This is a genomic window from Psychrobacillus sp. FSL H8-0484, assembly GCF_038005325.1.
Classification (GTDB): Bacteria; Bacillota; Bacilli; order Bacillales_A; family Planococcaceae; genus Psychrobacillus.
The window spans coordinates 1,596,960-1,654,630 of the sequence record NZ_JBBOSZ010000001.1 but is presented as its reverse complement, the minus strand read 5'-3'; the positions used below and the strand labels follow the sequence as shown (position 1 = coordinate 1,654,630).

48 protein-coding genes and 1 other RNA gene (2 of these 49 cut by a window edge) are annotated in these 57,671 nt (G+C 35.7%); 15 read left to right on the top strand and 34 right to left on the bottom strand.

What is annotated here, in order from left to right; translation table 11 throughout:
• A protein-coding gene (locus MHH81_RS07745; protein ID WP_340919748.1) for a glutamate synthase subunit beta crosses the window boundary here: on the bottom strand, positions 1-281 show its beginning. The gene continues 1,204 nt to the left of window position 1, outside the view; 281 of the gene's 1,485 nt are visible here — the first part of the coding sequence; its start codon is at positions 279-281; its stop codon lies off the left edge, out of view.
• A gap of 102 nt (positions 282-383) precedes the next feature.
• A complete protein-coding gene (gene gltB, locus MHH81_RS07740) occupies positions 384-4,913 on the bottom strand; it encodes a glutamate synthase large subunit (RefSeq protein ID WP_340919746.1) in 4,530 nt (1,509 codons plus the stop codon).
• Positions 4,914-5,033: 120 nt separating this feature from the next.
• On the opposite strand from gltB, the gene MHH81_RS07735 reads away from it, so the two are divergent.
• Positions 5,034-5,936, top strand: coding sequence for a LysR family transcriptional regulator (locus tag MHH81_RS07735; protein ID WP_340919744.1), 903 nt, complete (start codon positions 5,034-5,036; stop codon positions 5,934-5,936).
• Positions 5,937-6,004: 68 nt separating this feature from the next.
• On the opposite strand, the gene MHH81_RS07730 is transcribed toward MHH81_RS07735, so the two are convergent.
• From MHH81_RS07730 to MHH81_RS07720, 3 genes are read right to left on the bottom strand one after another with little or no spacing between them, the layout of a single operon-like run.
• A complete protein-coding gene (locus MHH81_RS07730) occupies positions 6,005-6,796 on the bottom strand; it encodes a putative hydro-lyase (RefSeq protein ID WP_340925180.1) in 792 nt (263 codons plus the stop codon).
• Positions 6,797-6,813: 17 nt separating this feature from the next.
• Complete coding sequence (locus MHH81_RS07725) at positions 6,814-8,034, bottom strand: NRAMP family divalent metal transporter (RefSeq protein ID WP_340919741.1); 1,221 nt, start codon at positions 8,032-8,034, stop codon at positions 6,814-6,816.
• A 12-nt stretch (positions 8,035-8,046) separates the two neighbouring features.
• Positions 8,047-8,808 (bottom strand): LamB/YcsF family protein, encoded by a 762-nt coding sequence (locus MHH81_RS07720; RefSeq protein ID WP_340919739.1) that lies wholly within the window; start codon positions 8,806-8,808, stop codon positions 8,047-8,049.
• Between the two features lie 258 nt (positions 8,809-9,066).
• Between MHH81_RS07720 and pxpB the strand changes: the two genes are divergently transcribed.
• The gene (gene pxpB / locus MHH81_RS07715) at positions 9,067-9,795 is read left to right on the top strand and encodes a 5-oxoprolinase subunit PxpB (protein ID WP_340919737.1); all 729 of its coding nucleotides are present in this window, start codon (positions 9,067-9,069) and stop codon (positions 9,793-9,795) included.
• Entirely contained in the window at positions 9,792-10,778 is a 987-nt protein-coding gene (locus MHH81_RS07710; RefSeq protein WP_340919735.1) for a 5-oxoprolinase subunit C family protein, read from the top strand. The genes pxpB and MHH81_RS07710 overlap by 4 nt, the downstream gene beginning before the upstream one ends.
• A 262-nt stretch (positions 10,779-11,040) precedes the next feature.
• Here the strand turns inward: MHH81_RS07710 and MHH81_RS07705 are convergent, their stop codons facing one another.
• The 3 genes from MHH81_RS07705 to MHH81_RS07695 form a co-directional block, all read right to left on the bottom strand.
• Positions 11,041-11,790: an IclR family transcriptional regulator gene (locus MHH81_RS07705; RefSeq protein WP_340919733.1), complete on the bottom strand. Its 750-nt coding sequence runs from the start codon at positions 11,788-11,790 to the stop codon at positions 11,041-11,043.
• A gap of 20 nt (positions 11,791-11,810) precedes the next feature.
• Positions 11,811-12,707, bottom strand: a complete 897-nt coding sequence (locus MHH81_RS07700; protein ID WP_340925179.1) for a DMT family transporter — start codon at positions 12,705-12,707, stop codon at positions 11,811-11,813.
• 183 nt (positions 12,708-12,890) lie between these two features.
• Positions 12,891-13,439, bottom strand: coding sequence for an NADPH-dependent FMN reductase (locus tag MHH81_RS07695; RefSeq protein WP_340919731.1), 549 nt, complete (start codon positions 13,437-13,439; stop codon positions 12,891-12,893).
• A gap of 320 nt (positions 13,440-13,759) precedes the next feature.
• Between MHH81_RS07695 and ilvA the strand changes: the two genes are divergently transcribed.
• The 4 genes from ilvA (at position 13,760) to ytzI (ending at position 19,080) form a co-directional block, all read left to right on the top strand.
• The gene (gene ilvA, locus MHH81_RS07690; protein WP_340925177.1) at positions 13,760-15,022 is read left to right on the top strand and encodes a threonine ammonia-lyase IlvA; all 1,263 of its coding nucleotides are present in this window, start codon (positions 13,760-13,762) and stop codon (positions 15,020-15,022) included.
• Between the two features lie 166 nt (positions 15,023-15,188).
• Complete coding sequence (locus MHH81_RS07685; protein ID WP_340919729.1) at positions 15,189-16,673, top strand: catalase; 1,485 nt, start codon at positions 15,189-15,191, stop codon at positions 16,671-16,673.
• Between the two features lie 389 nt (positions 16,674-17,062).
• Positions 17,063-18,829, top strand: a complete 1,767-nt coding sequence (locus MHH81_RS07680; RefSeq protein WP_340919727.1) for a GGDEF domain-containing protein — start codon at positions 17,063-17,065, stop codon at positions 18,827-18,829.
• 101 nt (positions 18,830-18,930) lie between these two features.
• Positions 18,931-19,080: a YtzI protein gene (ytzI, locus tag MHH81_RS07675; protein WP_340919725.1), complete on the top strand. Its 150-nt coding sequence runs from the start codon at positions 18,931-18,933 to the stop codon at positions 19,078-19,080.
• Positions 19,081-19,089: 9 nt separating this feature from the next.
• Here the strand turns inward: ytzI and rlmN are convergent, their stop codons facing one another.
• Positions 19,090-20,157: a 23S rRNA (adenine(2503)-C(2))-methyltransferase RlmN gene (rlmN, locus tag MHH81_RS07670; RefSeq protein ID WP_340919723.1), complete on the bottom strand. Its 1,068-nt coding sequence runs from the start codon at positions 20,155-20,157 to the stop codon at positions 19,090-19,092.
• A 226-nt stretch (positions 20,158-20,383) separates the two neighbouring features.
• Between rlmN and MHH81_RS07665 the strand changes: the two genes are divergently transcribed.
• The gene (locus tag MHH81_RS07665; RefSeq protein ID WP_340919720.1) at positions 20,384-20,743 is read left to right on the top strand and encodes a hypothetical protein; all 360 of its coding nucleotides are present in this window, start codon (positions 20,384-20,386) and stop codon (positions 20,741-20,743) included.
• A 629-nt stretch (positions 20,744-21,372) separates the two neighbouring features.
• Here MHH81_RS07665 and MHH81_RS07660 read toward each other — a convergent pair.
• Positions 21,373-22,185 (bottom strand): sulfurtransferase, encoded by an 813-nt coding sequence (locus tag MHH81_RS07660; protein ID WP_340919718.1) that lies wholly within the window; start codon positions 22,183-22,185, stop codon positions 21,373-21,375.
• Entirely contained in the window at positions 22,178-25,792 is a 3,615-nt protein-coding gene (locus MHH81_RS07655) for a dynamin family protein (RefSeq protein ID WP_340919716.1), read from the bottom strand. Before MHH81_RS07655 ends, MHH81_RS07660 begins: the two co-directional genes overlap by 8 nt.
• Before the next feature lie 537 nt (positions 25,793-26,329).
• On the opposite strand from MHH81_RS07655, the gene MHH81_RS07650 reads away from it, so the two are divergent.
• From MHH81_RS07650 to MHH81_RS07635, 4 genes are all read left to right on the top strand, one after another.
• The gene (locus MHH81_RS07650) at positions 26,330-26,782 is read left to right on the top strand and encodes a chemotaxis protein CheX (RefSeq protein ID WP_340925176.1); all 453 of its coding nucleotides are present in this window, start codon (positions 26,330-26,332) and stop codon (positions 26,780-26,782) included.
• 643 nt (positions 26,783-27,425) lie between these two features.
• Entirely contained in the window at positions 27,426-27,548 is a 123-nt protein-coding gene (locus MHH81_RS07645; RefSeq protein ID WP_340919714.1) for a cytochrome c oxidase subunit 2A, read from the top strand.
• Between the two features lie 20 nt (positions 27,549-27,568).
• Complete coding sequence (locus MHH81_RS07640) at positions 27,569-28,045, top strand: cytochrome B5 (protein WP_340919711.1); 477 nt, start codon at positions 27,569-27,571, stop codon at positions 28,043-28,045.
• A 1-nt stretch (position 28,046) separates the two neighbouring features.
• The gene (locus MHH81_RS07635) at positions 28,047-29,714 is read left to right on the top strand and encodes a b(o/a)3-type cytochrome-c oxidase subunit 1 (RefSeq protein ID WP_445678078.1); all 1,668 of its coding nucleotides are present in this window, start codon (positions 28,047-28,049) and stop codon (positions 29,712-29,714) included.
• A gap of 52 nt (positions 29,715-29,766) precedes the next feature.
• Here the strand turns inward: MHH81_RS07635 and MHH81_RS07630 are convergent, their stop codons facing one another.
• The 10 genes from MHH81_RS07630 to MHH81_RS07585 form a co-directional block, all read right to left on the bottom strand.
• The gene (locus MHH81_RS07630) at positions 29,767-31,266 is read right to left on the bottom strand and encodes a carboxypeptidase M32 (RefSeq protein WP_340919710.1); all 1,500 of its coding nucleotides are present in this window, start codon (positions 31,264-31,266) and stop codon (positions 29,767-29,769) included.
• A 17-nt stretch (positions 31,267-31,283) separates the two neighbouring features.
• Positions 31,284-33,185, bottom strand: coding sequence for an ATP-dependent DNA helicase (locus MHH81_RS07625; RefSeq protein WP_340925173.1), 1,902 nt, complete (start codon positions 33,183-33,185; stop codon positions 31,284-31,286).
• A gap of 57 nt (positions 33,186-33,242) precedes the next feature.
• Positions 33,243-34,370 carry a THUMP domain-containing class I SAM-dependent RNA methyltransferase gene (locus MHH81_RS07620; RefSeq protein ID WP_340919708.1) on the bottom strand — a complete coding sequence of 376 codons (1,128 nt, stop codon included), beginning with the start codon at positions 34,368-34,370 and terminating at the stop codon, positions 33,243-33,245.
• Positions 34,370-36,097: a putative bifunctional diguanylate cyclase/phosphodiesterase gene (locus MHH81_RS07615; protein WP_340919707.1), complete on the bottom strand. Its 1,728-nt coding sequence runs from the start codon at positions 36,095-36,097 to the stop codon at positions 34,370-34,372. The genes MHH81_RS07620 and MHH81_RS07615 overlap by 1 nt, the downstream gene beginning before the upstream one ends.
• A gap of 122 nt (positions 36,098-36,219) precedes the next feature.
• An RNA gene (rnpB, locus tag MHH81_RS07610) (RNase P RNA component class B) lies at positions 36,220-36,602 on the bottom strand.
• A 63-nt stretch (positions 36,603-36,665) separates the two neighbouring features.
• Positions 36,666-36,959: a cell division regulator GpsB gene (gene gpsB, locus MHH81_RS07605; protein WP_340919705.1), complete on the bottom strand. Its 294-nt coding sequence runs from the start codon at positions 36,957-36,959 to the stop codon at positions 36,666-36,668.
• A gap of 79 nt (positions 36,960-37,038) precedes the next feature.
• Complete coding sequence (locus tag MHH81_RS07600) at positions 37,039-38,313, bottom strand: ribonuclease H-like domain-containing protein (RefSeq protein ID WP_340919703.1); 1,275 nt, start codon at positions 38,311-38,313, stop codon at positions 37,039-37,041.
• The gene (locus tag MHH81_RS07595; protein WP_340919701.1) at positions 38,303-40,582 is read right to left on the bottom strand and encodes a DEAD/DEAH box helicase; all 2,280 of its coding nucleotides are present in this window, start codon (positions 40,580-40,582) and stop codon (positions 38,303-38,305) included. Before MHH81_RS07595 ends, MHH81_RS07600 begins: the two co-directional genes overlap by 11 nt.
• A complete protein-coding gene (locus MHH81_RS07590) occupies positions 40,575-40,943 on the bottom strand; it encodes a YppE family protein (protein WP_340919699.1) in 369 nt (122 codons plus the stop codon). Before MHH81_RS07590 ends, MHH81_RS07595 begins: the two co-directional genes overlap by 8 nt.
• 173 nt (positions 40,944-41,116) lie before the next feature.
• Entirely contained in the window at positions 41,117-41,272 is a 156-nt protein-coding gene (locus MHH81_RS07585; protein ID WP_340919697.1) for a hypothetical protein, read from the bottom strand.
• Between the two features lie 180 nt (positions 41,273-41,452).
• Here MHH81_RS07585 and recU point away from each other — a divergent pair, with 180 nt between their 5' ends.
• Both recU and MHH81_RS07575 read left to right on the top strand, forming a co-directional pair.
• Positions 41,453-42,052, top strand: coding sequence for a Holliday junction resolvase RecU (recU, locus tag MHH81_RS07580; protein WP_340919695.1), 600 nt, complete (start codon positions 41,453-41,455; stop codon positions 42,050-42,052).
• Positions 42,053-42,073: 21 nt separating this feature from the next.
• Positions 42,074-44,689, top strand: coding sequence for a PBP1A family penicillin-binding protein (locus MHH81_RS07575; RefSeq protein WP_340919693.1), 2,616 nt, complete (start codon positions 42,074-42,076; stop codon positions 44,687-44,689).
• A gap of 715 nt (positions 44,690-45,404) precedes the next feature.
• Here MHH81_RS07575 and MHH81_RS07570 read toward each other — a convergent pair.
• From MHH81_RS07570 to MHH81_RS07540, 7 genes are all read right to left on the bottom strand, one after another.
• Positions 45,405-46,391 carry a ketoacyl-ACP synthase III gene (locus MHH81_RS07570; RefSeq protein ID WP_340919691.1) on the bottom strand — a complete coding sequence of 329 codons (987 nt, stop codon included), beginning with the start codon at positions 46,389-46,391 and terminating at the stop codon, positions 45,405-45,407.
• A 162-nt stretch (positions 46,392-46,553) separates the two neighbouring features.
• Positions 46,554-46,904: a hypothetical protein gene (locus MHH81_RS07565; RefSeq protein WP_340919689.1), complete on the bottom strand. Its 351-nt coding sequence runs from the start codon at positions 46,902-46,904 to the stop codon at positions 46,554-46,556.
• A gap of 963 nt (positions 46,905-47,867) precedes the next feature.
• Positions 47,868-48,389, bottom strand: a complete 522-nt coding sequence (locus MHH81_RS07560) for a DUF5412 family protein (RefSeq protein ID WP_340919687.1) — start codon at positions 48,387-48,389, stop codon at positions 47,868-47,870.
• A gap of 172 nt (positions 48,390-48,561) precedes the next feature.
• Positions 48,562-49,578 (bottom strand): alpha/beta hydrolase, encoded by a 1,017-nt coding sequence (locus tag MHH81_RS07555; RefSeq protein WP_340919685.1) that lies wholly within the window; start codon positions 49,576-49,578, stop codon positions 48,562-48,564.
• 179 nt (positions 49,579-49,757) lie between these two features.
• Entirely contained in the window at positions 49,758-51,248 is a 1,491-nt protein-coding gene (locus MHH81_RS07550) for a serine hydrolase domain-containing protein (RefSeq protein ID WP_340925171.1), read from the bottom strand.
• Between the two features lie 593 nt (positions 51,249-51,841).
• A complete protein-coding gene (locus tag MHH81_RS07545) occupies positions 51,842-52,057 on the bottom strand; it encodes a hypothetical protein (protein ID WP_340919683.1) in 216 nt (71 codons plus the stop codon).
• A 226-nt stretch (positions 52,058-52,283) separates the two neighbouring features.
• Positions 52,284-52,490: a hypothetical protein gene (locus MHH81_RS07540; protein WP_340919681.1), complete on the bottom strand. Its 207-nt coding sequence runs from the start codon at positions 52,488-52,490 to the stop codon at positions 52,284-52,286.
• A 52-nt stretch (positions 52,491-52,542) separates the two neighbouring features.
• Here MHH81_RS07540 and MHH81_RS07535 point away from each other — a divergent pair, with 52 nt between their 5' ends.
• On the top strand, positions 52,543-52,728 hold the full coding sequence (locus tag MHH81_RS07535; RefSeq protein ID WP_340919677.1) for a TetR-like C-terminal domain-containing protein: 186 nt from the start codon (positions 52,543-52,545) through the stop codon (positions 52,726-52,728).
• Between the two features lie 551 nt (positions 52,729-53,279).
• Here MHH81_RS07535 and plsY read toward each other — a convergent pair.
• The 6 genes from plsY to MHH81_RS07505 all read right to left on the bottom strand — a co-directional run.
• Positions 53,280-53,858, bottom strand: a complete 579-nt coding sequence (plsY, locus tag MHH81_RS07530; protein WP_053589499.1) for a glycerol-3-phosphate 1-O-acyltransferase PlsY — start codon at positions 53,856-53,858, stop codon at positions 53,280-53,282.
• A gap of 177 nt (positions 53,859-54,035) precedes the next feature.
• A complete protein-coding gene (locus MHH81_RS07525) occupies positions 54,036-54,320 on the bottom strand; it encodes a 3-isopropylmalate dehydrogenase (protein WP_340919674.1) in 285 nt (94 codons plus the stop codon).
• 191 nt (positions 54,321-54,511) lie between these two features.
• Positions 54,512-54,760: a DUF3953 domain-containing protein gene (locus MHH81_RS07520; protein ID WP_340919672.1), complete on the bottom strand. Its 249-nt coding sequence runs from the start codon at positions 54,758-54,760 to the stop codon at positions 54,512-54,514.
• A gap of 231 nt (positions 54,761-54,991) precedes the next feature.
• Positions 54,992-55,609: a stage II sporulation protein M gene (locus MHH81_RS07515; protein WP_445678077.1), complete on the bottom strand. Its 618-nt coding sequence runs from the start codon at positions 55,607-55,609 to the stop codon at positions 54,992-54,994.
• A gap of 725 nt (positions 55,610-56,334) precedes the next feature.
• Positions 56,335-56,802 (bottom strand): DUF523 domain-containing protein, encoded by a 468-nt coding sequence (locus tag MHH81_RS07510; protein ID WP_340919667.1) that lies wholly within the window; start codon positions 56,800-56,802, stop codon positions 56,335-56,337.
• A 128-nt stretch (positions 56,803-56,930) separates the two neighbouring features.
• A protein-coding gene (locus MHH81_RS07505) for a M50 family metallopeptidase (RefSeq protein WP_340919664.1) crosses the window boundary here: on the bottom strand, positions 56,931-57,671 show its 3' portion. Its footprint extends 348 nt past the window's final position; 741 of the gene's 1,089 nt are visible here — the last part of the coding sequence; its start codon lies off the right edge, out of view; the stop codon is at positions 56,931-56,933.

The window sequence follows — 57,671 nt, the reverse complement described above, 5'->3', positions numbered from 1 at the left end:
ATTGATAATCTTTCCAGTGCTTCTTGCCACTTGCCTTTATAAACTAAGTCGTTCCATTCTGGTATTAGATTATTAATTGGACAACCAGTAGTTGCTCCCCTTATTTCAATACCCATGTGACAAAAAGGAGTTCCACAGTCCATGCATCTAGCTCCTTGTTTTTGGAGCGCATCATCTGTCAATTTCGTCGCATACTCACCCCAATTTTTAATACGTTTGAGAGGAGCCTCTTCTTTTCCTTTTTCTCTTTTATACTCCATAAATCCAGTTGGTTTACCCATTTGCTACCCCTCCTTTCTTTATTTTGGCTCTTAAGCTACATGGTTGTTATTCTATAGAATCCGCTTGCTTTCCGCGGGATTCTATGCTAAAGAAAACAGCGCTTATTTTTTAATTAGATCTAATTGTTTTTTCTCTTGTTTAACCGATGCTGACAGAAATGCTTGCATTGCCGCCGCGGCGTCTGTTAAACCATCACGCTTAAAAGCTGCAATTTTATCAAGCATTGTTTTATAATCATTTGGCACAACTTTTACAAACTTCTCGACCATTTCTCCCCAATTATCTAATATATACATTGCTTTTGTGCTTTTTGTGTAATAATAATGATCCATTATTAATTGTCTAACCTCATGCTTTTCTTCTTTTAATTTGATTTGCTCAAAACCAATCATTTCTGCGTTGCACTTTTCTTTAAAGCCTTCTACATCCTCTACAAGTACATACGCAATTCCGCCAGACATTCCTGCACCGAAATTTTTTCCTACATCCCCCAAAATGACAGCGCGACCACCAGTCATATATTCACAGCCGTGATCTCCAATACCCTCTACTACAACATCTACTCCACTGTTTCGAACTGCAAATCTCTCCCCAGCACGTCCGTTGATAAATGCAGTTCCACTTGTTCCGCCGTAGAGTGCAACATTCCCAGCAATAACATTTTGTTCGGCTAATCCCTGAATAGGGGCAGTGACAACTAGTTTCCCACCAGATAACCCTTTCCCAAAATAGTCATTTACATCCCCTGTTACATACAATGACATCCCTTTAGGGACGAAAGCCCCAAAACTTTGACCTGCTGCACCTGTAAATCGAAGTGTGATGGTATCATCTGCCAATCCTCGAGCCCCATATTTTTTGGAAATTTCACTTCCAATGATCGTTCCTACTACACGATCTGTATTAGCAATTGGATATTCTAGTTCAATCTTTGTTTGGTTAATAATCGCTTTCTCTACTTTAGGCAGAAGCTCACGAAGGTCTAACGAATCTTCAATTTGATGGTTTTGAGCAATTTTTTTCGTACGTACTCCTTCTTGTTGGTACAGTAATGCAGTTAAATCTAATTGCTTTGCTTTCCAATGCTCTTTCGCGCGACTGCTTACTTCTAGAATATCTGTACGTCCAACCATTTCCTCTACAGTTCTAAATCCAAGTAGCGCCATATATTCCCGTACTTCTTCTGCGACAAATCTCATATAATTAACGACATAGTCCGCAGATCCCGTAAATTTATCACGAAGTTCTGGATTTTGAGTGGCAATACCAACCGGACAAGTATCCAGATGACAAGCACGCATCATCACACATCCTAAAACAATTAATGGTGCTGTAGCAAATCCATATTCCTCTGCTCCAAGTAATGCTGCCATAACTACATCTTTCCCCGTCATTAGCTTGCCGTCCGTTTCTAATACTACCCTGTCTCGAAGACCATTTAACATAAGTGTTTGATGAGCTTCAGCAAGTCCAAGCTCCCATGGAAGTCCCGTATGTTTAATACTCGTTTTCGGAGATGCTCCTGTTCCACCATCATATCCACTAATGACAATTACATCTGCTGCCCCTTTTGCTACTCCAGCAGCTATCGTGCCAACACCAGATTTCGCTACTAGTTTTACGCTAATTCTTGCGGTTCTGTTTGCGTTTTTTAAGTCATGAATTAGCTGCGCCATATCTTCAATGGAATAAATATCATGATGTGGAGGAGGGGAGATTAATCCAACCCCTGTTGTGGATCCACGAACATTAGCAACCCATGGATATACTTTATTGCCTGGTAATTGTCCACCCTCACCTGGTTTGGCACCTTGCGCCATCTTAATCTGCAATTCATTGGCTTGCACTAAATAATGACTATTTACTCCAAAACGTCCAGAAGCAATTTGTTTGACGGCACTTCTGCGATTGTCTCCATTCGCATCTAGTTCATATCGACCTGGGTGCTCTCCACCTTCTCCACTATTACTTTTTCCTCCAAGTCGATTCATAGCAATCGCAAGCGTTTCATGAGCTTCCTTACTTAAAGAACCAAATGACATCGCCCCTGTTTTAAAACGTTTGACAATCGAATCCACTGATTCTACCTTATCGAGTGGAATACGTTTCATTTCTTTTTTAAATGTCAGTAAGTTTCGTAAAAAGCCGAGTCGCTCTTCATTTGCCATTTCTGCATACTGTCTATATAGACCATAATCTCCTTTTCGAGTAGCCCATTGAAGTGTATGGATTGTTTTAGGATTAAAGGCGTGATGCTCACCAGTACTTCTCCACTGGAAATCGCTACCTGACTCAAGTGGACTTTGCGTGGAAGCAATAGCCTGAGCATGTCTTCGTTTCGCTTCTTCAGCAATAGTAGCTAAGTTGATTCCTCCTAATTGAGAAACGGTACCTGTGAAATATTGTTCTATCACTTCTTTACTAATACCAACTGCTTCAAAAATTTGGGCACCTCGGTAACTTTGAACAGTGGAAATCCCCATTTTCGACATTACTTTTACAACGCCATCTGCGATACCTTTACTATATTTTGTAACAGCGTCCTCATAACTACTTTCAATATGTCCATCTAGAATTGCTTCCGCTATCGTTGCATATGCGAGATAAGGATTGATAGCATCTACGCCAAATCCAATGAGTGCAGCGAATTGATGTACTTCTCTCACTTCCCCAGATTCCACTACTATACTTACCTTCGTGCGATTTCCTTTTCTCAGTAAATGTTGATGAAGATGACTTGCAGCTAATAAAACTGGTATTGTCACTTGCTTTTTATGGAGCATACGATCGGAAAGTATGATTAGAGATACTCCTTGTGCAATTAATTTATCTGCCTGTTCAGAAATATGTTGTAAATCAAATTCTAAATTTTCAGACATAGGTATAGGTAATACTTTACTTTGGAAAGAGGCATCTTTATACTGTTTTAATTGATTAAATTGTCCATTAGTCAAAATTGGTGTATTTAAAAAGATTCGCTTGCTATTTATTGAACTGGGTTGAAGTAAATCACCTTCAGCTCCTAAAAGAGTCATTGTCGACGTCACAATATGTTCTCGAATGGAGTCAATTGGTGGGTTCGTTACTTGTGCAAATAGTTGTTTGAAATAATTGAATAACGATTGAGGCCGATCTGACAATACAGCAAGTGGCGTATCATTCCCCATTGATCCAATCGGGTCTTTACCATCCAGTGCAATGGGCACCAAATATTTTTGTATATCCTCATATGTGTAACCAAATGCTTTTTGAAGGAATAGTAGATCTTCGATTGTTTCTACCTCTTCTTTTTCAACAGAAAGCGTTATTACATTTTCATCTAACCATTGTTGATATGGTTGAGCTTGCGCCATTTCAGATTTGATTTCCTCATCTGAAATGATGCGACCTTGCTCTAAATCCACAAGTAACATTCTTCCTGGACTTAATCGTTCTTTATATAAGATATTTACTTCTTCCACATCCACTACTCCAACTTCAGAGGAGAAAATAATATAATCATCTTTTGTTACATAATAGCGAGCTGGACGTAAACCGTTTCGATCTAAAATTGCGCCAATTTGTTTGCCATTTGTAAACGAAATAGCTGTCGGACCATCCCATGGCTCCATTAAGCTACTGTGATAGGCATAAAAAGCTTTTTTCTCCTCACTGATATGAGGATTTTCTGTCCAAGGCTCTGGGATAAGCATCATCGCAGTGTGCGCAGGAGTTCTTCCAGCTAGAACAAAAAATTCAAACGCGTTATCTAACATCGACGAATCACTGCCATCTGTATCGATAATCGGTAAAATTTTTGCTAAATCATTGCCAAAAGCTTCTGAAACAAATTGTTGTTCACGAGCTTTCATCCAGTTAATATTTCCACGTAATGTGTTAATTTCCCCATTGTGAACAATGTATCTGTTTGGATGGGCTCTCTCCCAGCTCGGAAATGTATTCGTACTATAACGTGAATGTACTAAGGAAAAAGCAGATGTAAATAATTCGTCTTGAAGGTCCACGTAAAAGAGGTCTACTTCCTTTGGAGTGAGCAATCCTTTATAAACAATCGTTTGACTGGAAAGACTTGCACAGTAGAATTTATTCGCTTCCTGAAAAGCCCAGTGCTCTACTTGTTTACGAATAACGTATAGTTTTCTTTCAAATGCTAGAGAGCTAGTATTCATGGATTTTATGAACACTTGTCGTACAACAGGTACTGTTTCTTTTGCTTTATCACTTAACACATTTGCGTTAATTGGCACTGTTCTCCAGCCAATTAGTTCCTGCCCTTCAGCAAGGATGGTATCATTTATTTTCTGTTCAATTGCTTCTCGTTCTTCGTTATTGTCCGTAAAAAATAGCATTCCTACGCCATAACTACCTTTCTCCGGTAAATCCCATTGCTTACATACAACACGGAAATAAACATCAGGGATTTGTACCATCAACCCGGCACCGTCACCGGTTTGGCCATCGCTTCCTCTTCCTGCTCGATGATCCAATCGACATAACATTTCTAAACCTTTTTTTACGATATCATGTGTTGCTATTCCTTTTATATGTGCATATAAACCTATCCCACACGCGTCATGTTCAAACGCTGGGTCGTACATGCCTTGTGCTTTCGGTAGTTGGTGAAATGTCATGTGAATCCCTCCATCTTCTAAAAAAGTGACTTAAGATTATTGTATGTTTGCAAAATAATATAAACAATATATAATTTGGATATAAATCATCTCATTTTGAGATAGATTAGGGGAGAGACTATGGAAATTCGGCAGTTAAGGTACTTTATGGAGGTAGCAGAACGTGAACACATTTCAGAAGCTGCGATCCATTTGCACGTTGCACAATCGGCTATAAGTCGGCAAATTGCCAATTTAGAAGCCGAACTCGGTGTTGAGCTATTTGAACGAGTAGGTAGGAATGTTAAGTTGACACCAATAGGGAAGATTTTTTTAGAGCATTGCACTTCTGCGTTACAGGCCATAGATTTTGCCAAGAATCAGGTTGATGAATATTTAAATCCTGAAAAAGGAACGATTAAGATCGGATTTCCAACGAGCTTGGCAGGTCATTTATTGCCAACTGTTATTTCTGCTTTTAAGAAAGAACACCCAAATGTCGCGTTTCATTTACGACAGGGTTCATACGATTTCTTAATAGATGCGGTTAAAAACAGGGAGTTGAATTTAGCATTCTTAGGACCTCTTCCAACAAAAGATGACTCCATTCATACAACTATTTTATTTACAGAAGATTTTTCAATACTTGTACCATCTAATCATCCATTTGCGAAAAGAAAGAGTATACCTTTAATTGATTTGAGAAATGAGGATTTCGTTTTATTCCCAGAGGGTTATGTGCTGCATAAACTTGCATTAGAAGCATGTAATTCAGTAGGATTTACACCAATGGTCTCATCAGAAGGAGAAGATATGGACGCTATCAAGGGTTTAGTTGCTGCAGGTCTAGGGGTAACTCTTTTACCGGAAAGCACTTTTTACGATTCTACCCCTAGATATACAGTGAAAATACCGATTGAGACACCTTCCATTCGAAGAACAGTAGGCCTCATTAGCCCCGTGACGCGAGACCTATCCCCATCGGAAAAAGTATTTCACAACTTCGCGGTGCAATTTTTCTCTATATTGGGGCAATATCAATAAAAAGACAGGCAATCGTGAGTTTCACGGTTGCCTGTCTTTTTTATAGCTATCGAATTATTAAATAGTGTTTATAAGACACTCAATTTTTCATCTTTCAAATCACTAATGAACATGCATCCAGGAGCGTGGGTAATCATAATAGAAGGTTTACTTTGCATCGCAACTGCTTGCGGTGTGACACCACAAGCCCAAAACACAGGAATTTCCCCTTCTTTAATCGTCACGGCATCTCCAAAATCAGGTTTTGCTAAATCGATGATTCCAATTTGACCTGGGTCCCCAATATGAATTGGCGCACCATGCACTCCCGGAAAACGTGAAGTAATTTGGATTGCCCGAATCGCATCTTCATGAGACATCGGACGCATGCTTACTACTGTAGGTCCTTCGAAAACCCCTGCTTTAGCACATTGTATATTCGTTTTATACATAGGCACATTACAGTTTTCTTCGATATGTCTAATTGGTATACCTGCTTCTAGTAAGGGAGTTTCGAATGTGAAGCTACAGCCAATTAGAAAAGCTACCATATCTTCTTCCCAGTATTCCGTAATATCTGTTACTTCTTCTGTAAATTCACCATCTCTATATATTCGATATTTAGGAATATCTGTTCGAATATCCGCTTCTTTTGCAATTGTACTTGGAATATACGAACCAACCTCTGTTACATCTACCAATGGACAAGATTTTGGATTGCGTTGGCAAAACAACAAAAAGTCAAATGCATGCTCTTTCTTCAATATTGCTAAATTTGCTTGTGTATACCCTTTAGCCATTCCAGCTGTCGGACCATTGATTTGCCCAGAACTGATCAGTTGACGTAATTCATATGGAGCCATCGTTTCATAATTATTCATCACTTAATCACTCCCTACTATTTAAAAAGCAATGGAATTTGTTCAATTAGCGTCATGATACCTAACACTCCCATAATAACGGTTACTAATCCTCCAGCAATGGTTAACCAAAGGGGATGCTTATAATCACCTACAATATCTTTCTTGTATGCTGCGACTAACATTGTTCCAAGTGCTAATGGTAAAATCAGCGCATTTAATGCACCTACAAGAATTAGAATATTTACAGGTCGTCCAACTAGTGCAAACGTTACAGTTGATACTAAAATGAATAATATAATAACCCAATTATGATACTTTTCAATCATAGGATGAAATGATCGGATAAATGATACGGACGTATAAGCTGCTCCTACTACAGAAGTAATAGCCGCAGCCCACATAATAACACCAAACATTCGATAACCAATTTCTCCAGCTGCAAGCTTAAAAACAGATGCTGGCGGATTTGCTGGATCAATTGCTAATCCTTGCGATACAACTCCTAGAACTGCTAAAAATAGTGCAACACGCATGATACCTGTCACTACTATTCCAGTTACAGAACTCTTCGTAACATCAGGTAAAGATTCTACCCCTTTAACTCCTGCATCTAAAAGTCGGTGTCCCCCAGCAAAAGTAATATATCCTCCAACCGTTCCACCCACAAGTGTAACAATGGCAAAAATACTAATTTCAGTTGGTGCAAATGTATGTACAATCGCTTCCCCAACAGGTGGTGACGTAGTAAAAGCAACATACACCATTAACAAAATCATGACAAAACCTGCAATTTGTGCAACTTTATCCATAGCTTTGCCTGCTTCTTTCACGACAAAGATAAAAATTGCAAATGCAGCGCTTATAATAGCACCTGTAATTGGATCAATACCAAGCATTGCATTTAAGCCGAGTCCAGCCCCAGCTACGTTTCCAATATTAAATGCAAGTCCACCCATTACAATGAGAATCGCTAAGAATACACCAAGACCTGGCAATACTTTGTTTGCAATTTCTTGACCTCGAAGTCCAGATACAGCGATAATTCTCCACACATTCACTTGTGCAAAAACATCCAATAATATGGAAATTAATATAACAAATCCAAAACTAGCAGCTAGTTGTTGAGTGAATACTGTGGTTTGTGTTAAAAATCCTGGTCCTATTGATGATGTTGCCATTAAAAAGGCTGCACCAAGTAAGACGCTTCTTCCGGCTTTCTTTTTCGACCCTGCTTTTTGCATTTTTTGCTCTTCCATACAAACTCCCCCTTATTTAAACGATGCGGAAATTACAATATCGTTGCTCTCCAAAGTTTCTTTTATATATTTTGCGAACGTTATAGCGTGTTCTCCATCTCCATGAATGCAAATTGTATCCGCTTTCATCTTTACTTCTGTTTTTTGTTGAGAAATTACTTTTCCTTCTGTTACCATTCTCACTACTTGTGCAACGGATTTGTTCGTATCTGTAATAAGTGCATCACTTTGTTGACGTGAAGTTAATGATCCATCTGACTGATATGTACGATCTGCAAATACTTCATGAGCTGTTCGTAACCCAATGCTCTCACTAGCAGTTGTTAGTTCGCTACCTGCTAAACCAAACAATACTAATGAAGGTGAAACGTCGTAAACAGCTTGGGCTATTGCATGTGCGAGTTCAGAATCTTTTGCTGCCATATTATACAAGGCGCCATGTGGTTTAACATGTTGCATTTGCTCTCCAAAAGTCGCCAAAAATCCATTTAAAGCACCAATTTGATATACAACCATGTCATATCCTTCTTGAGGAGTGATTTTCATCTCTCTTCGACCAAATCCATTTAAATCTGGTAGACCAGGATGTGCACCGATTTTAACGCCATTCTCCATTGCTAGCATTACTGTTTCCCGCATTATGCTTGGATCGCCAGCATGGAACCCACATGCTACATTCGCAGATGTAACATATTTCAATATCTCCTTTTGTTCTCCGAGTTTATACCTGCCAAAACTTTCCCCTAAGTCACAATTTAAATCAACTCGAAACATTTCATCCCCTCCAATAGATATAAAAAAGAAAATTTGTTCCTTACACACTAAGTTCCGAATTATGAAACCTAAGTTTTGAAACTTAGATTAAAGTTTATCACAATTAAATTTTTCTGAATAGACATTATTATACGATTGTTCTTTTTAGAGTGATAAATTAATTTCCACTTGTATTTTGTATTTACAGAATTATAATAATTGTTATAATCCATTTTTAAGAACTGATGTACCGCAATTCGAAACTAAGGAGCTGTCAGTATGCCCATTCAACATATAGAAACCAACATTAAACCATTGGGAGATTCTGCGTTAATCGTACAGCTCGGTGAAGGAATAGATCCGACTATTCATGAAAAAGTTAAAAATCTTTCTGCGCTCTTAACTGATCATCCATTTGAAGGACTTATTGAATTTGTCCCTGCTTACAACAATATTACCGTTTATTACAATCCATATACTGTACATTCTTCGATAAAAGGTACAGTAACTGCTTTCGAAAAGGTATGTACACGAATAGATCATTTAGTACAACAAATCAAAATCGATAACAGTAATAGTCCACGACTTGTTTCCATACCAGTTTGTTACGGAGGAGAATTTGGTCCTGATTTAGAATTTGTTGCTGCGTATCACAACATGACACAAGAAGATGTCATTCGAATTCATTCGGAAAGTGACTGTTTAGTTTATATGCTTGGTTTTGCACCTGGGTTTCCATTTATGGGTGGAATGGATCCACGAATAGCAACACCTCGAAAAGAAACTCCAAGACTATCCATCAAATCAGGATCAGTAGGAATTGCTGGAAAACAAACGGGTATATATTCACTAGAAACTCCTGGAGGTTGGCAAATTATCGGACGTACACCCCAAAACTTGTTTTTACCACAAATGAGCCCTCCCTCTTTACTACAGGCAGGGGATAGAATTCGATTTGTACCAATTTCTCCTAGTGAATATCTAGATTATAAGGAGATGAAGCTATGAGTGTAAAAGTTCTTCATCCAGGTTTACTAACAACCATTCAAGATTTAGGGAGATATGGTTCACAAAAGTATGGAGTCATCGTTAGTGGAGCAATGGATAGTTATTCATTAAGACTTGCAAATCTATTAGTTGGTAATGACGAAAATGAAGGAACTCTTGAAACTACTTTATATGGCACAACCCTTCAATTCGAAGAAGATACTTTAATTGCTATTACTGGCGGAGATTTTCTTGCTACTATTGATGGTATTATCGCTCCGTTATGGCGCCCAGTGCTTATAAAGAAAGAGTCTATTTTAAAATTCAATTCTGCTATTAAAGGAAGTAGGGCTTATATCGCTTTCGCTGGAGGAATTGATATTCCTAAAATAATGGGAAGTAAAAGTACATATATTCGAGCGAATATTGGTGGATTTGAAGGAAGAGCACTACAAAAAGGAGACACCTTACCAATTGGAGAAGCAAATAGTGTAAGTAAGGAACTGGTACGACAATTAGATGAAAATAATATTACTTGGTCTATAAATTTTAATGAACTAGTTAATTTCAACCAAAACAAAACAATTCGGGTTATAAAAGGGACGGAATTTCATCGTTTTGATAAAGAAAGTCAAAGTACTTTTTTAGAAAAACCCTATTCCATCACTGTTCAATCCGACCGCATGGGTTATCGCTTAGAAGGTCCTCCAATTTCACTCTCAGAGGATTTCGAGCTCCTATCCGAAGGAGTAACTTTTGGCACAATACAGATACCTCCAAGTGGAAAACCTATCGTTTTAATGGCTGACAGACAAACTACTGGAGGTTATCCCAAAATAGCACAAGTAATTACTGCAGACTTACCAAGTCTGGCACAGATTCAACCGACGGCTACTATTAATTTCAAGGAAGTAACACTAGAGGAAGCAGAAAAGATTTTATTGAAGAACGAGCAACTTATTAATAAAATTAAAACAGCGATACACTATAAAGTGTTTAATTAGTCACTGAAAAGGGGCTGTCCCTAAAGTCATATAGTGACTTAGAGATGGTCCCTTTTCCAATGTATTGATTTCCGTTCCAGACGGACGCTTTCGGTGCAGAAAACATCTGCTATTCCCGCTGGAGTCACCGTCTTTCACCACAATCAATTGCCTACATAGAATAGTAGTTTTAATAAAAAGTATACAAAAAACAGGTGTAGAAAAAGACTCTTTTTTCTACACCTGTTTCAATTTACGGGCTTATTGGACTGCCCCTTTTCACCTATTTATGATAGCCTAGTTTTTTGGAAATCTCATTTGCCGCTTCGGTCGCTTTATTAGCAAAAATTACTATGTTTTCATTTTGATAATTTGCTTCAATACCAGCTATACTTATTCCTCCTACGACTTGACCTTTATGATTGAAAATAGGGGCAGCAATCGCTGACGTATGATTCTCTAATTCTGAATGACTAATTGTATAGCCATCTCTTCTTGCATTTCTAATACTCTCTTTAAGTGTTTCTTTATCCGTAATCGTCCCTAAAGCGAATGATTTTAGTTCAACCTGGTCTAAATAAGACTCAATTTCATCATCTTGTAAAAAGGATAAAATAACGCGTGAACACGCTCCAGTATATAATGGGCTCCTTCTTCCAATTGCAGTATATAATCGAACTTTTTGAAAAACATCCACTTTTTCTATATATATTGCTTCTTCCCCTTGTTTGACAATTAAATTAATCGCTTCTTTTAACTCTTTATGTAAATCTAGCATAATTGGATAAGCAATCTGTCGAATATCAAGTCTAGAAGATACCAGATTTCCATAAGTCAGAAATAGGAGTCCTAAACGGTATTTAGAATCAATTCCTTTTTCGACAAAACCCATTTCCTCTAATGTTAATAGCATTCTATAAACCGATGTTTTAGGAATCAACGATAGTTCAATGATTTCTTGAAATGTCAAAGCATCATGATTAATAAATAAGTTTAGAATATCCATAGAACGAACAACTGTTTTGTTTTTCATAAAATCTCCTTCGCGTACTATTAATCTTTTTTATATTTAATAAGCTTCTTTTTACTTCGATAATTTACTAGAAAAATACTTATACCCACTAACACTAATCCAATGATGAGCAAGTGAGTAATTGGTTCATCTAAAAAAGCAACTCCTATAAAGACAGCAATAATTGGTACTAGAAAAGTGAAGGAACCAACTTTACTTGCCTCCCCTTCATTTATCAGTTTGTAATATATAATATAGGCTAATGGAATTCCAAAAATGCCACCATAACTTAATCCAAACAAGTAAGTACTATTCCATTGAATAGCCGTCCAACTTTCAAAGATCGTGCCTGTCCCTAATAAAACTAACCCACCAATTATACATTGTAAGGAAACCATCCAAAAAGCATCTACTTGATTGCTTACTCGTTTTACGTAGATCACTCCAAATGCCCAACATACTGCAGTAATCAAACCAAGAACGACTCCAATGATCGATACATGATAGGTTAATCCATCTAAACTAACTATGAAAATTCCAATGAATCCTAACAGTAAACCAGTTATTTTGATAGGAGTCATAATCTCTCCTAACCAGAACCATGCAAACAATCCTAGTAACACTGGTTGAAAATAGACGAGAACGGAAAACAGCCCTCCAGGTAAATAATTTAAACCAATTGTCTGTATGCCAAAAAATAGAATCGTATTAAATAAAGCAGAAATACAATATAATCTCCAATTTTTCCGCAAATTTATTAGATCTCGCCGCTTCCATAACAGGATTCCTAATAAAAGCCCACCAATTGTTGCGCGCATTCCTGCAAATAATAATGGAGGAGTATATGGTAATGCCAATTTATAGATTGGCCAACTGGCACCCCATACCAAAATTAAAACTAAAAGTGCCATATTTGACTTCGTGACAAACTTACTCAACATTACAACTTCCCTTCGAAAATAAAACAAATCTCTTTGATTTCACTATACACCCAAAAAATCAAACCATCTATAAAATTTTATGTGCCTGGCACAGAAACTATTGTGAATGTTTAAACATTCGCGAAAAATAAAACAAACATGGAAATCGTGAAATTCACGTTTTTCATGTTTGTTTAGTGATTACTTTGCGTTGTTGTAAAAAGCGACAAAGTTGGTTACTACTTGATCTAAGAAAGTAGCTGTGCCTTCATCTGTAATCTCGTTTTGTTCATTCATTTTTGTATGAATTGCACCAATATATACTTCGTTTCCTGGAAGTAGTTTTGGTTGTAATGCTGGGTTCGTGATGATTTCTCTTAAATGGATTTGTGCACGCACGCTTCCTAATACTCCCATAGAAGAACCTACGATAAATGTTGGTTTTCCTACTAAATCATTTCCACTTCGAGATAACCAGTCCGTTGCATTTTTTAATACCCCTGGAATAGAGAAGTTATATTCAGGTACTGCAAATAAAACTGCTTCTGCATTACGTACTTGCAACTTAAAGTCCATTGCACCTTTTGGAGGATTATTTTCAATATCTACACTGAACATTTCCACTTCATTAATGGATATGATATTAATATCTAATTGGTCAGCATACCGCTTTTTCATAAAATCCACGAGTTTTAAATTGTATGATTCTTTTCTGTTACTACCGATAATTGCTGCTACTTTAATTGCCATTAATATATCTCCTCTTTCTGTTCCATCGATATATGTAGTATTCTGCAAAGCGAATTCTCTGCAAATTATCACGTTCGTTAGTATGCAACTAGGTTTATAAAATATGCTTACGAATGTTCAGGTTGCAGAGTTGTTACTGGTGCCTGGCACTCGTAACAACCCTGTAACATAACTTTAGGTTTATGGACAAGAGTAGAATTAATCTCCATTTAAATAATTACAAAATTTCAAATTATCTAAAAAAGTGTAGCGATTCAGTACTTTAGTGTGTTAAAATACACTAATGTTTCTTTAAAAATTGGAGGTTGGCATTAAAAATTATGCAAGCAACAGATAAGAAAACCGTTCAAGTAGAAAACGTGCTTATAGCACATCAATTTTTAAAAGACGTGGTTGTCCATACACCATTACAAAAAAACGAGTATTTATCTGAAAAATATGGAGCATCCATTTACATTAAACGAGAGGATCTACAACATGTTCGTTCCTTTAAAATACGTGGTGCTTATTACAAAATAAAAACAATTGAGAACGATGCAAGAGAAAAAGGGGTCGTGTGTGCAAGCGCAGGTAACCATGCACAAGGTGTTGCTTATGCTTGTGCGCAACTAGGAATTATTGCCAAAATATTCATGCCCCTTACAACGCCTAAGCAAAAAATAGATCAAGTTAGAATGTTTGGTCGAGAATACGTAGAAATTATTCTTGCTGGGGATACGTTCGATGATTCTGCTCATAGTGCAACGGCATACGCAGAAGCTGAAAATCGTATTTTTATTCACCCTTTTGATGACCTAGACATTATTGCTGGTCAAGGGACTGTAGCGGTTGAAATTATGAATGATATTGAAAAGCCTATTGATTTTGTATTCGCAAGTATTGGTGGCGGAGGGCTTATATCCGGGTTAGCTACTTACATAAAGAACCTATCCCCTCAAACGAAAATAATTGGAGTAGAGCCAGCTGGAGCAGCCAGTATGAAAGCTGCACTTGCTAATAAAGGGCCATTTGCTCTCGAAACAATTGATAAATTCGTAGATGGTGCAGCTGTTAAATGTGTAGGGAATTTAACCTATGAAGTCAGCAGAAAATATGTGAATGACATTGCACTCGTACCCGAAGGAAAAGTGTGTACAACTATTTTAGATTTGTACAATAAGCATGCGATTATTGCTGAACCTGCAGGTGCACTTTCAGTAGCCGCGCTTGATTTTTATCAAGATAAAATTAAAGGAAAGTCTGTGGTTTGTGTCTTAAGTGGAGGGAATAATGATATTGGCCGCATGCAGGAAATTAAGGATAGATCGTTAATCTATGAAGGCCTACTCTATTATTTCATTGTCAAATTCCCACAAAGAGCAGGAGCATTGCGTCAGTTTCTTGATAAGGTACTTGGACCAGACGATGATATCACAACATTTGAGTATACAAAGAAAAATAATAAAGAAAGAGGTCCAGCTTTAGTTGGAATTGAATTAAAAAATAGTCTGGATTATTCTGGTATCATTTCTCGAATGAATGAGAATGGGTTTTCGTTTAAGGAAATAAATAAAGACAGTACTCTATTTGACCTGCTAATCTAATAAAAAACTAGTAGTATCAATACTTTCAGACACTTATTCACGGCCAATTATCAGTACACTTTATAATAATTATAAAAACATCACACTTCATTTCTAGCATTATTTCTCACTTATTGATATAATCATTCTTGTATTATAAATATTCTAATCTAGGGGGAAATAGTCAATGTCTGAAAATCAAAACAACAATAACAATCAATTGACGACTGCAGCTGGCGCACCGGTAGTAGATAACCAAAACTCTCAATCTGCCGGACCAAGAGGCCCATTATTATTACAAGATGTATGGTTACTAGAAAAATTAGCAAACTTTAATAGAGAAGTAATTCCAGAACGTCGTATGCACGCTAAAGGTTCGGGTGCGTATGGTAAATTCACTGTTACACACGATATTAGTCAATATACTTCAGCTGCTATTTTCTCAGAAATCGGAAAAGAAACGGATATGTTCGTTCGTTTCTCAACGGTTGCTGGTGAGCGTGGAGCAGCTGATGCTGAACGTGATATTCGAGGATTTGCTATGCGCTTTTATACAGAGCAAGGTAACTGGGATTTAGTTGGTAACAACACACCAGTCTTCTTCTTCCGTGATCCACTTCAATTCCCTGACCTAAACCATGCAATTAAACGTGACCCACGTACGGGTATGCGTAGCGCTAATAGCAACTGGGATTTCTGGACTTCTTTACCTGAAGCACTTCACCAAGTTACAATCGTAATGAGTGATCGTGGCTTACCAAGTTCATATCGTAAAATGCACGGGTTCGGTAGTCATACATTCAGTATGATCAATGCAAACAATGAACGTGTTTGGGTCAAATTCCACATGCGCTCACAACAAGGTATCGAAAACTTAACAGATCAAGAAGCGGAAGCATTAGTTGGTCAAGACCGTGAAAGCAGCCAACGTGATCTTTATGAAAATATTGAAAATGGAAACTTCCCTAAATGGAAAATGTTCATCCAAGTAATGACTGAAGAACAAGCAAACAATATGCCTTACAATCCTTTTGACTTAACAAAAGTTTGGTATAAAAAAGACTTCCCTCTTATCGAGGTTGGAGAATGGGAACTAAACCGTAATCCAGAAAACTATTTTGCAGAAGTAGAACAAGCTGCTTTCTCACCAGGCAACGTTGTTCCTGGTATTAGCTTCTCTCCTGACAGAATGTTACAAGGTCGCTTGTTCTCATACGCGGATGCAGCACGCTACCGTGTAGGTGTTAACCATCACCAAATTCCAGTTAACCAACCTAAATGTCCTGTACATTCTTTCCATAGAGATGGTGCAATGCGTACAGATGGTAACTTAGGCGGAACATTACCTTATGAGCCTAATAGCTATGGTCAATGGAAAGAACAATCGAAATACAAAGAGCCTGTACTATCTATCAATGGTGGAGCAACTCAATGGGATTTCCGTGAAGACGATGACAACTATTTCGAACAACCAGGGAAACTTTTCAACCTGATGAGCCCAGAACTACAACAAGTATTGTTTGAAAATACTGCTCGGAATATGAATGGTGTAGAAGAATTTATAAAAGTTCGACACATCATTCACTGCTACAAAGCTGACCCAGCTTATGGAAAAGGCGTTGCTGAAGCAATGAATATTCCATGGGGTAATATCGAAGCTGCAATGGCTTAAATTCGATGATGATAAAAGGGCTGCCCTAACTATAGGGCAGCCCTTTTTCTTTTTGGAAAGGTCTTGTTAAACTACATTGTTGTTAGTTGGTAGAATCCACTTGCTTTCCGTGGGTAACGGAAGAGTATCCTCGGCTGCGCCTAAGGGAGTCTGTCACTGAATAACCTGCAAATTAAATGCTAAAAAACAACAGTAAAATATAACAGCAACTTTGGAAAAATACTCTTCAAAGACATTAACATGTGGGCCTGAGAATAACTAATGATTCAAATGGACAATAACACTCCCAAAAATAACTAAATATTTACACCAAATTTACAAAGCATTGACATTTTTCATATATAATTTAGATTGAGCTTAATTTGTTCATTTTAGGGGGAACTATAAGAATGGCTATTGAAAATCATCATCATGAGGAATTATTTTCATATATAATCGAAGAAAAAGCAATACAAACTGTTTTTCAGCCAATTATATCGTTACATAATAGTCAAATTTACGGTTATGAAGCATTAACACGTGGCCCAGCTAATACATCCTTCGAAAACCCAGAAGCCTTATTTGACTATGCCTTGAAAAACGGACAGCTTTGGGAGCTGGAACATATATGTAGAGCAAACGCCTTGAAATACGCCTATCATTTGAAAGCAGAAGGTAAGCTTTTTTTAAACGTCAATCCCAATATTATGAATGACCCTAAATTCAAGCAAGGTTTTACAAAGGATTTTTTATCCATCTTTCAAATGGACTCCGATTCTATTGTGTTTGAAATTACTGAGCGTGAAGCAATTAACAACTTAAAAGATTTTATAAATACAATCGATCATTACAAAAAACAATTTTATCAAATAGCAATTGACGATGTTGGAGCTGGCTATTCTGGGCTAAACGTCATTACCGATGTTCGACCACACTTTATTAAGTTAGACATGAAACTTATTCGCGATATAAATAAGGATCGAACGAAACAATTGCTTGTTCGAAGCTTAAGCGAATTTGCCAACTACTCACAAATACATATTATTGCAGAAGGTATTGAAACAAGAGAAGAGCTAGTTACTCTCATTGATATTGGTGTACACTTTGGCCAAGGCTATTTCATTCAAAGACCGCAAAGTAACTTATATCCAATTCGAGAAGAAGTCATGCGTTTGATTGAGACAGAGAACTCTCGTAAATACCAAGTAAGTCTTAATCGTTTAACGGATACTTCTATTGAACAAATTGCAACGCCTTTACGCACAATACCAAGCAGTATGCCTATCTCAAAAGTTAGCAACTTAATGGAAAGAAATGATGCTTTACCTGGATTTTGTATTAGAGATGGAAATAAACTAATTGGGGTTATTACTCGAAACAAACTTCATTTAAAGTTTAGCGGACCATACGGATATAGTTTATATAATAAAAAGCCAATTGCCGCTATTATGAGCCGAAACTTTATGAAAGTCGATGCAAAAACCCCGATTGATGTAGTTGCAAAAATTGCAATGAAACGAGATCCATTGCATTTATATGACTTTATTACAGTAACAAAAGACGAACAATATTTTGGAGTTGTAACCGTTAAAGATCTGCTTGAAAAAAGTATGCAACTAGAAATTGACTATGCAAAGCATTTAAATCCCCTATCAGAATTGCCAGGGAATATTATAATTGAACAACAGCTTCAAAAATGTATTGATGCTTCTACTGATATTACAGTGCTTTACTTCGATATTGATAATTTCAAACCATATAATGATATCTATGGCTTTGAAAAAGGTGATAAAGTGATTATCCGTTTTGCCGAGATTTTAGAGAGTAATTGTCCTTCTGGTGGATTTGTAGGTCATATAGGTGGCGATGACTTTATCCTAATAACTGATTCAAGTCAAATTAGTGAGTTATGTGAAAAAATAGTTCAACAATTTGATGAATCGGTAGAGCACTTTTATCATGCCCACGATCTACTAAAAGGATGTATTGTTTCTAAAAATCGTCATGGTATTGAAGAGCATTTTCCGTTATTAACTATTTCAATAGCCGGAGTTTCCAATAAGGATTGTCAGACCATTTTTCAATTATCTGAACTCGCAAGTCAGGTAAAAAAACAATGTAAACAAATTTCCGGAAGCAACTACCTCCTCCAGGTACAATCACTGAAACTAACGTGAATGTTTAAACTTTCATGTTAGTTTCAACAACATGGACAATTTAGTTTTAAGGTTCATTTTGTGCTATGATATTCGTAATGTTAGCGATTGGAGGAGAAGTAATGACAGCAGTTATTATTATTGCCATCATCATTTTTATTATAATCTTTGCCCTTTCCATTTTTACCATTAATAAGGGATATGCATATAAGCATACGATAGATGAACTTCCACCTGAGAACGAAGAAAAAACGCATCGCCACAACGGCTGATGCGTTTTTTTAATTTGTCGCTTTTTCTTTTTTAATTTGTTTGCTTCGTAATTGACCACATGCAGCGTCAATGTCAGTTCCTTGTTCCATACGAACTCCACAGTTTATACCTTTGTTCTTTAATGTTTGGAAGAATGCGCTGATCGATTTTTCTGAGCTTCGTTGATATTGTCCGTGCTCATCCACAGGATTGTATGGAATTAAGTTCACATAAGATAGGTGGCGCTTATTTTCAAGCAACTTAGCTAATTGAAGAGCTTCTTCTACATGGTCATTTACATCTTTAAGTAAAATATATTCAAACGTAATACGACGATTCGTTTTTTCTAAGTAATAGTCGACAGCGGCCATTACTTTTTCAATTGGGAATGCTTTGTTGATTACCATGATTTTCGTACGAAGTTCATCATTTGGAGCATGTAAAGATACAGCAAGATTTACTTGTAAGTTTTCGTCTGCAAAGTCCATGATTTTTTTCGCTAGACCACTTGTCGATACCGTAATATGACGAGCACCGATTGCAAGTCCTTTTTGATCATTTACTGCACGCAAGAAATTCATTAGATTTGTATAGTTATCAAACGGTTCCCCAATACCCATTACAACGATATGGCTAACACGCTCATCTTTTTGTAATTGATCTAAATGCTCTTGTACTTTCATAATTTGACCCACAATTTCTCCAGCATCTAAATCACGATTTTTCTTAAGTAGCCCACTCGCACAGAAGCTACATCCAATATTACATCCAACCTGTGTTGTAACACAAACGGATAATCCGTATTTAAAACGCATTAATACTGTTTCGATTAGGTTACCATCTTGCATTTCAAATAAAAACTTGATCGTCCCATCCGCCGATTCTTGTTTCACAGATTCTTTTAATGTTTGGATAACAAAATTCTCTTCCAATAACTCAATACAATCTTTACCAATATTTTTCATTTCTTCAAAGCTCTGTACTCGCTTAATATATAACCAATCCCACACTTGCTCCGCACGGTACTTCTTTTGTCCATGCTCCATTAACCATTCTATTAACTGATCTCTTGTTAGACCATATATTGATTTTTTCATTATTAGCCCTCATTTCATCCGTATACAATTTGCCCATTATACTATAGTTGTTTACATAAGACAACTTATTATAACGGAAATAAGAAACAAAAGATATTAATTTGTTTTTTTAAGTACCAAACGTATGAAAAATGCTTGGATTAATTTTGATACGCTTCGAATAAAATACTATTACACTTTTCATTATGAATCATTCAGACTTAAATTGGAATTGGAGATGCACAGAATGACTAAGAGGAACAAACGACTAAAAAAAAGGCATGCTCTTTTCAAATTAGCAATGCTTATTATTGGTATCTCGGCCTTTTTACCTTCAAACTTATTAGAAAGCAATTTACAGCTTTATGAAGACCATACTAGTAGAGAGCTTGCTAATCATGCGCTTAAAATGACTACCGATACTTTTCACAACTCAATAGACCAAGTATTAATCGTTTCTTACGAAATTGAATCAATGCATGTAGAAGATGGGGAGTTAATTTCTTCCGTAGTCATCGCATACACAGTTTTTGGAATTCCCTATGCAGAAGTTATCGCTACTAATGAAGGTGCATATGTAAATAAAAAATTTCTCTTCAATAATTGAATCAAGTATAGTTGATTTCCGCTATAGGCGGACGCTTTCCGCGGGGTGAGCGATAAGCCATCACTGCCGCTCACGCGTCGTTTGTGATGGCTTATCTGTCTCACTCATCCCACTGGAGTCGCCGCCTGCCGCTTTAATTTAACAGTGCTAATAATAAAAAGAGACTGTCCTTAAAGTCATAAAGTGACTGAGAGATGGTCCCTTTTCCAATGTATTGATTTCCGTTCCAGACGGACGCTTTCCACCGGCATGGCTTCAGTCTCCTCAGGGCAACAGTATGTGGGTCATGCAATCGTTGCCGCAAAAGTTCTTTTGCGACGAGCTTTGCGCAGGAGCAGGACGCGGCGAACTTAGATTGTCTTCCATTTGAGGTGGCGTTCATAGCCTTTGTTCCTTTGTTCCTTTGTTCGTTCCTGCGGGCCTTCAGCTCATGCACCTGCAGCTTCGATTTTGGTGCAGAAAACATCTGCTATTCCCGACGGAGTCGCCGTCTTCCACTACAATCAATTGCCTACAATAAATAGTAGTGTAATAAAAAGTATACAAAAAGCAGGTGTAGAAAAACTTATTTTTCTACACCTGCTTCAATTTATGAGCTTATTGGACAGCCCCTTTTTACCATTTAACTATTATTCTGTTTCTACTTCATTTTCTCTAATCCAGTCACTGTAGCTTCCTACGTATAACTGGACGTTTTCATATCCTGCTTCTTTTAGGCTTGCATATAAAGGTGCTGCAGTGACACCACTTCCACAATAAGCGATTACAGGCTTGGCTTTATCAGCTAAACCATCTAGTTTCTCCACTAACACTTCATGTGCTAAAAATTGTCCGTCATTTTTTAGCTGCTCCCAATCAAAATTTAAAGCGGTCGGAATATGACCTGCAATTGGATCAATTGGTTCTACTTCTCCGCGATAACGTACGGCAGAGCGAGCATCGATTAGCTGACCCTCAAGTTGACCTACTACTATTTTCTGCACTTTTTTTACGTCAACATATAGCTCGTCTTTCCATTCTAGAGTAACTTTCGAATGTTGAATGATAGGTTTTACATCAGTAACTGGGAGTACTTTTATCGCTTCCGCAAACCCTTCACGGAGAACATGAACGTTAGAGAAACCTGCCCATTCTAATAAAAAATATGCTCGTAAAGCAAATGGCGAGCCACCTTGATCATATATAACAATCGAATCTTTTGGAGATAATCCCGCTTGTTGCACAAGATTCGTCATCTTCTCTTTTGAAACCATTGGGTGCCTACCCTGCTCACCCGCCATATCGGATAAATCTTGTTCTAAGTCCCAATAAATGGCCCCTTCTATATGCTCTATGTTATACATTTCACGACCTGCGAGAGGACGTGCTAAATCAAAGCGAGTATCGATAAATCGAACCTGACCACCTACTACCTCTTTTAATTCCACAAACACCTTACTCATTTGTTCTCCCCCTTTCCTCTATACGTGCGTAAATCTCTTTCCATTTGGTAAGTGTTTCTTCTTGCTCTAGTAATTTACGTTCCGCATCAATTTGTGCAAGTGATTCATTGAGCCAATTTAGACGGACTGTTTCTGTTTCAATATCTGCATATTGCTCCACCCAATGAGCAAGTCGGTCTTTTTCTTTATTCAAATACATCTCTGCTTCTACTTTCGTTTGTTCAGATAATGTATCTCGAAGTTTTTCTTTTTCATTCTTTTCGAAAAATGCTTTTGTGTTTTTAAAATAGGATTTCACGTTTTCGTATTTTCCTTTGTCTTCAAAAGGACCAACAAACTCTAATAATTTTCGGTCCTCACTTTCATGAGGAGTAAATGTAAAACTTGCATTTAAATCCTTTAATACACGCAGTTCTTCTTTTTCTAATTGTTTCATTTGTTTTTGAATGAATTGCAACACACGGAAGTTTGTCACACGCATTTCCTGTTCCAAATCAAATCGAACCATGTGCAAAATATCCTTTAATGCAATTTCTAACGCCAGACTAGCTGGTTTATTTGTAAATAAAGAAGGATTATATGCCTCTTTAAAAAATTCATTAAATCGATAATAGACCCTTTGTAGAACGTAATATAATAACGTTTCTAGCTCTTGCTTTGCTTCTTTCGAAATGGTTGCAGATTTTGAGTTTGCATAGCGTTTTCGAATCTTTTGTTCTTGCTCTCGCAATTCAATTATCCGCTCATCTTTTCTCGCAAGGTTTGCTTCCGTCTGCTGAATTAATGTTAGTAACTTTGTTTGCTGACGAGTCGATTCTTCCTCGAGAGATGTCACGGCAATTTGTTTTAAGTCTTCTTCTAAAAACTGATGAAATGCTTGTTCAAATTGCAGCATTCCTTCATGTAGTTTTTCCTGTGCCACTTTTTCTTGTAGTGCTTGTAAGCTAGAAACCCCATATACGCGAGGGAATCGAATACCAAAGCGTTGCAACTCATCTTGTACATATTGCTTGACCAGGTTTGCTTCTTCTTCATTGTTTGCAAGATCAATTGCATTGACGACAAAGAACATCTTATCCAGTTCAAAGGCATCTTTCACACGTCCAAGTTGAATTAAAAATTCTCGGTCTGCTTTTGCAAATGCATGATTGAAATAGGTAACAAATAGTACAGCATCTGCATTTCGAATATAATCAAATGCAACACCAGTGTGTCTCGCATTAATAGAGTCTGCTCCTGGCGTATCCACCAAAGTAACCCCTAATCTCGTCAATTCACAATCATAATAAAAATCAATAAAATCAACAAAACAACTCTTCGCTTCTTCTGCCACGTATTGACCAAATTCTTCTCCTGTTACACGAAGAATCTCTCCAAATTGATCTTGGAAAGTTGGGAACCCTTTGTAAAAGGCTGTAATAAAAGATTTATGTACTTCCTCTACTACAGTTTCATCCATCACTGTTTTTGCTTTCTCATAAGCTTCTTCTAATGTGAATACGGTAATTCCTAATTGACTATATGCAAATGCAACGTCCACAAATAATTGTTCTTTCGTTTTCAAAACAACGTCCGCTGTATTATGTGGATGGTGCTCCGAAATCGGATGTATTTTATTTATTGTAGCAGTCGTTGGATTAGGAGAAACCGGAAGAACATTCGCCCCCATTAACGCATTGGAGAAACTTGATTTCCCAGCACTAAAAGCTCCGAATAATGCAATAGTAAACTGTTGATTTTTAACACGCGTTGCTTTTCGTTTAATAACAGTCGCTGCTTCTGTAAAATCGGGTATTTCTGCTAGCACTTCACCAATTCTATTTGCTCGTTGTAAAACTGCATCTGAAGAGAGCAATACTTCTTCTTTTTCAAGTATTTCTACTTTATCTATTTCCTCGATTGTTTCTTCTTGCTCCTCTGTAGTTGCATCATATTCTGTAATGGAGCTTTGGAATTTACGTCGCTCCTCTTCCCATTCGCTCAGTAAACGATCTCTTTCTTTTCTAATTTGGAGAGGGGCTGTTTTCACTATATTATCAAAAGCATTTAATCTTTCATCTACTTCTTCTAAGGTATGGATAGCTAGTTGTTTTTCGTTTAACAGCTCTGTCTTCTGTTCCACTAGTTCTAGATCTACTAATGGATTTTGTTCGATATAAACAGTAGCTTCTTCTTTCCAACTATCTGTTTCCCGAATAAAATATCGGTTTACAGCATCAGACACACGATTTGCATAATGGAGAATTGCATCCCCATTAATGCTCGCACCTTCATGTAATGTTTCACTAATAAGTATAGATGAAATAGTAAAATCTATTCCATCAATATCATTGGACTTCGTTTCTGTTAATAAAGAGACGTCTTTTAACATGGTTTTCATTAATTGTTTTACGTGGACCGTTATATTTGTAGCAATAACTTTCTCCAGTAATTGTCGCGCATCTTCCAGTCTTTTCTGTCTTTCCTCTTCCGTTTTCTTCTTACTTCCAAGAAAGCCAACTTTAAAGGAGTTTTGTTTACTCTCTGCAAATAACTTTAAAAAGTCTCTCATTTCATAAGGCATAATAGATGCGTTTTCTAAAATGGCTTTACGTTGATCTTCAAAGGATTTTTTCCATAGACTTAAATCCTGAAGCTCTATTTGTTTTTGCGAAACTTCTAACTGCTCTTTAATATCTTCTTTATTTTTCCAATCCTCTTCCGTTATCTGGTTTTCGAACGCCTCAAAACATGCGGCTTTTTCATCTTCTAAGTATTTTTTATGCTCGTCCGCTAATTTTTCAATGGTTGCATGAGCAGAAGAAAGAAAATAGGATTCTTTATTTTGAATGGACTGTAAAACAATTTGTTGCACTTTTGGAAAATCATTATGTACGAAATTTGCATCTTTTAATGAAGTAAAAAAGATCCCTTTTGGTTCCACAGACCATGCTTTAAAAGCGTCTGCAACAGATTGTTTATACTCAGAGAATGACAATTCCTCTTCTCGATGTTTATCTACTTGGTTTACAATTAAATATACGTTTTCATTATAATGAAGCAATTGTTTTGTAAACTGGAAATTTAGCTCAGATTGTACATGATTGTAATCCATTACATAAAACACGATATCTGCTAAATGTAAAGCAGATTCTGTGGAAATTCTATGCGCATCATCTGTTGAATCGACACCTGGAGTGTCCATCACTGAAATTCCTTCAGGTAAGCTAGAAGATTCATGCCCTATTTCAATTTGTGAAACCTTACTTCCATCTTTTGAATATTTCTTTACTAATTGAATATCATATTCTCCTGAAAATTGAACAGGTGCTTGATTCAAAAAATGAACGAGCGCATAATTTTCAGCTGATTTTCTAACAGTCACTATATTTGCAGAAGTTGGAATAGGACTTGTCGGTAGTAGTTGCTCATCGACTAAAGCATTGATCATACTCGATTTACCTGCTGAAAAATGTCCTGCAAAAGCAATGGTGAAAGTACCCTTTTCTAACTTATCTGCAAACAATTTCGCTTTAGCATAACGCTCTTCGTCTTTGTTTTGGTGAAAAATAGTAGCTAGCAATGCATTTTTCTCTGTTATGATTTGTAGTTTCTCTGAATTGTTCATGTGAAAAATATTTCTCCTTTATAGTTCGACAATATATGTCTATCATAGCAGAAAACATGAAAAAAGATGACTCTATTTGAAAGATCAAATAAAGTCATCTCAGACTGTAGACAAACCCTTTCATTCTTCGGTGCTCCTGCGCAAAGCTCGTCGCAGAAAAGCTGTGCTCCTGCGCAAATCTCGTCGCATCCTTGCAACGGTTGTTGCAAGGATGCGACGAGATTAGGTTGTCTTCTTAGACAAGTGTTTTCAAGACAATCTGAAGTGACACCTTCGAATTTAGATTTTGTCATTTATAGTTACACTTATTATTTTGGCTGTGGAGTTGTTGAACGCAAGACGTGTGTCGTAACTAAACTAAATAATATTACAGTAGAACCGATTAATATAGCTAACATTCAAATCGTCCTCTCAGTGAATTTGAAATTCATTCTCATTTAAATATACCATACTATTGTATGATTTTCTATACCTCTATTCTTTTTTCCTAGTAATTATGCTAAAATCGATACATCTTTACTATTTGGAGGGGAAATGGTGACTGCGTCAAAACACATACAAACTATATTAAATGGAACTATACAATCGTTAAAATCTGTTATCCCTTTTCCGATGGATATTAAATCACCCTCTCTCATGGTACAACCCTTTGAGCAAGAAGAGATGGGCGTTCTAATAGGAATAATTGGAGATATTAAAGGCCGTATTATTATAGATTCAACTTCAGAATGTTTATCTTCCATTGGAGCAACTATGTTTGGAATGCCTTTAGAAGGGGAAATGCTGGAATCATTTACTGGAGAATTGGGGAATATGGTAGCTGGTAACTTATGTACAGTAGTAGCTCGTGATGGGGTCGAAGTAGATATTACACCACCAACTGTCATTGTTGGAAAAACAAAATTATTCGGTTTTCAACATGCTTTTAAATTACCCGTTGAACTTGCAAATATAGGAAACTTAACAATCATACTAACAATTGATGAATAAATTTTTAGGAATTTAATACATACTATTTTTCTGAACTTTCAAATATGAAAGTTCTTTTTTATTTCCACTTTATTTATATTATTTCACGTGTTGATTAACCAAAGTACACAGTAAATTGCTTGTTAAAATGGGGATATATGCATAGGTGCTTTTGGAGTGCTTGGAACTGAACTAGTTCTACACCATAATCGAGAATTCTTGATGCGGAGGGATGCGACAAAGTCGCATCCCTTTCGCTTTTTTTCGATAATCGTGTGGTAGTCGTTCGTTCGCCACACTCCATAGCTCCTTCTAATAGAAGAGTCTAAGCTTTTGGAAATGAAAAATAGCCACTTTCCTATTTATATAGTAAGCAGTCAAAGATGCAATTTTGGCTGCTCAGTCCTTCTACACTTAGCCCTCGGTAAAGATGTAGTGATCATTTCGTCCGAAGCGAACCAAAAACGTACAAGTGCAACATGGGTCCTTGCACATTTCTTGTGAAATTTTAATGGGGGAAATTGGATAATCAACAACCCTTGTTTTATTATTTCACATTTTCTTCACATCATTACTTTATATCTGTGATATTTCTCACATCCACAACACTTTTTTAAATTTAATATGAATCTATACAAGAACGATTTATGGAGGTGTAAGGAAAATGTCCAAAAAGCATGAAAAGGAACCCGACTTAAAAGGGACACTCGTTTCCGTTAGTATGGTTGGAGTATTTATATTAGTTACATGGTTCATGGCATTTTACTTGTTTGTTGATCGATTTTAATATGATGGAGGTTTGAGGTTATGCATATTCATAAGTACGAGAAATGGTGGCTTACATTTGGAGTTGGCTCGCTGGTCTTATTTTTAATTATTGTTGGTTTTAGTGCATTCCATTTTGGTTCCCATCCACCAAGTGCAAAGGTGTACATTGATCCTGAGCGAGTGGATGAGATAGCACCTTTCAATAATCCTGGTGTACATAAAGTGGAGGGTAAGGATTGGGACTATGAAGTGGTGTTAGTTGCATCTGCATTTTATTACAATGTACCTGAAATAGAAGTACCACTTGGTTCAAAAGTGAAATTTATCGCAACAACGAAAGATGTCGTACATGGTTTCCAAATTGCAGGTACTAATATTAACATGATGTTAGAACCTGGATATGTATCCGAATACGTCACAACAGTTGATAAAGTTGGGGAATTTTTAATCTTATGTAATGAATACTGTGGCATAGGACACTCTTCTATGACTTCCATGCTAAAGGTGGTGGAGTAACATGACAACAATGACAGAAAAAGCAAAAGATTTGGTAAAAGTAGATCCTCGAGATGGTAAACTTGCACTTGCACATGTATACGTAGCATTTGTTGCTTTATTAATCGGTGGTCTTTGTGGATTATTACAGACATTAGTTCGTTCCGGTCAATTTACACTCCCTTGGGGAATTGGTTACTATCAACTATTAACTGTACACGGAGTTCTATTAGCACTTATTTTAACAACTTACTTTATTTTTGGGTTTCAAATTGCTGCTGTCAGTCGAACTGCAGGTACATTAACAGATAAACAACGTCTTTTAGGTTGGATTGGTTTTTGGACAATGACTATTGGTACTATAGCAGCTGCTGTAATGGTTTTATTGAACAAGGCATCTGTATTATATACATTCTATGCTCCGCTTCAAGCACATTGGATTTTCTACGTAGGTTTAGCATTAGTAGTAGTCGGTTCATGGATAGGTGGGGCTGGACAAATTTCGAAATACATCGAATGGCGTAAAACTCATCCTGGGCAACCAAGTCCATTATTAACATTTATGGTTGTCGTAAACTTAGCAATGTGGATTATCTGTTCTTTAGGAGTAGCAGTGGAAGTTGTATTCCAACTAATTCCTTGGTCATTAGGATGGGTTGATAAAGTAGATGTCTTACTTTCTCGTACTTTATTCTGGTATTTTGGACATCCATTAGTTTATTTCTGGTTATTACCAGCATATATGGTTTGGTATGTGGTAGTACCAAAAATTATCGGCGGTAAAATATTCTCAGATGCACTTGCAAGATTATCGTTTATGCTTTTCTTAATCTTCTCTATCCCAGTTGGTTTTCATCATCAATTAACAGAACCAGGGATTGATTCTTTTTGGAAATTCTTACAAGTTGTATTGACAATGATGGTTGTTATCCCTTCCCTCTTGACTGCATTCTCTTTATTTGCATCATTTGAAATAAGAGGACGTGAACTTGGTGGAAAAGGTATACTTGGTTGGTTTAAAAAATTACCTTGGAAAGATGCTAGATTTGTCGTGCCATTTATAGGGATGGCAGCATTCATTCCTGCTGGTGCTGGTGGTATTATTAACGCTTCTAACCAAATGAATCAAGTAATACATAACACTATATGGGTTACAGGTCACTTCCATCTTACACTTGCAACATCTGTAGTATTAACATTCTTTGGTGCTTCTTATTGGTTAATTCCTCACCTGACAGGGCGAGTATTAACGAAACAAATGAACAAACTTGCGATCATTCAAGCAATTGTTTGGGCAGTTGGTATGAGCATTATGTCTGGAGCAATGCATATTGTTGGATTGATGGGAGCACCTCGTCGTTCGGACTTCTCTACATATGGAGGGGCGGCGCAGGCTACGGATTGGATTCCTTACCAAGTTGCACAAGCAGTTGGTGGTACAATACTATTCGTCGGCATTATTTTAGTGCTTTATATTGTAGCTAATTTACTATGGTTTGCACCAAAGGGAGAAACAGAATTCCCTATAGGGGAAGTTTCAGAGAACGCTGAAAAAACTCCAATGGCTTTAGAAAATTGGAAAATTTGGCTGACAATTTGTATATTATTGATTTTATTCGCTTACACGGTCCCAGTGATCGATATGATCCAAAATGCACCACCAGGTTCTATAGGATACAAATTGTGGTAAGAGATGAAGACATAAAAAAGAGAACCTTTTCATAAGGTTCTCTTTTTATCTATTAAAGATTATATATTTTGGTATACTTCTCTTCTAAATATTCCGCTAAGTAATTGCCGTTAAGCCCTTCTCCTGTAGCATCCTTTAAAATTTCTAAAGGTTTTTTCACTGCACCATATTGGTGCACATTTTGAGTAAGCCATTCTTTAATTGGAGATAAGTCTCCTCTTTCAAATAACTCATCAAAATTAGGAATATCTTTTAACATCGCAGCTTTAAACTGAGATGCGTATATATACCCTAATGCATACGAAGGGAAATAGCCAAAACTTGCTCCAGCCCAGTGGACGTCTTGTAAAATTCCTTCTGCGTTCGTAGCTGGTCGTATACCTAAATACTCCTCGTACTTAGCATTCCAAATCGTTGGTAGGTCCTCTACCTTCAAATCGCAATTAAATAAACCTTTTTCAATTTCATACCGAATCATAATATGAAGGGCATACGTTAATTCGTCCGCTTCAATACGAATTAACGAAGGTTTTACTTCATTAATTGCACGTAAAAAGTCTTTCATCGGCACATCCCCAAATTGATCCGGAGAGAAACTTTGAAGCTTTTCATAGTTTTGTTCCCAAAACTTCGGATTACGTCCAACAAAATTTTCATAAAATAAAGACTGTGATTCATGAATTCCCATTGACGCACCGCCTGCTAAAGGTGTTCCAGTCAATTCTTCATCAACATTTTGCTCATAAATGGCATGGCCACATTCATGAATCGTTCCAAATACAGCTGAACGGAAATCTGATTCATCGTATTTAGTTGTGATTCGAACGTCTCCTCGATTTAAACCAGTAGCAAAAGGATGAACTGTTTCATCTAATCGACCTGCTTCAAAGTCATACCCTAATTGGTGTAATACATCTAGACTAAACGCTTCTTGCTTTTGCTTATCAAAATGTTTAAATAAGAAATCTGTTTTTGGTTGGTTAGGTGACTCTGCAATTTTCTTTAATAATGGAACGATTCGTTTTCTTAAATCACCAAAAACTTGATCTAACACTTCCGTTGTCATCCCTGGCTCGTATTGGTCTAATAGCACATTGTATGGATTTCCATCTTTTATACCCCAATACGTAACAAACTGCTTTAATGTATCCACTAGCTCTTGCAAGTAGGGCATAAACATAGACCAGTCGTTTTTTGCCTTCGCTTCTTCCCATACGGATTCTGATTTAGATTGGAGAATGACGAACTTTTTATATTCTTCTGCAGGTATTTTTTTACTAAGATCATATTGTTTTTTCACTTCTTCAAATACACGCTCTGTTACATGGCTAAACGAGTCTAATTTTGATTCCATCTCGTCTAATAAACCTTTTAACTCATCTGAAGTGGACATATTAAACACATCAGTGGCAAGTACCCCAACTACCTCTGAACGTTGATCAATCCCCTTTTTAGGAGCACCTGTACGCATATCCCAATATAATACCCCTAATGCTTCTTGGTACGCGCCAATCTTTTTCACATAGTCTAAAAATTGTTTTTCTACTGTCATTCCAAATCCCCCTTGCATTAATTAGAAAGTGTTGTAGGTAATATTCCTGAAAATCTGCTTTCAAGCTTAGCTTCTTCTTCATTTAATAAAAGATGAATTTCACCATGATCTTCAGATGTACGGATTAAGCGGCCAATTCCTTGCTGCAATCTTAATAACATAAATGGCAATTCTACTTCTTCAAAAGGATCATTTGAAAAAGATCGTTTCGCATCAAATAAAGGATCTACTGGAGGAAACGGTAAATCATAAATAACGACACGCGTTAACGCATGTTTAGGTAAATCAAGTCCTTCCCAAAGATGGTAAGAACAAAGTGTAGCAAAATCTCCATTTTGAAATTCTTTTACAAGTGTTGATAACTCACGATCACCTTCAAATACAACATTATTTTTTAATGTGGAAGTTAGACGGAAATTTTCCATCGCCGCTTTTGATTTAAATAAAATGAGTGTTTGCTGTTGGTCTTCTAGTAATTTCTCCACTTGCTTCACTTTTTCCTGCTGTTCTGTGCGATGCGCAACAATTTTCATTACTTCATCGTATTCAAATGGAGATTCTACAGAGAATGATTGAAACTGCTCAATTCCTAATGAATCTGCTATATAAGTAAAGTCTTTTTCAATCGATAAAGTAGCAGACGAGAAGATAATAGGTAATTTAGAAGTAAATAATTTCTCATGTAAAATATCCGTTACAAGGCGAGGCATAATGATTAACGTTTCATACCCGTCAATTATTTCAAGCCACTCTACTCCGTCACCTTTTTCTGTAAATAAACGAAGTGAGAACGAATACTGCTCTAAAAATTCTTCCACCATACGTAATTCATATTCAGGTATCGTATATAACTCTGACTCAAATACAAATTCCTCTAACAAATCATTCGTAATTCGAATGGCTTGCTTACATAGCTGAATTAATTCTGGCGTTTTATCTATTTTCATACGTTCCGTTTCTTCTGAATTACTGCTTAAGCGTAAAAGCCCGAAAATCTTATCATGTGTTTCTTGTAACACTTCCATCAGATTTAGTGTCTTCTCACGAACCCCATCGACCATAACTCTTTCCAGTAAGCGAATTAACGTTTCACTTTGCACTTCGTATGTTAATGCTTTTTGGGCTGCAAATTCGAGTAAGTGACCTTCATCTAATACAATCATCGAAACTTCTGGTAATAGAGGCAACTGACCTTCACGGACACGTGATTCTTTTGTCCAAATATGTTCCATTAAAAACTCATGTGAGCAAATTACTAAGTCCGTAGATTCACGGTAATGTTGACGGTGAATGGTTTGCCCACATCGATTTCGAACATCACAAACCATACACTGTTGCGTCGGATGATAATTTACTTTTTGCCAATCTTCATCACTTACACCAGGAAATTGGCTACGCTCTCCGAATGGGTAGATTTTTTGTAGAGAAGAATGTCCATACACGAAATCTGGTATTTGGTCTTCAATTTCCTCTAAAAAATGATCATTGTCTCCATCCTTTTGCGCTTCTTCTAAGCGTTTTAAGCATAGGTACTGATCGCGAGATTTCGCTAAACGAACATCAATTTTAATATCTAAGTAGTTTTGAAGCTTAAAAATATCTCCTGCTTCTTTTACTAATTGCTCAATAAGCGTTTCATCCGCACAAGCAATTAAAGCAGGTTTTCCGGTATAACGAGCATACGAAATAGCTGGCAATAAATAAGCAATAGTTTTCCCAGTCCCTACGCCTGCTTCTGCAAATAAAACATTTTTTTCTTTTAACGCCTTCTCAATTTGATACGCCATGAAAATTTGTTCATCACGGCATTCAAATCCTTTTTCAGGTAATTCATCATATAAGACATCACCCATCCAATCTCCTAGTGATTCGAAGAAAGAACGGTCTTTTGTAAGTTGGAATGGCAAAGCTTGTTTCATCATAAAACTCCCTTGAATAATAATATAACAGCAAGGGAGAACTAGTCTCCCTTACTGTTATGAACGTTTACCCCAGAACTGATAGTAATCTGTTCGAATAAAACCATTAAATAATTTTCGTTTCTTTGTAGCCCTTTGACCATACACATTTTCGAAGTTTTCCATAGAAGAAAGCATGTAAACGGACCATGTTGGATGTTGACTCATTATATGTCCCATATCACTTATCACTTTTTCTATTTCCTCTACTTCCCCAATACGCTCTCCATAAGGAGGATTTCCAATCATTACACCATCTGTTAAGGTAGTGGAAAAATCAGAAGCCTGCATTTGTTTGAAAGATATCAAATCTGCAAAACCAGATTCAAAAGCATTTTGCTCTGCTATTTGAATCATCTTATGGTCGATATCGGACCCAATGATTTGAAGCTCTTGATCATAATTAGCGAGAGATTCCGCTTCATTTCGAACATCTTCCCAAATAGTTTTCGGCATCCAAGACCACGCTTCACTGTGAAAATCACGATTAAAGCCTGGAGCAATATTTTGTCCGATCATTGCAGCTTCAATCGGGATTGTACCCGAACCACAAAATGGATCCACAAATGGACGATTCGGACTCCATTTAGATATTTTTACAAGTGCTGCTGCAAGGGTTTCTTTTAATGGAGCTTCCCCTTGTCCATGGCGATATCCCCGTTTATGAAGACCTGCACCACTTGTATCAAGAGTAATCGTCGCAATATCTTTTAGAATGCTAATTTCTAACTTATATGTTGCACCTGACTCATCTAAAAAGCCAATTCGTTTATGTGCAAGCTTCAATCTCTCCACAACTGCTTTTTTCACAATTGCCTGGCAATCGGGAACACTGAATAACGTCGATTTAACGGATTTCCCTTGAACCGGGAATGCTGCATCTACAGGTAAAAATTTCTCCCACTGTACTGCTTTTGTTCGTTCAAAAAGTTCATCGAATGTTCGAGCGGGAAATTGAGCTGCAACTATCTTCACTCGGTCTGCAACACGTAGCCAAATATTTGCTCGTGCAATTGCACGTTCGTTCCCTTCGAAGTATACCTTGCCATTTTCTGTTGTTGTCTCATATCCTAATGCTTTTACTTCATCTGCAACGATAGATTCTAAACCCATTGCGGAAGTTGCTACTAATTTAAATGTTGTCATTATATATTCCCCTCTTGCTTATGAATATCCCAAAGCTCTAAGAAATCCAAAAGCTCTGTACTAGGAATTGGCTTGCTATAATAATATCCTTGAATAATATCACAATCCATTTCCTTTAAAAGTTTTACTTGATCCTTTGTTTCTACTCCTTCAGCAACCACTTTTAAATGCAATCGATGCGCCATCAAAATAATAGAATCGACAATTGCTTGCTTATCTTTTAAAGAAGTAATTCGTTGTATAAAGCTACTATCAATTTTCAAATAGTTTAAAGGAAAACGATTTAAATAACTTAAGGAAGAATAGCCTGTTCCAAAATCATCAATGGAAATTTTAAAGCCCATATTTTTAAGCTTAATTAATTTACTTACAATACCTTCTGAATCATGCATGACGGTACGTTCCGTCAATTCCAATTCAAGTTGCTGTGGACTACAATTATACTGCATGACAATCTCATTTATTCTTTCAATAAAATCATCCTGCTGAAAGTGAAGTGCTGCTATATTAATGGATACGGGCAATTTATTTATCCCTTCTTTTCTCCAATCCAATATATCCAGACATACCTTTTCAATAATTAATTCGCTTAATGGGATGATTAATCCTGTATCCTCTGCTAGCGGGATAAATTCTCCTGGAGATACAAACCCTAATTTATCACTTGTCCATCTTACAAGCGCCTCTACACCTATTATATCTTGTTTATCTACAGAAACTTTTGGTTGGTATGCAATCGTAATTTTTTTTGCTTGAATGGCTTTTCTCAGTTCTGCTTCTAAAAGAAGTAATCGCTTGGAATCCCTTTTTAACTCTTCGAAATAAAAAGCGTATTGATTTCGTCCATTTTGCTTAGCAAAATACATGGCTTTATCCGCTTTATGTATGAGCTCTTCTACCTCTACTCCATCTTGCGGATAAATGCTAATTCCTATACTAGATGTAATATAAATTTCATCTTCATTAATATAAAAAGGCTTATTTAACTTTTTTATTATATCTTTCGCAAAATGAACCGCTTCTTTTTGATGTTCCATACTGTTAATTGCTAATAAAAACTCATCTCCACCGTACCTTGCAAAGATGTCGGAATCCCTTACAACTGTATTAATCCGATTTGCGACTTCAATTAAAAGTAAATCGCCCACTTCATTTCCTAATGTTTCATTGATTTGTTTAAAGCGATCTAAATCAATAAAAAGAATAGCATGTTTAGAAGGACTATTTTTTGAATCGGTAATTAAATTAAATAACAACTCGTTAAAAGAGCTTCTATTTGATATACTCGTCAAATGGTCGGTAAGTGTTAGCTCTTCCAGTTCCTTCTCTATTACTTTTTTATTGGAAATATCCGAAAAAATACCAAAGTAATTGGTTAACTTCCCTTCGGTATCAACCATACTAGTAATCGTTAATATTTCAGGATAAATGTCACCATTTTTACGTCTATTCCAAATTTCTCCTCGCCACACACCTTTATTTTTTAAATCTTCCCACATTTTTTTATAATAAGATGCATCTTGTTTTCCAGATTGTAATAATTTTGGTGTTTTCCCACGAACTTCTTCCATTTTGTATCCCGTAAGCGACTCAAAGGCAGAATTGACAAGTGAGATACGCATCTCAGCATCCGTAATCATAATACCTTCTGTAGTAGAATGAAATATTGTCTCCACTAACTTATTTGGATATAAATAAAAGTTTTCAGGTGCTTGCTGGTTATTCACAATCAATGCCCTGCCTTCGTAAAATATCTCTTTATATTGGATTACATCAACAATTTCTTTAGAATAGAAAAGCCCTCCGAGATTGGAGAGCTTCTTAATTATTAAATATAGCCACTCATACACTCAATAAGCCATGTTTTGTTTCCACAGTACTCAAACGGTGCTTTACCTCGTACCTTGTGGACGGCAATCATCTATCTACAGGAATATTCCTGTTCTTCTATCCGTTCAATTCCTTCAAGAAAATGCCCCTACCATAATTTGGGTTTCTCACTCGTGGGGTTTACCTCGTTCCACCTGTATAGTTTCCTATACAGCTCCGTCACTGTGGCACTTTCAGAGATTGTCAGCCATATCCTAAGACTTAGGCCTTCATCCCGCCGTCAGCTAATTTAGCTGCCTTAGTTTATTTTTTCACTAAGCACGAACACTACATTCATCGCAGAATTGTGTGAGCATGGACTTTCCTCTACAATGTCTAGCATTGCAGCGATTGCCCGAATATATAAGTGGTAAAACTAGTATATACGATATACGTCATATAAACAATGATTCTTTATTAATATAATTATTCGTACAATTTACTCCCGAACACATGTTTCTCTAAATGAGAAAGTCTTTTTAAAATATCAAAGTTAGTTGCGCCAGTTTGTGGTGCTGGTGCAGTTCGCTTTGGAACCTCTGCTATTTCCTCTTTTAGTTGCTTATTTTCTAGTTGAAGTTGGGAAATTTTTTTCTCAAATGCTTCATAGTCTTGAATGATGTCATCTAAAAAAATGTCTACTTCTTCTTGATTGTAGCCTCTTAAGCCAGTTTTAAATTCTCTTTCAAGTATATCTGAAGCCTTTAGTTTTAATTCCATGTGGCATCTTCCTTCCATGTACATTTCGCTAACCGTATTATAGCATAATGATGTCGAATAATGGAGCTTTTTAAGGTAATTAAACGCGCTTTTTGTAAGGTTGTGCGCTTTCCCGGGAAATATTTAATTTCCGTAATATTCTCATCTTTCTCTTTTGAAGTTCCAGCATTACACGCGATTTCCTGTCACTATTCCATCTAGCTACGAAATCTAAGCATTCTAGAGTCATTTCTAGTGCCATATCGTAATCCTTCTTCTGATGTTCATAAAGTTTTGCAAGCTCGATATACACTTCTACACGATATTTCCCAACTATTTCTTTCAATGATTCATGAAAAGCTTGAATGCTTTCATCTGGTAATTGCTTTCTCTTCAAATGTAATCCGACGTAATAATAAGCTAAGCTCACTTCTTCTTCGGAAAATTGGTCGACTACAAATTGAAACCAATCGATGCTAGCATCCATTGTTTTTAAATCTCGAAACCATTTCCCAATATTCGTGTACGTAATGGCCGATTCCTGTACCTCTTTCTCTTTTAGTATCTCTACAGATAAAATATATAAAGTTACTAAAGATAGAATATCCCACTCATTATGCTTTAAAACTTTCATCAAATTAGTAGGGTCACCGTGCTTCACAGCATCAAAATAAATAATAGGAGCCAGATGCCCAGGAATATCATTTTCCCTCCTAAAACCAAGCTTCATCTCTTCCACTTGTTTTAGCTTGAATCGTTCCAGATCACCTTTCCAAATTCTTTTAGAAGAATGCATAAGATCTATTTGTGCATGTTCTTTTAAAGGAGGAATTGCTTTTCTGTTCATCGTCCATCTGGTTACTAATTGCGGTAAATCAAAACTTTTTCCATTGTACGTAATGATTGTTTGGGAAGTTTTCCAAAAATCAGTGGCCAATAAGAAAGAAGGTTCTTGACTAGGATCGGCAAGCACATATTGGGTCAATAAAAAACCTTTCCCTTCTTTTTTTAACACACCATTCAAGAAGATTAGTACTCCTGTCCCTTTTAATCCTGTTGTTTCCGTATCATAAAAACAAAAAGGAGCATCTGGACTAATCGTTAATGGGTGATCCGGGTACATTTCACGCATAAACAAAATTGCTTCTTGTAATTTATGTAGCCCAATATTTCCATGTATATGCTCGTCTGTATAAAAAGTTTCTTTCACAAATAAAAAACCACGTTCATCTTTGACTAGTTTTAGCCCTGCGTTTTCCCATTGTTCTGCATAAAAAGGAAGTGCAGCAGATAGCACTTCCTTTTTGGGTGGCTCGTTTGGCAAATTCTTTTTAACAAGGCCTTTCATTTGCATTAGCTTATTTTCATAGGACATGATTGTTCACCTGCAATAAATGAAGTAATTTAATCACTTCTTTTTTCAAATTTAACTCGGCATCTTGAGCACCAATACATGCAGGGCACCCACTTGTACATGAACATTCTTCCACTTGCTTTGTAACTTTAGGAACTAGATCATTCCACAAATCAAACATTCTTTCAGAAAGTCCGATTCCACCAGGATAACTATCGTACATGTAAAATGTTGGTTTTTCTACGTTAATCGATTTCACTTGTGGCACGACATGAATATCCTTTGCATCACAATGGATAAATAATGGGATAAAGGCATGCAACGCGTATGCTACCCCTGTCATCGCATCGGATAATAAAGTATCTGTCCAGTCGGTCGGTTTGTCAAAACTGAACCACGTAGAAGCTGTATGTAGTTCTAGAGGTGGCAAATGAATTTTACCTGATCCGATATTGTCATGTGTATCAAACTTAATCTTTTTGAAAATCGTCGGTTGTGCAAGCACAATAATATCTCCAAAACGCAGTGTTCCAATATACGCTTCCTTTTCTTTATCTTCACTTAACACTTTTAATTCAACCGCAATATTTGCATCCGTGAAATAATCGACATCTACTTCTCGTACAAACGCTTTTTTCTCTTCCCAATCCAGTTTTTCTACTTGGTATTGTGTCCCTTGGTGCAAGTATATAGCCTCTTCATGTAGCAATGTCATGGCGCTATATTGATCCATCTCACCAATTACTCTTGTATGTGCAGGTACTGTTTGGTCAATAATAATAACGTTTTCTTGGGAGGCAGAACGCAAACTTATATTGCTAGCTGGAAAACTTTCGGACATCCAATGCCACTTATCTGCTGTTTTCAATAAAACTCCTTCACTTTCTAAAAAAGCTAGTAGTTCTTGAATGGAAAATTCCCCATACATGTCTATTGATGTAAAAGGCAATTCAAATGCTGCACATTTTAAATGATCCATTAAAATAATAATATTATCAGGATGGATACGAACTTCTTCAGGTGATTGGCCAAGAAAATATTCGGGATGCTTCACTATGTATTGATCAAGTGCAGTTGACTGCGCCACGTAAATAATGAGCGCTTCATCTTGTCTTCTTCCCGCTCGTCCTGCTTGTTGCCAAGCACTAGCTATGTTGCCTGGATATCCCGTCATAATACATGCTTGGAGTTGGCCAATATCAACACCTAATTCAAGTGCATTTGTACTTACTACTGTTCGAATCGTCCCATCCCTTAATCCTTTTTCAATAACTCTTCTTTCTGAAGGCAAATAACCGCCTCTATACCCACGAATCGTTTGGTCATTGATCTTTTTACTAACTAAAGCTTGCAAGTAGGTTACCAGCATTTCCACACGCACTCGGCTTTTAGCAAATACAATCGTTTGTAAACCATTTACATATAATTCTTGTGCTATATCACGCACTTCTAAAATAGCACTTCTTCGCACGTTAAACACTGGATGGATGATTGGGGGGTTATAAAAGACAAAATGTTTTTTTCCAGCAGGTGCACCATTTTGGTCGATAAGTTCATGCGTGGTATTTGTTAAGTTTTCTGCTAACTCTTTTGGATTTTTAATAGTTGCAGATGTACAAATAAATTGAGGATTACTCCCGTAAAAAGCACTTATTCTTTGTAACCGTCTAATAACATGCGCAACATGGCTACCAAAAACACCTTTATATGTATGAATTTCGTCTATTACAATATATTTTAAGTTTTCAAATAGAGAAACCCACTTTGTATGATGTGGAAGTATTCCCGAATGCAGCATATCTGGATTCGTTAATACGATATGACCTGATTTACGGACTTTTTGTCTAATACCAGGTTCGGTATCGCCGTCATATGTATAGCTTAAAATCTCTTCCTCACTTGCTTGAATTAAATTGTTTAAATCACTCTTTTGATCTTGAGCTAATGCTTTCGTCGGAAAGAGATAGATGGCGCGCGAAGTTGGATCTTCCAGAATTGACTGAAGAACCGGAAGATGATAACAAAGAGATTTTCCAGAGGCAGTAGGTGTGATGGTAGTAAAGGACTTTCCAGAAGTTGCAGCATCAAAAGCTTGCCGCTGGTGACTATATAATTGATTCACACCACGACTTTGTAAAGCCTTCTTAATAGAAGGATGCATCTTTTCTGGGAAAGAAGCATATATTGCTTCTTTCTCTTCTGTTGTATGAATATGCTCAATTCGTGAATTTCTATTTTTATCAACTTTCCAATCGTTTAAAATGCCCGATATGTTTTTTTGATTAAGCATGTTCATCCCCTACTTCCTTAATCGCTTGAATAACTGTTTCTAACGTGTATTTGGATGAATGGACAGATTGAAGAAATCGTTTCTTACTCGTTGCTTTATAATACGATTGAACGATAAATTGCTTCATGGATTCAAGTAATGACTCGATTTGACTTGGATGTACATACTTCGGTCTTTTTACTTGAATCCATTTTCTAACTAGCTGCTCCCATTCAAGTAATAATTCATCTATTTTATATGCATGTGGCTTCACATCTTGAAAAAAATCTGGTTCCTTGTCTTCTGCTCGATAAATATGAAAACGCGAAATACTTTCATCGCATTCTTTTAATAACTGTTTACTTAACTCTAATAATGACAAAGTAATCCCTCGCATTCTAGAAACAGTTTAGCAAATTTTTAAAGATATTACTAGTTATGAACGAACATACATTCCTTCCGATTGTTGAGAAACACTTTCATACTTAAACAAGCGGTTTCAAGACACTCCAAACTTAACACATTCGAATTAAAATTAGGCAGCAACTTCATTTCTTATAATTTATTTTCAATTTTTTCGATTTTTCCAAGTAAACGAAATGATGATTTACTAAAATCTTCCTCAAACTGCTCTTGTTCATCGTTTAATCGGTTTTCAAGTAGGTATTCTAAGAGCTCTAGTTGATCAATAAGACGTTCAATTTTGTTCATTTTAAACACTCCTTTTTAGAATAAATTCCTTCATACGCTATAAATCCCTTCCTACTCGACAAAGGTTCTATGCAACAGACAAAACTAGTGTCTGCTCGACAACAAAAAAAATGAAACCAAATGTGTATCGTTTTCGTCTAACTAACTTGTGATAAACTAGTAGCATAAGAGGTGAGTGACTTGGCTATTCATTATCCAAATGGGAAAATGTATACTCCTAAAAAAGAAACAGCAAATGTTAAAAAAAAGGATTATTCTTTTAGTAATAGGGGAAAGACATTAGAAGATGAACTAAATGATGCAAATGAATTCTATCTAGCACATGATATAGCTGTCATCTATAAAAAACCAATCCCTATTCAAGTTGTCAAAGTAGATTATCCAAGTAGAAGCAGCGCTGTTATTAAAGAAGCATATTATAGAACTCCTTCTACTACGGACTTTAATGGTGTGTTTGAAGGTAAATATATTGACTTTGAAGCAAAAGAAACGGAAAATAGAACAGCATTTCCATTGAAAAATGTTCATCTCCATCAGGTCGAACATATGAGCAAAGTAGTTAAGCAACATGGGATTAGTTTTTTACTTGTTCGCTTTTCTGCAGTAGATCGATATTTTTATTTACCTTTTGAGCAATTAAAGCTCTATTGGGATAGAATGCAAACAGGAGGAAGAAAATCTATAGCATTGTCTGAGTTTGAAGAACATGCCATAGAAATCACTCCAAAATATGCACCAAGAATTGATTATTTGAAAGTAGTTAATGACTTGAACGTATAAAGTGAAAGTGAGGAGACGTTTATGAGTGAGCAAAAAACAACTCGTGAACAACGAAGAAAACAAGTACAACGAAAGAAACAACCAAAAAAACCAATAAAATTATGGGTAAAACGTATATTTATTTCACTCATCCTATTAGGAGTAATAGTCGCCATTGCAGGTGGTTCCCTCTTTGCGTATTATGCTAGCACTGCACCAGAATTAGATGAACAATTATTGAAAGATCCAATAAGTCCTAAATTACTCGATGCAAATGGAGAGGAATTTGCGACAGTTGGTAGTGAAAGTCGTGAATATGTGACTTACGATGAAATCCCCCAAATGATGGAAGATGCAATCCTTTCTACGGAAGACGCCCGTTTCTATGAACATGGAGGTGTAGATTTCTTACGCTTAGGAAAAGCTGTACTGGCAAACTTCACTAGCGGATTTGGTTCTCAAGGGGCAAGTACATTAACACAGCAAGTGATTAAAAACTCGTTCCTAACGAATGAAAAAACATTAAAACGTAAAGCACAAGAAGCATACCTTGCCGTTCAACTAGAACGTAAATATGAAAAAGAAGAAATATTTGAAATGTACTTTAATAAAGTATTAATGTCTGGAAGAATTTACGGCTTCGGAACTGCTTCTCAATATTTTTATGGAAAAGAATTGAAGGATCTAACATTGGATCAAATGGCTGTATTAGCAGGAATGCCACAAAGTCCGAACAACTACAATCCTTTTAAAAATCCCGATCTTGCTGAGAAAAGAAAAGACATTGTTCTTCACTTAATGAACTTACATGGCAAAATTACGGATGAAGAAATGAAAGCAGCACAAGCAATCCCAGTAGAAGATTCTCTACTACCAGAAGATCAACGTGTTGCTAAACAAGGTTCGAAATATGATGCTTTTATTGATATTGTATTAGATGAGTTGGAGAAAAATGGAGATGGAGAAGCCATTTCAGAAGGAATTACGATTCATACAACACTAGACCCAAATGCACAAGAGCAAGTAGAAAAAACTCTAAACTCAGATATGTTCCCTACAGAGGATATTCAGTCAGCTGTAGCAGTAATAGATACAAAAACTGGCGCTATCGCTGCAGTTGGTGGTGGGAGAAATTACGGAGCGGATCGTGGTTTTAACTTCGCTCAAGATATGAAGACTCGCTCTCCAGGCTCCACGATTAAACCTTTAATCGATTATGGTCCTGCAGTTGAATTTTTAGATTGGTCTTCTGGCCATACCATTGTAGATAACCAAATTACTTATACTGGTACAGAACAAGTTGTTCGAAACTTCGATGGAAAATATAAAGGAAGCATGACAATGCGAGAGGCTCTCTATAACTCTCGAAATGTACCTGCTGTTAAAACATTGCAAGAAGTCGGAACGAAAAATGCCAAAGAATTTATTAATCGATTTGGCATTGATATTGGAAATGTAACAGAAAGTTCAGCAATTGGTGGTACATCTAAATCGATGTCACCTATTCAAATGGCAGGTGCATATGCTGCATTTGGTAATAATGGTATTCATACCGAACCATACGCAATCAATAAAATTGTCTATCGAGATGGGAAAACAGAAAAGAAATATGACCATAAAACAAAACCGGTGATGAAGGATTCCACTGCTTATATAGTGACAGATGTTCTACGTGATGTATTAACAAAAGGTACAGCGAAACGGGCAGCTATAAGCGGATTGGATGTAGCAGGAAAATCCGGTACATCTAACTACAGCTCGCAACAAATGGACGAATGGAATCTACCAGATAGTGCATTCCCAGATGTTTGGTTCGCTGGTTATACAACTAACTATTCTATTACAGTTTGGTCTGGATATCCTGAACTAAAAACACCAATGACGACTAATGAAGAACGATATTTACCGCAAACTATATTTAAGGAAGTCATGTCATCTATTTCAAACGGAAAGTCAACCGAAAGATTTAGTAAACCGAATTCAGTAGTAGAAGCTACGATTGAAAAAGGAACAAGTCCACTTCAGTTGGCAAGTGAATTCACACCTGATGAATTAAAAGCTACCGAGTTATTTGTGAAAGGAACAGAGCCTACAGTGGTTTCGGAACATTTTAAACAGTTAGAGCTTAATACTCCTTCCAACTTAACGGTTGATTTTGATGAGATAACATCTTCTGCAACATTATCTTGGGACTTTGAACAACCGAAAGATCAAGAGGTAGATGTACAATTCGAAGTATCTGTCGCAATTGACAACGGTCCAAGCGAAGTACTTCAATCTACAAATCAAAAAGGCTTAATTGTTCAAAGCCTAATACCAGGAAGTACGTATGTATTCTCTGTAGTAGCAGTTTCTGATGAGGTTCGAAGTGAACCAGCCTCTATCTCCCTCACACTAGAAGGAGTTGTAGAAGAGGACCTGGAAATAATGGAACCAATAGATCCCGCGCCGGATGAAAATCCAGCTGACGGCAACAACGGGAACGGGAATAACAATGGGACTGAGACTGGAAATGGAAATGGAAACAACAATGGAAATGGAAATGGAAATGGTGACGGAAACGGCGGTAATCCAGATGGTGGTGAAAATGAAACACCGCCAGAAGGCACGACCAATCCAGACGGTTCATCCAATGAAAATACAAGTCCAAACCCATAAAAAAAGCGTAAGCTCCTTGGTCTTCAATTGATCGTAATCGGTTCGCTTTGTACAAAGCGAATGGATCACCATTACTGAGTGTCTAGCGTGGATAGAAGTGACTCCGTCACTTCTATCCACGCTTTTTTCGGTAATCCTGTTGCAATTGATTGACCTTCGCTCCCCTAAACGTTTAAGGAGAAAGTACGCTTGCTTAAAAAATATAAGAGTGGCTGCTTTTCTATTAATTATGTTAGTGTCCTAAAGAAGATACAATTTCGGGCACTACATCCTTTTCTATTTTTTGTTCCTTGCTAATTCTAACAAAGAGGTTTTGGTTTGGAATAAAGATTGATTTAAACACAGCTACAAATGCTGATTCTAATAGAAAATCATAGCCCCTATTTTGAACAAAGATTGATCAAAAAGGGGCTATTTTTCATCCCAGTATAGGGCTTCTTGTTATTAAGATTTATTTATTATTTCGGAAACCGAATCTTTAAATAGAGCACCCGTTAGCCATCCATGCAGCACAAAATAGTGCTGCACCACAGGGAATGAAAATGGTTAGAGGAGTAAATACTAGTCGTCCACCGAAATCAATAGACTTATTAATGTACGCTCTCCTCTTTTTTTAACGATTGAGCAGGGTCTTCTTTACTGTTGTCATTTTTCTTTTCTTGAAGAAATTAATTTTCATGGTAGTTGAATAAAGGTATATGAAATTATTCTATGTTTAATATCTAAATAACATAGTAATGAACTCGTGACCCCCACCGATTGTCCAAAATAATATTAAGTCTCCACGCTTTATCTTTCCTGATTCGATTCCTTCATGAAGGGCAATAAAAGGACTGCTTGTACCAGTATATCCATACTTGTCTCCTACATAAATAAATTTTTCTTCAGGTATATCAAAATGTTTTTGTATTTTATCAATATTCACTTTAGCAAATTGAGATAAGCAGAACGCATCTACATCATCAATTTTAAGTTGATTTCTTTCTAAAATGGCTTTAAACATATCATACGCATCAGGGAGTACCATCGCTCCATCAAATGGTTGCCAAAGCATGAATTCTGCACTTTCACTAGCTTTATTTGTTTGAGACAATCCCTTGTGTGGATATAAAATATTGTTTCGGTTACTTGAGTCTACTTCAAACATCGCATCGATAAATCCTGTATCATTCTCGGTCTTTTCTAAAATAATAGCAGAAGAAGCATCCCCAAAGTTAGCATAAGTCATTGCATCTTTTGGATCAGCCACTAATGAAAGATAATCAGAACCTACCACTAGTGCGGTATTAACATCTGGATTGGATTTCATATATCGTGACGCCTGCTCTACTGCAATCGTCATACCAGCGCAATTTGCGTTCATATCAAAAATAACTGTTCCTTTTTTTGCTTGAATGGCATGATGAATGAACACAGCGTTGCTTGGAACAGTCACTTCAGGTACTTGAGTAGAAAAAACAATCATATCTATATCCTTACCTTCTAATCCCACTTTTTTCAACACCCGATTTGTTGCTTCAATCGCCATTGTAATCGTATTTTCTTCATGATTATCAATAACATAACGCTCTTTTCTTCCCATAATATCTAAGAAATTTGTAATATCTTTTCCTTGTTTTTTAAAGTGTTCAAGATAAACATCATTGTTTACTTGTTTTTTTGCATGGTAAACATCCACTGCTTTAATTCTAATGTTAGTCATAGTCGCAAGAAACCTCTCGAATGAAATTTTAGTATTATATACAATTACATATCTTGTTATTAAGCTTGATCATTTTAGTACATTTAAGTTACGAGTTTTGTTATGTAAATATCAAATGAAAAAGGAAGGACCCTGAAATAGCTCCTTACCTTTTTGTAAAAATTAATATTTTTGAATTACCTCAAACGTAGTTAGCCCTACATTACCCGCCAAGCGTTTTAATTGCATAGAGATTATAGCACTTTTCTTAATACCTACTTCTACTTTCTTAAATCCAGAAGATTTATAAAGTGCTAAACAATTTTCAAGATCTGGTATCATTTCTTTTGTTACTACATCCAAGTCACTGCAATCAAAATCCAAGACGAATTCGCTTGCATTTATTGATGATAACTTATTCTGATAATCATTGATAAATTGTTGAGCTTTTTCAGGAGTAAAAGTTCCGCTCACCGTCATATCAACAGTTTTCTTAGCAAGATTTACGTTCATTGTGTAAGTTCCTTCTGCCATAATTTAAAGCCACTTCCTTATTAAAATTTGTGAAAAAGTTGCATTTCGTCATTAGTTTAAATAGTAAGTTTTTCTTAAAATATTTTTCCTCCTATAGACGTAGATGACGAAAAACTTCCCTCTATAATTATCGACATATAACAAATTATTGTTACTATCTATTCAATGTTTTTATATATTCGAAATTGAAATTGGTGTTGATATAGTAAATTCCATAAACTATAGCTCCTATATCTTCAAAAAAAGGAAGTTCAACTTCTTCCTTTCCATTTAAATTAAACAATCCTTCAGGCGGATGTGAAAACTCCATTTCTGTTGCGGATGATTTATTACTAGACTTTAAAATCTCAATTTCATCTACTGATACTGCTACGGTACGGAGTTATAATCATCATCTATTAACATATAGATATTATTAAATTCACTATCGGTGTTGTCATTAAAGCAACATTTACAAGTAAAGTTAAGTTGTTGTTTTAACAAATTGTGTTTTATCAAATATATCTCTTCCTTTTAGATAAGTCGTAATTTAGTTTCGTTACACAACTAACCTACCCCGTTTAGTTCAAGAAGAAAAAAGAGTTGCCTAAGCAACCCATGATCTTTATCTAAAGCACCCGTTACTTCAATAAGATTATTTTGAACACACTCTTACCAACAGAATAATTGCTACAATTATTACAATTGAACCAATATTGACTTAACACCCACAGCTTGGTGCTCATGTATGGGCTTGAGCCCACGCATTGTTTAAAGCACCACAAGAGTTTTTTCGTTGTTCTTTTGCTTTTATCCTTTTTCTTTCTTCCTTGGACATTATCCCACTTTTTTTATTAATTTAATGACAGGAAATTTCTTTTTGCTTATTCAATTAACCTGCTGCTTTAGTTGAACAAGAATAAAATGCCATCTATACTGCTCATTGTTCTTCAACTAATGCACCCAGTTAGTAAAAAAATATTTTTAATCCGAAAAAGTTTCCCCTTTATCCAAGTTCAAAGTGTGATTGTTGATTATAATAATATGGTTATTTGTCCAAGCCACATCTGCCTTGTGCATATTGTCATCATAGTAGATATTCTTCTTGAACCAAAGGGGACCATCTACTATTCCTACTACACTAATAGAGGTAGCTGCACCACCATTTAATGTGTAGAAGTCGATTGTCGTTTTAGAATCGGGTGATTGGGTTGTTGCAATGCGTTCTCTTGCAAATGTATTCACTACTATCCCTAATAGAAAAATTGCTGAAAGGGGAAAGGCAATTAAGAAAGTCAGCCAACTTCTCCATCTTGCTCCCCTGCTGCTTTTGTCTCTAAATCCCGAAATACCCATAAAAAAAGTAATAACAGTGAGCAACCATATAACCGAAGCAGGTGGTGCTACTGACCACGAGTGGGTATAAGAAGCATATAAAGCCTGTAAAGAAAGAGCTGTTAATAACAAACATATAAGGAACGACCACAAATTATATTTTCTTTCCACAAAATTACCTCCCGATTAGAAGTTCTGGTGGTCCAAAAAATCTTCTTATTCAACTAACCTGCCCCTTTTGTTGAACAAGAAAAAAGAGCTGCCTAAACAGCCCGCCCATGATCTTCAACTAAAGCACCTCGTTAGTTGAACAACAATAATACTTTCCCATCATTTGATTCAATCACTTAAATCTTTCTGTGAATTCATTAACGTGTTCGCTCATTTCCTTATAATGAGTCCAATGTAAATAATGGTGTCCTTCTATAGTTACTAGTTTATTAACATCTATATTTTGTATTTGTGTTTTATAAAAATTTATATTTGATTTACCATCTTCATTTACATTTTCTGCATTCGTATTAAAGATCATAACAGGTATATCAGACGGGAATGTCATATCTATTGTTTTATCAATGTTATTATTTATCTCGTTCGCTTCATTAACTACATTTTTGTTGTAGCCTTTCCAAGCAGAGATAGCTTTTGTCATTCTTAGGTTTTCTTCCGAATAAGTACCTTTCTCAGCAATAGGTAGAAAATTATCTGGAGTTAAGAATAATGCTAATCTTGCAATTCCAGTTGGTGCCACATAACTCAAATATTTAGGCATAGTAGGAGTGGATACACCGAAATATTCCAGCACCTGTGGTAAGGTAGAATCTATTCCTATGATGGCTTTAACTTCCTCGGGATATCTATTGGCATAATACATACTGTAGATTCCGGAAATTGAATGAGGCATCAATATATATGGGCCTTTTATATTTAATTTTTTTAGAGCAGTCCTTGTTTCCTCTACTATGTTCTCCACTGTTCGTTCCTTGTCGGTTATATCGCTCCATCCATATCCGAACGACTCTACCACTACTACCTTATTATTCTTTGCCAATTTATTTATCAAAGGCTCAAAATCCAGTGCTGGTGCTGCGGTTCCAAGGCCACTTAATAAAACTATTGTATTATCCCCTTCACCCTTTGTATAGACATGCATACTCTTACCATCTACTTCAACTAATTTCCCTATTGCTGGATATTTTTTTTGTTCATACGTATTCATTACGTTACTGAAAATGAACCAAATAACAAGTGCTGCTACTGTAGCTAATAAAATATTCCTTAAAACAATCCAAAATCTAAACTTCTTTTTGGTTTTCTTTATTTTTACCACTCCTATAACCTTATTTCTTCTTGATTCCATCTTACTGCGTGAGCGAATTCCTATTAATCAACCTAAGACGTATTTTAAGCTCGGTCTTGGGGCTTATTAAACTAACCTGCCCCGTTAGCACAATAAGAAAAAAGAGCCGTCTAAGCAGCTCAATGATCTTCAAGTAAAGCACCTCGTTAGTACAATAAGTTCAATAATAAAATAGTGCATTATTTTGTTTGCGTGTGCTGCTTTATATCTAATGAAATCACCTTTTTTGTTATAATTAGTAATAATACAAAAAAGTAATAAATGATAATTGTTGCTATTCCAATATAATAAAACACCGAAATTGAAGTTGGGCCCCATACTCTAATAAACTCCCAGCTCATTTCTAGTAATATTTTGGGAGCTATCAGCATAAGTATCAAAATCGCAGCTACAAACAATGAATGAAACACTAATAGAAAAATCCTCTTTCCTTTTAACGCTCCCAAAGTTCGTTGCCTTCTATTTAATTTCCATAAGCTTCTTAGCAATAAAATACTGAAAATTATACCTAAACAGCCGACAATAACACACAGTATTGTTACAATTTTATCTAATTTTTGGTAGATATCAGTATGATTAATATTAACGTTATTTCCTTCCCACAAATCCATCACGCCTTGACCTATTACAGTTGTAAAGGTTGAATCCATATTGGAGAGTACGGCTACCCCTAATTGCTCATCCGGTTGCATGATGAAATAAGAGGTAAATGTAGGATTTTCGCCAGCGTGGAGTATGTATTGTTTGTCATCTTTTTTCATAATGCTCCACCCGCTTGCATAGTAGGTGTCTTGATCGAAAGGCTCTACGGATTTGTCAGGAATGTGTGATTCTTTTATAATTTGTTCGCCAATCGTGTCATTCAGTTCGGATCCTAACTGTACGTTCATCCATTTTGCGATATCGTTTGTGTTGCTAACTATATAACCAGCAGGTATATTACCACGATAAATAGGCGGAGTATATTTTTGTTCTCTCATGAATCCTATTTTATAACCAGTCGCCAACTCATCGGACTTAACTTGATGTAAGCCAACAAACGAGTCTTTCATACCTATTTGTTCTAATAATTGTTGTTTTAAATACAAATCATAAGGCTGTTTAGAAAGATTCTCGATGATGAGACCCAAAATGTCATAATTGATCGTAGCGTATTCAAATGAGCTACCTGGTTTACGATTCAATGGCTGTTCAAGTAGGGCTCTTACTGTTAATTCAAGTGCATTATCTGCGTTACTTTCAGGAATATGTACAATAGAGTTCCAAGCGATCCCACTGGTATGATGAAGCAATTGATTTATAGTAATCGTTTGCGGTTCTCCATTATATTTCAACTCTAGCCATGGGATATAGTTTCTGACATCGTCAGTTCGTTTTAACAACCCTTCTTCTTCTAATTGTAAAATAGCTAGACCAGTAAATGCCTTCGCGGTCGATCCCAGTTCAAATAAGGTATGAGAAGTTACCGGTGTTTTCTCCTTTACATCCGCATATCCAAACCCTTTTTGATAAACTGTTTTCCCCTTTTCTACAATAACTAACGATATCCCAGGAATTTTACTAATCTCCTTTTGTTCTTCAACAAATCGTTCAATCTTATGAATTTTATCATTTGAGTCTGCGTGGACTACTGGAATCAAAGCATTTAGTGATAGAATTATAGCAATCATTAAAATTATTTTTCTCAACTTTTTCGTTCCCCCTTACTATAGATTAAATATATTAAACTGAAATCAGAAATACCATCGATTAACCTAACAATTTGATGATTAATGTTACATTCTTGTCACTTTAGTCTTAGGTAGAAGTTAAGGATACACCCATAAAATTATGTACTTCATTTCTTTAATTAGTTCGTGTTCATCATCTTCATGTAAAAAATCAATTACACTTTCTCATCAGGATTTTTAAAGTTTTTCAGTCCATTTCCAATAAAACATCCTGCTACCGCCATTCCTATAGCTATCCAAATATAATCCAAATTCTCCTGATTCCTCTCTAAATAAAATAACTTATCAAAGCTATTTCTAATAGTCCTTCATTTTTCTAAAATAATTTCTTAATTTAACATTAAGACTTTTGTAAAAATGATTTGCCAACTATTTTACTAAAGAAATATTAGTAAGGTATTACGTTTATGTAAATATTCCTTCTTCAACTAACCTGCTTCGTTACTTAAATAAGAAAAAGGCTCTACTTATACTAAAGTAAAGCACACGTTAGTTAATTAAAAAAAAACTGCCGAAGCAGTATTAGGTTGATGCTAAATAGTTTCTAACCTTTTGGCTTTTTGGTATTTGATAAAACATGCTATACCCGCCAGTAAAGATATAAAAGCAATTATCTTTAAAGCATGAAAAGGATTAATCCCTATTTGAGAACCTAAAATACTTGGTATGCTTGCACCTTGTAAAAGTAAAGACACAACTCCAAATAAAATAAAGCCCCACATTAAATTTCTAATTTTTGTTGGATTCAAATAATCACCTCCTATTTAACTCAATATATTCGCTCTTTTCCTATAATATCCTGCTATTGAAATATTTACTCCTTATTCAACTAACCTGCTTCGTTAGTTGATAAAGGCTGTCACTCGGCAGCTCTGTTTTACTAAGACGCCACGTTAGTTACATATCTTTTTTGTTCTGATGTCCTGGTAAATATGCGAAAGAAAAAGATGTCCTGCTTGAACATTTCTTAATTTACTATTCGTCTTCTGTGTTATATGGTCTGATTACCTTTCCGTTTTTAACCATAGCCCATTGTTCAATCTTGTCTTCTTCATTCAAGTTTAATAGGTATTCTATATCGCTTTCCTTATCATCCTCTAATGGTTTCACTAGATATGTTCTCGTTACTGCCCTCAATGTACCGTGTGATTGTCTATCTAGTACTTTAATCTCAAAACCCAATTTTAACTCGATTTGTTGAACTTCCTTGGATCTTTCAGTCGAGTCCCATCTATTGATGATGAAAGATTTAATAGTAACCCGCAGAAATCAATCTAAAAATATGGGGAGAAAGAACATTGTAGATCCAGATATTAAAACTGCCTCTATTATAGGCGTCATTATGTGGTGGTTAAAAGGTGGCTTTCACCTGGATTCAGCATATATTGCAGAGCAAATTAATCTTATGTATAGAACTTAATTTAATTTTATTTTCTATTAATAACATGAAATGCCAAAACATTGATTGCATAACGTTTTGGCATTGATTAAGATTCTTTCTTACCGCAATTGAATTTTCAACTACTCAAATACTTAAACCCATAGATACAATAACTTTAAATAAACGATAATTCATATCCTCAATACTATCTCTTAAATTATTTCTAAACCATTCAATTTTTCAATCCGTTAATTGTATTTGCTAAATATGCAATCTTTCTATATCTAGGAGTATCATCATAAAAATGAAGATATCACCATTAATTTCTCATTTCACATCGAGGAATTAAACTTTAATGATTAACAAAATAGTTTTAAATTTTTCTATATTAAATTAATGCTTGTAGTCACACTCACACTCCTCCTAGCAACAATATTGCACTGTATTCTTATTCGAATACTTGATATAAAGTCTCAATTAAGAAAAGTCTTGTTCAACTAACCTGCTGCGTTAGTTGAAGAAGAAAAAAGAGCCTTCTAAGCAGCTCAACGATCTTCAAGTAAAGCACCCGTTAGCTTAACAAGTAAACACTAATTTTCAACTATTTTGTTCTCTGTTCCATTTACAATTCTCTTTATATTTTGGCGATGTAGAATGATTATTGATACGCTTATTAGTAGAGAAAGTGCTATGATAACTTTATCTTCAAATATAAGACTGTAAATGAATAATGCTATACTAGCCAACATTGAACTAAGTGATACATACTTAGTAAATAGCAAAGTTAAGACAAACATAACAAAACCAACAAAAACACCTAAAGGAGTCAAAAACAAGAAAACTCCAGTTGCTGTCGCAACAGCCTTTCCGCCTTTAAAACTAGCAAAAACAGAAAATATGTGCCCTAGTATGGCTAATAAACCACATACAATAGGGTTAACTGTAGAACCAAGTATTAGGGGAAGTAAACAAGCAAATGTACCTTTTAATATATCAGCAATTGCAACAATTACTCCTGCTTTTATGCCTAAAACTCTATAAGCATTAGTTGCACCAAGATTACCACTACCATAATCACGAATATCTTTCTTATAAAATATTTTACCGATTACTAAAGCAAATGAAATTGAGCCAATTAAATAACTTAGAATCAAAGTTAAAATGTTCAAAGTATTATCTCCTTACATAGTTTGTTAAGTAAGTATTTCTATTTATTGCACATGATTTTCTGCAATCCTTCTTACATTAACCTGCTGCTTTAGTTGAAGAACAAGAAAGGCTGTCTACTGACAGCCCTGTGTAGCTAAAGCACACCGTTAGTGGAATATAATCGTGAATTACATTTTTCAGTTCCTAAATTTCTTTATTACAGTTACTAAAATTGCAATAAGAAAAACGATGACACTATTTACTATTAGATATTGTCCTAGTTGCAAACCATAAAATATTGCAAAAGGATCACGAATAATAAATACTGCTAATGCACCACCGATTGCCCCAAATAAAACTGCTAATAACAATATTATAAAAGCAGCAAAATATAAATTTTTCTTTTTTTTGTAAGATATAAATCCAATAATATTTGCAGTTACAATAAAAAAGCCCATAAGTATTAAGAAAAAACTAGTCATTTAACTCCCTCTTTTCGCTAATATGACAAAAATGGCTAATGTCGTTTTAGAAAACCCCTCTAAATATATTTTACCATTTATACCAAAATCCTTGTTAAACTATTCTGCTTCTTTAGTTTAATAAGAAAAAAGGCTTTACTCCTTCTTGAAGTAAAGCATCCGTTAGTTGAATATTACTTCTATTTAATTAATTAGAATACTTCAATCGCAACGAATAAAATGAATAATGCACTACATAAATAAAAGATACCCCACAATAAACTATGAGTTCTTTTATATTCTCGTAATCCCAATATAAGGGTAATTAAACCCATGAAAATTAATAAAAAAGGTATTAATTGGGTACTCTCTGTCACCTTACAGTAAATGCCAATTGCCATAACAAGGATTACAAAAATTATTTGAAATAACATTAAAGTATCAAACTTTTTTTCTTCCATTTTTTTATACCCCCCACTGATAATCTGTCACCTTCAAAAGATACCTTTATTAAACTAACCTGCTGCGTTAGTTGAATAAGAAAAAAGGCTTTACTCCTTCTTGAAGTAAAGCACCCGTTAGCCATCCATGAAGCCCTGCTTCACCACAGGATATGCAAGAAAATTACGTTCTTCCATGGTAGTTTAATAAGAACAGAGACGCTTATTAAACAATCGCACCCGATTGTCGAATTATTGAAATAAGCTAAATATAATATCAGCTATGTAAGTTTCCAAGAATGCAGCTAGGATAATTAGCGGTAGTATTAATACCACGTAAATTTTTATTGTTTCTGAAATTTTCCCAACAAGAGATATTCCCTCTTTGTCTTTCTTAAATAAATTTCTAATTTTAATTCTAACAGCTCGATTTAACTCAAAGAGAACTGCTGCAAATAAACAAAATGCAAAAACTTCAACGAAATAATGAGGAATAGTAGACGTAATTATCTCAATACCTTTTCTAGAGTCGACTTGCAAAACAACACCAAAAAGAATCCCGGGCAGAAAAGCAGTTGAAATTATATTTATGAGATAAAGAAATTGCACAGGAATCAAGGTTAAGACAAACATTTGCAAAGGTACCACAAACCCATTATTAACAACGTATGCCCATACTTTTTTAATCCCTGTAGATTCTCTAAATTGATTCGATGATTTATCTCCTAATGATTCCATTACTCCCTTTAAATCAGGATTTATCATGTAAGTTATTATTGTCGCCAGTATTGTTATAGTCGCTGCAATTATAAAAAAAAAAACAGCCCTTTTAAATATGTTTTTATTCACTATCTTAGGGATTGTCGCCACCTCTTCCATGATATTATAAATTCAAGACCATAAAGCAAAGCGTTTCATTATGCCACTATCTGGCCCGATTGTTGAACACAAGTTAAACAACACTCTTCAACTAACCTGCACCGTTAGTTTAAGTGTAACATTTCACAATGGATTTCTGAGATCTACTTGATGTTTCGGATAAAAAAATAAACCATCGAAATGATGGTTTTGTTTAACTAAAGCATCTCGTTAGTTAATAAGAAAAATTTTTGATTCGATTCAATTTCTCAAAATAGTAGTGAAAAAATAAACGCTGACAAGAAGAACAAACCTATTGAAAATATGATAAGTATTACTTTCATAAACTTTACTGGTATAAGTCTCAAAATAATATTAGCAAAATATATCATGAGTACCTTATTAAATGATTCAGGAGTAGGATCGTTAATATAATCTTTTTGTTTATGAATTTCACTGTTCAAGTGTTTTATTGTCCAGTATAAAGTGGAGATTCCTGTGATTAGGACTAAGAAACCTGCAAAAATAATATAAATAACAAAGCTCCTTTACTAAAAACTTTTACTTAATATTTTTGATAAAATCTATATATTTCTTTCCTGCATTCCCAACCATTTTCCCGTTATTATTTTGTGCAAAAACGGAAATTCCTACTTGAACAATCCTGCACCGTTAGTTCAATAAGAAAAAAGCTTCACTCCTTCTTGAAGTAAAGCACCCCGATAGTTAAAGAAGAATCAATGTAATCCATCCAAAAAATCAGTGAGATTTTCTTCAGAAATTACTTGTAAACCATTTCTTCTTAGTAGAGCTGTTGTGACACCAATACCAGGAATTTTATTTCCTTTAAATTCGCCATTATAAATCATAGAACTACCGCAAGATGGGCTGTACTCTTTAAGGATAATAGTTGTTGCACCTAACTCTTGAGCTTTATTTAATGTAACGTATGCTCCGTTTACATATAGGTCAGAAACATCTCTTCCTGACTTTTCAACAACTATTGCCTTTCCATTTAATACATCTTCACCATCTCCTCCAACGATTTCAGCAGGCTCTCTTGGAATTGAAAAACCTCCAAGTAATTCAGGACAAACAGTAATAGCTTTATTTTCTGATAAAAGTTTTTGTATTCTATTATCTAAACTATCTGTTCCGTTATATCTAACTTTTAAACCTGCTAAACAAGAACTAACTAATATCAATTTTTTCACCTCAATAAAATAATAAGAATATTATTAAGTTTAACACCATTTCAACAAATAGATTAACTTATTATTTCTTGTTAAACTAAACTGCTAAGTTAGTTCAATAAATTTATAAAACTGAGTATTTATCCTTCCTCGACCAGCGACAAAAGTTTATCAATGTTAAACAGATATTTTTTTCCAACAAGTTCTGTTAACCTTTTTTCTGCCTTAAAAAATCCATATAACGCTTCATTATCTTCAATGATTTTTTTTACTTTCTTTAAATTTTCTAAAGCTGAATCTTTATCATTTTCCAGATAAGCAATAATCGCTTTTCCTCTAAAATAAGAGACAGGTTCCAAACTAGATAGTAACCGTTGGAAATATACCATTTTTTCAATTGGAACATCGTCCATCATAAAATGTGATAGCTGCTGCATGTGTATGAGGAATCCTACTGAAAATTTATTCTTCTCTGTGACAGGAATCTCTCTGTATTCTTTCATGGCCTCTACTGCAGACTTAAATCCGTTTTGTTCAATTTCGAAATAGTATATCATCATTGCGTACTGCAAATTGTCGATGCTAACGTCCTTTTGTTTTGCTAGCTTTATATATGTTTGATTCCATTCAGTTGGTTGTTTTCTACCAAGGAGCTCTTTCATTATGAGCAATTCTTCTACTAACAAGATTGATTCTTCATTATTTTTTAGTATAGAAAATAAGATATACCCATCTGTTTTCATACCTGTTTTAAATGAAATTATTGTCGCTAGCAAAATACCTCCATTCATAATTGCACAATTCAGAAGAAATGCATCAGAAAAATTATCATAAAGAATATAAAAGATGCTCCCTAATAATAAAGACATTACAGGACCACC

Excerpts from the sequence above, each read along its gene's own strand:
- gltB (WP_340919746.1), bottom strand. The coding sequence starts at position 4,913 with ATGACATTTCACCAACTACCGAAAGCACAAGGCATGTACGACCCAGCG.
- MHH81_RS07735 (WP_340919744.1), top strand. The coding sequence starts at position 5,034 with ATGGAAATTCGGCAGTTAAGGTACTTTATGGAGGTAGCAGAACGTGAA.
- MHH81_RS07730 (WP_340925180.1), bottom strand. The coding sequence starts at position 6,796 with ATGAATAATTATGAAACGATGGCTCCATATGAATTACGTCAACTGATC.
- MHH81_RS07725 (WP_340919741.1), bottom strand. The coding sequence starts at position 8,034 with ATGGAAGAGCAAAAAATGCAAAAAGCAGGGTCGAAAAAGAAAGCCGGA.
- MHH81_RS07720 (WP_340919739.1), bottom strand. The coding sequence starts at position 8,808 with ATGTTTCGAGTTGATTTAAATTGTGACTTAGGGGAAAGTTTTGGCAGG.
- pxpB (WP_340919737.1), top strand. The coding sequence starts at position 9,067 with ATGCCCATTCAACATATAGAAACCAACATTAAACCATTGGGAGATTCT.
- MHH81_RS07710 (WP_340919735.1), top strand. The coding sequence starts at position 9,792 with ATGAGTGTAAAAGTTCTTCATCCAGGTTTACTAACAACCATTCAAGAT.
- MHH81_RS07705 (WP_340919733.1), bottom strand. The coding sequence starts at position 11,790 with ATGAAAAACAAAACAGTTGTTCGTTCTATGGATATTCTAAACTTATTT.
- MHH81_RS07695 (WP_340919731.1), bottom strand. The coding sequence starts at position 13,439 with ATGGCAATTAAAGTAGCAGCAATTATCGGTAGTAACAGAAAAGAATCA.
- ilvA (WP_340925177.1), top strand. The coding sequence starts at position 13,760 with ATGCAAGCAACAGATAAGAAAACCGTTCAAGTAGAAAACGTGCTTATA.
- MHH81_RS07685 (WP_340919729.1), top strand. The coding sequence starts at position 15,189 with ATGTCTGAAAATCAAAACAACAATAACAATCAATTGACGACTGCAGCT.
- MHH81_RS07680 (WP_340919727.1), top strand. The coding sequence starts at position 17,063 with ATGGCTATTGAAAATCATCATCATGAGGAATTATTTTCATATATAATC.
- ytzI (WP_340919725.1), top strand. The coding sequence starts at position 18,931 with ATGACAGCAGTTATTATTATTGCCATCATCATTTTTATTATAATCTTT.
- rlmN (WP_340919723.1), bottom strand. The coding sequence starts at position 20,157 with ATGAAAAAATCAATATATGGTCTAACAAGAGATCAGTTAATAGAATGG.
- MHH81_RS07665 (WP_340919720.1), top strand. The coding sequence starts at position 20,384 with ATGACTAAGAGGAACAAACGACTAAAAAAAAGGCATGCTCTTTTCAAA.
- MHH81_RS07660 (WP_340919718.1), bottom strand. The coding sequence starts at position 22,185 with ATGAGTAAGGTGTTTGTGGAATTAAAAGAGGTAGTAGGTGGTCAGGTT.
- MHH81_RS07655 (WP_340919716.1), bottom strand. The coding sequence starts at position 25,792 with ATGAACAATTCAGAGAAACTACAAATCATAACAGAGAAAAATGCATTG.
- MHH81_RS07645 (WP_340919714.1), top strand. The coding sequence starts at position 27,426 with ATGTCCAAAAAGCATGAAAAGGAACCCGACTTAAAAGGGACACTCGTT.
- MHH81_RS07640 (WP_340919711.1), top strand. The coding sequence starts at position 27,569 with ATGCATATTCATAAGTACGAGAAATGGTGGCTTACATTTGGAGTTGGC.
- MHH81_RS07635 (WP_445678078.1), top strand. The coding sequence starts at position 28,047 with ATGACAACAATGACAGAAAAAGCAAAAGATTTGGTAAAAGTAGATCCT.
- MHH81_RS07630 (WP_340919710.1), bottom strand. The coding sequence starts at position 31,266 with ATGACAGTAGAAAAACAATTTTTAGACTATGTGAAAAAGATTGGCGCG.
- MHH81_RS07625 (WP_340925173.1), bottom strand. The coding sequence starts at position 33,185 with ATGAAACAAGCTTTGCCATTCCAACTTACAAAAGACCGTTCTTTCTTC.
- MHH81_RS07620 (WP_340919708.1), bottom strand. The coding sequence starts at position 34,370 with ATGACAACATTTAAATTAGTAGCAACTTCCGCAATGGGTTTAGAATCT.
- gpsB (WP_340919705.1), bottom strand. The coding sequence starts at position 36,959 with ATGGAATTAAAACTAAAGGCTTCAGATATACTTGAAAGAGAATTTAAA.
- MHH81_RS07600 (WP_340919703.1), bottom strand. The coding sequence starts at position 38,313 with ATGTCCTATGAAAATAAGCTAATGCAAATGAAAGGCCTTGTTAAAAAG.
- MHH81_RS07595 (WP_340919701.1), bottom strand. The coding sequence starts at position 40,582 with ATGCTTAATCAAAAAAACATATCGGGCATTTTAAACGATTGGAAAGTT.
- MHH81_RS07585 (WP_340919697.1), bottom strand. The coding sequence starts at position 41,272 with ATGAACAAAATTGAACGTCTTATTGATCAACTAGAGCTCTTAGAATAC.
- MHH81_RS07575 (WP_340919693.1), top strand. The coding sequence starts at position 42,074 with ATGAGTGAGCAAAAAACAACTCGTGAACAACGAAGAAAACAAGTACAA.
- MHH81_RS07570 (WP_340919691.1), bottom strand. The coding sequence starts at position 46,391 with ATGACTAACATTAGAATTAAAGCAGTGGATGTTTACCATGCAAAAAAA.
- MHH81_RS07565 (WP_340919689.1), bottom strand. The coding sequence starts at position 46,904 with ATGGCAGAAGGAACTTACACAATGAACGTAAATCTTGCTAAGAAAACT.
- MHH81_RS07555 (WP_340919685.1), bottom strand. The coding sequence starts at position 49,578 with ATGGAATCAAGAAGAAATAAGGTTATAGGAGTGGTAAAAATAAAGAAA.
- MHH81_RS07550 (WP_340925171.1), bottom strand. The coding sequence starts at position 51,248 with ATGATTGCTATAATTCTATCACTAAATGCTTTGATTCCAGTAGTCCAC.
- MHH81_RS07525 (WP_340919674.1), bottom strand. The coding sequence starts at position 54,320 with ATGACTAGTTTTTTCTTAATACTTATGGGCTTTTTTATTGTAACTGCA.
- MHH81_RS07520 (WP_340919672.1), bottom strand. The coding sequence starts at position 54,760 with ATGGAAGAAAAAAAGTTTGATACTTTAATGTTATTTCAAATAATTTTT.